The sequence below is a fragment of the Pseudomonas sp. GYB4201 genome (assembly GCF_056312595.1).
This window is the reverse complement of sequence record NZ_JBWGIG010000053.1, coordinates 1-42,043: the sequence shown is the minus strand read 5'-3', so window position 1 is coordinate 42,043 and position 42,043 is coordinate 1. Positions and strand designations below refer to the sequence as shown.

39 protein-coding genes and 1 pseudogene are annotated in these 42,043 nt (G+C 66.0%); 25 read left to right on the top strand and 15 right to left on the bottom strand.

What is annotated here, in order from left to right:
• Window positions 1-145: 145 nt before the first annotated feature.
• On the bottom strand, window positions 146-1,072 hold the full coding sequence (locus AC0Z2B_RS30100; protein WP_476301583.1) for a 2-hydroxyacid dehydrogenase: 927 nt from the start codon (window positions 1,070-1,072) through the stop codon (window positions 146-148).
• Between the two features lie 190 nt (window positions 1,073-1,262).
• Between AC0Z2B_RS30100 and gabT the strand changes: the two genes are divergently transcribed.
• From gabT to AC0Z2B_RS30065, 7 genes are all read left to right on the top strand, one after another.
• Window positions 1,263-2,558 carry a 4-aminobutyrate--2-oxoglutarate transaminase gene (gene gabT / locus AC0Z2B_RS30095; protein ID WP_476301581.1) on the top strand — a complete coding sequence of 432 codons (1,296 nt, stop codon included), beginning with the start codon at window positions 1,263-1,265 and terminating at the stop codon, window positions 2,556-2,558.
• Window positions 2,559-2,623: 65 nt separating this feature from the next.
• Window positions 2,624-3,265: an HAD family hydrolase gene (locus AC0Z2B_RS30090; RefSeq protein ID WP_476301580.1), complete on the top strand. Its 642-nt coding sequence runs from the start codon at window positions 2,624-2,626 to the stop codon at window positions 3,263-3,265.
• A 45-nt stretch (window positions 3,266-3,310) separates the two neighbouring features.
• Window positions 3,311-3,799 (top strand): Lrp/AsnC family transcriptional regulator, encoded by a 489-nt coding sequence (locus AC0Z2B_RS30085; RefSeq protein ID WP_158153280.1) that lies wholly within the window; start codon window positions 3,311-3,313, stop codon window positions 3,797-3,799.
• A gap of 124 nt (window positions 3,800-3,923) precedes the next feature.
• A complete protein-coding gene (locus AC0Z2B_RS30080) occupies window positions 3,924-5,387 on the top strand; it encodes an aldehyde dehydrogenase family protein (RefSeq protein WP_476301576.1) in 1,464 nt (487 codons plus the stop codon).
• A 140-nt stretch (window positions 5,388-5,527) separates the two neighbouring features.
• Entirely contained in the window at window positions 5,528-6,436 is a 909-nt protein-coding gene (locus AC0Z2B_RS30075; protein WP_476301575.1) for a LysR substrate-binding domain-containing protein, read from the top strand.
• A gap of 72 nt (window positions 6,437-6,508) precedes the next feature.
• Window positions 6,509-7,621, top strand: coding sequence for an agmatine deiminase (gene aguA / locus AC0Z2B_RS30070; RefSeq protein ID WP_476301573.1), 1,113 nt, complete (start codon window positions 6,509-6,511; stop codon window positions 7,619-7,621).
• On the top strand, window positions 7,618-8,709 hold the full coding sequence (locus AC0Z2B_RS30065; protein WP_476301571.1) for an extracellular solute-binding protein: 1,092 nt from the start codon (window positions 7,618-7,620) through the stop codon (window positions 8,707-8,709). The genes aguA and AC0Z2B_RS30065 overlap by 4 nt, the downstream gene beginning before the upstream one ends.
• A 94-nt stretch (window positions 8,710-8,803) precedes the next feature.
• Here AC0Z2B_RS30065 and AC0Z2B_RS30060 read toward each other — a convergent pair whose 3' ends face one another.
• Both AC0Z2B_RS30060 and AC0Z2B_RS30055 read right to left on the bottom strand, forming a co-directional pair.
• Entirely contained in the window at window positions 8,804-9,355 is a 552-nt protein-coding gene (locus tag AC0Z2B_RS30060; protein ID WP_476301568.1) for a cysteine hydrolase family protein, read from the bottom strand.
• Between the two features lie 42 nt (window positions 9,356-9,397).
• Complete coding sequence (locus AC0Z2B_RS30055) at window positions 9,398-10,297, bottom strand: LysR family transcriptional regulator (RefSeq protein WP_476301566.1); 900 nt, start codon at window positions 10,295-10,297, stop codon at window positions 9,398-9,400.
• Between the two features lie 114 nt (window positions 10,298-10,411).
• Here AC0Z2B_RS30055 and salA point away from each other — a divergent pair, with 114 nt between their 5' ends.
• The 3 genes from salA (at window position 10,412) to AC0Z2B_RS30040 (ending at window position 13,722) form a co-directional block, all read left to right on the top strand.
• Window positions 10,412-11,665 carry a salicylate 1-monooxygenase gene (gene salA, locus AC0Z2B_RS30050; protein WP_476301563.1) on the top strand — a complete coding sequence of 418 codons (1,254 nt, stop codon included), beginning with the start codon at window positions 10,412-10,414 and terminating at the stop codon, window positions 11,663-11,665.
• Between the two features lie 105 nt (window positions 11,666-11,770).
• Window positions 11,771-12,946: an N-methyl-L-tryptophan oxidase gene (gene solA / locus AC0Z2B_RS30045; RefSeq protein WP_476301562.1), complete on the top strand. Its 1,176-nt coding sequence runs from the start codon at window positions 11,771-11,773 to the stop codon at window positions 12,944-12,946.
• Window positions 12,943-13,722 carry a MetQ/NlpA family ABC transporter substrate-binding protein gene (locus AC0Z2B_RS30040; protein WP_416423842.1) on the top strand — a complete coding sequence of 260 codons (780 nt, stop codon included), beginning with the start codon at window positions 12,943-12,945 and terminating at the stop codon, window positions 13,720-13,722. Before solA ends, AC0Z2B_RS30040 begins: the two co-directional genes overlap by 4 nt.
• Window positions 13,723-14,037: 315 nt before the next feature.
• Here the strand turns inward: AC0Z2B_RS30040 and AC0Z2B_RS30035 are convergent, their stop codons facing one another.
• The 3 genes from AC0Z2B_RS30035 to AC0Z2B_RS30025 form a co-directional block, all read right to left on the bottom strand.
• Entirely contained in the window at window positions 14,038-14,403 is a 366-nt protein-coding gene (locus tag AC0Z2B_RS30035) for a hypothetical protein (protein WP_476301560.1), read from the bottom strand.
• Window positions 14,404-14,482: 79 nt separating this feature from the next.
• Window positions 14,483-15,211 (bottom strand): phosphatidylcholine synthase, encoded by a 729-nt coding sequence (gene pcsA, locus AC0Z2B_RS30030; RefSeq protein WP_476301558.1) that lies wholly within the window; start codon window positions 15,209-15,211, stop codon window positions 14,483-14,485.
• Window positions 15,212-15,341: 130 nt separating this feature from the next.
• Window positions 15,342-15,587: a hypothetical protein gene (locus AC0Z2B_RS30025; protein ID WP_476301556.1), complete on the bottom strand. Its 246-nt coding sequence runs from the start codon at window positions 15,585-15,587 to the stop codon at window positions 15,342-15,344.
• A 164-nt stretch (window positions 15,588-15,751) separates the two neighbouring features.
• Here AC0Z2B_RS30025 and AC0Z2B_RS30020 point away from each other — a divergent pair, with 164 nt between their 5' ends.
• The gene (locus AC0Z2B_RS30020) at window positions 15,752-16,213 is read left to right on the top strand and encodes an Lrp/AsnC family transcriptional regulator (protein WP_416423846.1); all 462 of its coding nucleotides are present in this window, start codon (window positions 15,752-15,754) and stop codon (window positions 16,211-16,213) included.
• A gap of 40 nt (window positions 16,214-16,253) precedes the next feature.
• Here AC0Z2B_RS30020 and AC0Z2B_RS30015 read toward each other — a convergent pair whose 3' ends face one another.
• Entirely contained in the window at window positions 16,254-17,135 is an 882-nt protein-coding gene (locus AC0Z2B_RS30015) for a LysR substrate-binding domain-containing protein (RefSeq protein WP_476301554.1), read from the bottom strand.
• Window positions 17,136-17,251: 116 nt separating this feature from the next.
• Between AC0Z2B_RS30015 and AC0Z2B_RS30010 the strand changes: the two genes are divergently transcribed.
• Window positions 17,252-18,742 (top strand): UbiD family decarboxylase, encoded by a 1,491-nt coding sequence (locus AC0Z2B_RS30010; protein ID WP_476301553.1) that lies wholly within the window; start codon window positions 17,252-17,254, stop codon window positions 18,740-18,742.
• Window positions 18,739-19,359 (top strand): UbiX family flavin prenyltransferase, encoded by a 621-nt coding sequence (locus tag AC0Z2B_RS30005; RefSeq protein WP_476301551.1) that lies wholly within the window; start codon window positions 18,739-18,741, stop codon window positions 19,357-19,359. The genes AC0Z2B_RS30010 and AC0Z2B_RS30005 overlap by 4 nt, the downstream gene beginning before the upstream one ends.
• A 7-nt stretch (window positions 19,360-19,366) precedes the next feature.
• Here AC0Z2B_RS30005 and AC0Z2B_RS30000 read toward each other — a convergent pair whose 3' ends face one another.
• Entirely contained in the window at window positions 19,367-20,935 is a 1,569-nt protein-coding gene (locus AC0Z2B_RS30000; RefSeq protein ID WP_476301549.1) for a GMC family oxidoreductase, read from the bottom strand.
• Window positions 20,936-20,947: 12 nt separating this feature from the next.
• Window positions 20,948-21,508, bottom strand: a complete 561-nt coding sequence (locus AC0Z2B_RS29995) for a twin-arginine translocation signal domain-containing protein (protein WP_416423851.1) — start codon at window positions 21,506-21,508, stop codon at window positions 20,948-20,950.
• A 172-nt stretch (window positions 21,509-21,680) separates the two neighbouring features.
• Between AC0Z2B_RS29995 and gloA the strand changes: the two genes are divergently transcribed.
• Complete coding sequence (gene gloA, locus AC0Z2B_RS29990) at window positions 21,681-22,208, top strand: lactoylglutathione lyase (protein WP_476301547.1); 528 nt, start codon at window positions 21,681-21,683, stop codon at window positions 22,206-22,208.
• Between the two features lie 67 nt (window positions 22,209-22,275).
• Here gloA and glsB read toward each other — a convergent pair whose 3' ends face one another.
• Window positions 22,276-23,184, bottom strand: a complete 909-nt coding sequence (gene glsB, locus AC0Z2B_RS29985; RefSeq protein WP_476301545.1) for a glutaminase B — start codon at window positions 23,182-23,184, stop codon at window positions 22,276-22,278.
• 415 nt (window positions 23,185-23,599) lie between these two features.
• Between glsB and AC0Z2B_RS29980 the strand changes: the two genes are divergently transcribed.
• The 4 genes from AC0Z2B_RS29980 to AC0Z2B_RS29965 all read left to right on the top strand — a co-directional run bounded on the left by AC0Z2B_RS29980 (window position 23,600) and on the right by AC0Z2B_RS29965 (window position 27,891).
• Window positions 23,600-25,783: a T6SS phospholipase effector Tle1-like catalytic domain-containing protein gene (locus AC0Z2B_RS29980; RefSeq protein WP_476301543.1), complete on the top strand. Its 2,184-nt coding sequence runs from the start codon at window positions 23,600-23,602 to the stop codon at window positions 25,781-25,783.
• 64 nt (window positions 25,784-25,847) lie between these two features.
• The gene (locus AC0Z2B_RS29975) at window positions 25,848-26,336 is read left to right on the top strand and encodes a DUF3304 domain-containing protein (protein ID WP_476301585.1); all 489 of its coding nucleotides are present in this window, start codon (window positions 25,848-25,850) and stop codon (window positions 26,334-26,336) included.
• A gap of 274 nt (window positions 26,337-26,610) precedes the next feature.
• On the top strand, window positions 26,611-27,087 hold the full coding sequence (locus tag AC0Z2B_RS29970; protein WP_476301584.1) for a DUF3304 domain-containing protein: 477 nt from the start codon (window positions 26,611-26,613) through the stop codon (window positions 27,085-27,087).
• A 120-nt stretch (window positions 27,088-27,207) separates the two neighbouring features.
• Window positions 27,208-27,891: a GNAT family N-acetyltransferase gene (locus AC0Z2B_RS29965; protein ID WP_476301541.1), complete on the top strand. Its 684-nt coding sequence runs from the start codon at window positions 27,208-27,210 to the stop codon at window positions 27,889-27,891.
• Here the strand turns inward: AC0Z2B_RS29965 and AC0Z2B_RS29960 are convergent.
• The gene (locus AC0Z2B_RS29960) at window positions 27,888-29,162 is read right to left on the bottom strand and encodes a glucarate dehydratase family protein (protein ID WP_476301540.1); all 1,275 of its coding nucleotides are present in this window, start codon (window positions 29,160-29,162) and stop codon (window positions 27,888-27,890) included. The genes AC0Z2B_RS29965 and AC0Z2B_RS29960 overlap by 4 nt on opposite strands.
• Before the next feature lie 31 nt (window positions 29,163-29,193).
• Complete coding sequence (locus AC0Z2B_RS29955) at window positions 29,194-30,516, bottom strand: MFS transporter (protein ID WP_476301538.1); 1,323 nt, start codon at window positions 30,514-30,516, stop codon at window positions 29,194-29,196.
• 104 nt (window positions 30,517-30,620) lie between these two features.
• Here AC0Z2B_RS29955 and AC0Z2B_RS29950 point away from each other — a divergent pair, with 104 nt between their 5' ends.
• Window positions 30,621-31,511, top strand: coding sequence for a LysR family transcriptional regulator (locus AC0Z2B_RS29950; RefSeq protein ID WP_476301536.1), 891 nt, complete (start codon window positions 30,621-30,623; stop codon window positions 31,509-31,511).
• Between the two features lie 30 nt (window positions 31,512-31,541).
• Here the strand turns inward: AC0Z2B_RS29950 and AC0Z2B_RS29945 are convergent, their stop codons facing one another.
• On the bottom strand, window positions 31,542-32,726 hold the full coding sequence (locus AC0Z2B_RS29945; RefSeq protein ID WP_476301534.1) for an MFS transporter: 1,185 nt from the start codon (window positions 32,724-32,726) through the stop codon (window positions 31,542-31,544).
• Between the two features lie 213 nt (window positions 32,727-32,939).
• Complete coding sequence (locus AC0Z2B_RS29940) at window positions 32,940-33,779, bottom strand: LysR family transcriptional regulator (protein ID WP_476301532.1); 840 nt, start codon at window positions 33,777-33,779, stop codon at window positions 32,940-32,942.
• Window positions 33,780-33,873: 94 nt separating this feature from the next.
• On the opposite strand from AC0Z2B_RS29940, the gene AC0Z2B_RS29935 reads away from it, so the two are divergent.
• The 3 genes and pseudogenes from AC0Z2B_RS29935 (at window position 33,874) to AC0Z2B_RS29925 (ending at window position 35,789) form a co-directional block, all read left to right on the top strand.
• Window positions 33,874-34,383 carry a thioredoxin family protein gene (locus AC0Z2B_RS29935; RefSeq protein ID WP_476301530.1) on the top strand — a complete coding sequence of 170 codons (510 nt, stop codon included), beginning with the start codon at window positions 33,874-33,876 and terminating at the stop codon, window positions 34,381-34,383.
• Between the two features lie 92 nt (window positions 34,384-34,475).
• Window positions 34,476-35,252, top strand: a pseudogene (locus AC0Z2B_RS29930) (PAS domain-containing protein); the annotation flags it as partial.
• A complete protein-coding gene (locus AC0Z2B_RS29925; RefSeq protein ID WP_425225844.1) occupies window positions 35,232-35,789 on the top strand; it encodes a methyl-accepting chemotaxis protein in 558 nt (185 codons plus the stop codon). The pseudogene AC0Z2B_RS29930 and the gene AC0Z2B_RS29925, both read left to right, overlap by 21 nt.
• Before the next feature lie 129 nt (window positions 35,790-35,918).
• On the opposite strand, the gene AC0Z2B_RS29920 is transcribed toward AC0Z2B_RS29925, so the two are convergent.
• Window positions 35,919-36,821, bottom strand: coding sequence for a sugar phosphate isomerase/epimerase family protein (locus AC0Z2B_RS29920; RefSeq protein ID WP_476301528.1), 903 nt, complete (start codon window positions 36,819-36,821; stop codon window positions 35,919-35,921).
• A 120-nt stretch (window positions 36,822-36,941) separates the two neighbouring features.
• Here AC0Z2B_RS29920 and AC0Z2B_RS29915 point away from each other — a divergent pair, with 120 nt between their 5' ends.
• The 3 genes from AC0Z2B_RS29915 (at window position 36,942) to AC0Z2B_RS29905 (ending at window position 41,770) form a co-directional block, all read left to right on the top strand.
• Window positions 36,942-37,979 (top strand): LacI family DNA-binding transcriptional regulator, encoded by a 1,038-nt coding sequence (locus AC0Z2B_RS29915; RefSeq protein ID WP_476301526.1) that lies wholly within the window; start codon window positions 36,942-36,944, stop codon window positions 37,977-37,979.
• 388 nt (window positions 37,980-38,367) lie between these two features.
• Window positions 38,368-40,791: a glucose/quinate/shikimate family membrane-bound PQQ-dependent dehydrogenase gene (locus AC0Z2B_RS29910; RefSeq protein WP_476301525.1), complete on the top strand. Its 2,424-nt coding sequence runs from the start codon at window positions 38,368-38,370 to the stop codon at window positions 40,789-40,791.
• A gap of 100 nt (window positions 40,792-40,891) precedes the next feature.
• A complete protein-coding gene (locus AC0Z2B_RS29905; RefSeq protein ID WP_476301523.1) occupies window positions 40,892-41,770 on the top strand; it encodes a pirin family protein in 879 nt (292 codons plus the stop codon).
• Window positions 41,771-42,043: the final 273 nt, after the last annotated feature.

Sequence of the window (42,043 nt, the reverse complement as noted above, 5' to 3'; positions counted from 1 at the left end):
CCTGCATCGCGGCCAAGGCCGGCTCCTACCACGAACAGTGTAGGAGCCGACTTTAGTCGCGATGCAGGCGACGCCATTTCAAGACAGTTGCTGCTACGCCACGTCACCGTGAACGCCGTTCCCGTAGCAGCGGCCGCAGGCCGCGTCAATAACCGTCGCTGCGGTCTACCTGCCCATTTAACCGCTCGCCGCGCTGGTGCCGGCGGATGTTGTCCAGCAGCACCGCAAAGGCGCTGTCGGGCTGGGTCATGGCGGCAATGTGCGGGGTGAGCACGATGCCCGGGTGCTGCCAGAACGGGTGGCCGGCGGCTGCCGGCTCCTCGGCCAGCACGTCCAGCACCGCGCCGCCGAGCTGGCCGCTGGCCAGGGCGTCGAGCAAATCCGCTTCGTTCAAGTGCGCGCCACGGCCCATGTTGATCAGCCCGGCGCCCCAGGGCAGTTGCGCGAACAGGCGGCGGTCGAGGATGCCACGGGTGTGCTCGGTCAACGGCAGCAGGCAGATTAGAATGTCGCACTGGGCCAGGAACGCCGGCAGCTGGGCGTCACCGGCAAAGCACGCCACGCCGGGCAGGTCATGGGCGCTGCGGGCCCAGCCGCTCAGGGCAAAGCCGAAGGGCCGCAGGGCGTTGACGATGGCCTGTCCCTGCTGGCCCAAGCCCATCACGCCCACGCGGCGCTGGCTGGCCGGCACCAGCGCGTGGTCTTCCCACACGCCGGCCTGTTGCTGGGCGCGGTAGCGCAGCATGTCGCGGTGCAGGCTGAGCACCGCCCACGTCGCGTATTCGCACATGCCCTGGGTAATGCCGGGGTCGAGCATGCGTGCCACCGGCAGGTGGGCGGGCAGGGTGGTCAGGTTCAGTTGATCTACGCCGGCGGAAATCGCCAGCAGCGCCTTGAGGTTGGGCAGCAGGGTGGCCAGGTCGTCCGGCGCCTGCCAGGCGGCCAGGTAGTGAATGTCGGCCGGGTCGCCGATGTCTGGCCACTGGCGGAACTCGATGTCGGGGGCGTGGGCGGCGAACAGTTGTCGCCAGCGCTCGCCACGCTGGGGGTCGGCTTTGTAGAGCAGGGCCATGGTGTCCTCGGCGGCATGAAAAGGGCTGGGCCTATTGTGGGCCATCGGCGCCAAGCGATTCTGCCGTTTGCGCCGTGCAAAACAGTGGATCTGCGCAGGCTGGCAGGCAAGTTCGGCCAAGTCGGCTCCGCGCAAGCCGTACTCTGGAAGGCATCGAGACCCACTTCCGGGCATGGCCAGAGGAACCCTGATGAACAGCAAACTCAACGATACCCCCCGCCTGCTGCAGCAGCGTGAACAATCGGTGCCGCGCGGCGTGCTCACCGCCCACCCGCTGGTCATCGACCGCGCCCAGGGCTCGCAGCTGTGGGACGTGGACGGCAAGCGCTACCTGGACTTCGTCGGTGGCATTGGCGTGCTCAATATCGGGCACAACCATCCGAAAGTGGTCGAAGCGGTGCAGGCGCAGTTGCAAAAGGTCTCCCACGCCTGCTTCCAGGTGGTGGCCTACCCACCGTACATCGAGCTGGCCCAGCGCCTCAGCCAACTGGTAGGCGGTGACGTGCCGCACAAGGCCGCGCTGTTCACCTCGGGTGCGGAAGCGGTGGAAAACGCCATCAAGATCGCCCGCGGCCACACCAACCGCCCAGGCGTGATTGCCTTCCGTGGCGGCTTCCACGGCCGCACCCTGCTGGGCTGCAGCCTGACCGGCATGAGCCAGCCGTACAAACAGAACTTCGGCCCGTTCGCCCCGGAAATCTTCCACACCCCGTACCCCAACCCGTACCGCGGCGTGAGCAGCGACGACGCCCTGGCCGCGCTGCAGGAAGTGTTCGCCACCCAGATCGCCCCGGACCGCGTGGCCGCGATCATCGTCGAGCCGGTGCAGGGCGACGGCGGTTTCCTCACGGCGCCACCCGAGTTCCTCCAAGCCCTGCGCACGCTAACCGAGCAGCACGGCATTGTGCTGATCCTCGATGAAATCCAGGCCGGCTTCGGCCGCACCGGGCGCTGGTTCGGCTTCCAGCACGCCGGCATCCAGCCCGACCTGGTCACCGTGGCCAAGAGCCTCGCTGGCGGCCTGCCGCTGTCAGCCGTGGTGGGCCGCAGCGAGATCATGGACGCGCCCACCCCAGGCGGCCTGGGCGGTACCTACGGCGGCAACGCCCTGGCCTGCGCGGCGGCGCTGGCGGTGATCGACGCCTTTGAAGACGAACAGTTGCTGGCCCGCGGCGAGCAGCTGGGCGCGCGCCTGCGCCAGGGCCTGGAAACGCTGCAACAGCGGCACGCGCGCATTGGCGACGTACGCGGCCAGGGCTTCATGCTGGCCATGGAGATGGTCAGCGCCGACGGCAGCGCCAGCCCCGACGCGACCCTGGCGCAACAGGTGATCGACGCCGCCCGTGAAGGTGGCCTGCTGGTGATCAAGTGCGGCGTGCACCGCAACGTGGTGCGTTTCCTGGCGCCGCTGACCACCAGTGACGCCGAGCTCGACGAAGCCCTGGCCATTCTCGACCGCGCCTTGGCACGGGTCTTGATTGCCTGAATTCCACGACAGGCCCGGGCGTCGCCGCCTGGGTCGCGGTTGTCCATCATAGGGATGAAGTTGGCATGCGCCTGACTGATTATCGTGTGTTGCTGCTGGACTGTGACGGTGTGCTGATCGACCGTGACAGCGGCGTCTGGACGGCGCTGCAGGGCCTGTTCACCGGTGGCCCCGCCGCGCCGGAAAAAGCCTTGGTGCTGGACCGCTTCGAACAGGTGCTGCACGGCCTGTACCCGCGGTTCGACGAACTGGGTTTTACCGGCCTGTTGTGCTTTACACACCGCCAGCTGGCCGAAGCGCTGGGGCTGCGGGCCAGCTGGGAGGAAAGCCTGAGCTTCGCCCGCACGCCCGTGGCCTGGCCGCTGTTCGAGGACGCGCCGGGGGCCTTGCTGTACCTGCGCAAGTTCTACCGGCTGGTGATACTGTGTGACCGCGACGCCCAGGACCGTGAAGCCTTGTGCGAACGCCTGGGCATCCAGGGAGAAGAGCTGCTGGCGCCCGTCGAGGCCCAGGCCTGGCTCGACCAGCAACAGCTGCCGTTCGAGCAGGCGCTGTGGGTGCGCGCCAGCCTGCCCGAACCTGCCCAGCAGGGCGCGGTGTGCCTGCTGCGCCGGGGCCGCCGGCAGGCGGGGGAATGCCCGGTGGACGAGTGCATCAACAGCCTCGCCGACCTGGTGTCGCAACATCAGCTATGGTTACGCCGTTGAATTGATTGAAGAACCTCAGGGACATTGGCATTCGAGGGCTACACAATGGAAGGCATGGTCAAACTGGACCGCATCGACATCAACATCCTGGTCGAGCTGCAAAAGGACGGCCGCATGACCAACGTCAGCCTCGCCGACGCCGTGGGCCTGTCGGCCAGCCCCTGCCTGCAGCGAGTCAAGCGCCTGGAAGCGGCGGGGTACATCTCCAGCTACAAGGCCCACATCAACCTGGCGAAGATCACCGAGTCGGTGACCATCTTCACCGAGGTCACCCTCAGCGACCACAAACGCGAGGATTTCGCCAAGTTCGAGGCCAACATTCGCCAGGTCGACGAGGTGCTCGAATGCCACCTCATCAGCGGCGGCTACGACTACCTGGTGCGCTTCATGACCCGTAGCATCCAGCACTACCAGGAAGTGATCGAGAGCATCATCGATAAGAACATCGGCATCGCCAAATACTTCAGCTACATCGTCATCAAGTCGCCGGTGATGAAAGAGGTGGTGCCCCTGCGCAAGCTGATCCGGCATTAACGCGCCGTTTACCCCGACGATACAGCACAACCTTCCATGCAGCCGCGGCGAACGGCACGCGGCGCGGGGGCGGGTTTGGTAGCGTAGGCGTCATGGTTTTTTCCTTTTTTCCGGGGCCCCGCCAATGACCGACCACAGCGCCAACACCTTCAGCATCGACCCGGCCCTGACGCGCCGCTTCTACATCAACGGTGACTGGTGCCTGCCGGTGCAGGCCGCCGGCAGCATGCCGGTGGTGAACCCGGCCACCGAAGCGGTGGTGGCCGAGGTGGCTGCGGGCTCGGCGGCCGACGTGGACAACGCGGTGCTCGCCGCCCGCGCTGCGTTTGGCCAGTGGAGCGTGTCCGCCGTGGAGACCCGCGTGCAGGTGCTGACGCGGTTGCATGAGCTGATGCTCGAACGCACGGAGCAGTTCGCCCAGGCGCTGTCGCTGGAAATGGGCGCTGCCATCAGCTTCGCCCGCACCTTGCAGGTGCCGCTGGCCGCCGAACACATCCGCGTGGTGCGTGACCTGCTGCCCACTTACCCGTTCCAGAAGCTGGAGCACGGCACGGCCATTACTCGCGAGGCCATTGGCGTATGCGCGCTGATCACGCCGTGGAACTGGCCGCTGTACCAGATTACCGCCAAGGCTGCCGCGGCCATTGCCGCTGGCTGCACGGTGGTGCTCAAGCCCAGCGAGTTGTCGCCGCTGAGCGCGCTGCTGTTCGCCCAACTGGTGCACGACGCCGGCGTGCCGGCCGGGGTGTTCAACCTGGTCAACGGCAGCGGCGCCGAGGTGGGCGAGGCCATGGCCAGCCACCCCGACATCGACATGATTTCCATCACCGGCTCCAACCGCGCCGGCGCCCTGGTGGCCCAGGCGGCGGCACCGACGGTGAAGCGGGTGACCCAGGAACTGGGCGGCAAATCGCCCAACGTGCTGCTGCCCGACGCCGACTTTGCCAGGGTGGTGCCGCTGGGGGTGATGACCGCGTTCCGCAACGTCGGGCAGTCGTGCAGCGCGCCGACGCGCATGGTGGTGCCGCGCGCGCGGCTGGCGGAAATCGAGGCGCTGGCGGCGGCTACGGCTGAAGCCATTCTGGTGGGTGACCCGGCGTCGGCCGACACCGTGCTGGGCCCCATCGCCAACCAGGCGCAGTTCAACCGCGTGCAGGCCATGATCGCCAGCGGCATCGACGCCGGTGCCAAGCTGATCTGCGGCGGCCCCGGCCGGGTGGCGGGGCTGGACGTTGGCTATTACGCACGGCCGACCATCTTCTCCGAGGTAGACGCCGACATGGCCATCGCCCAGGAAGAAATCTTCGGCCCGGTGCTGTGCATCATCCCCTACGACAGCCTCGACGAAGCCGTGGCCATCGCCAACAACACCGTCTACGGCCTCAGCGCCCACGTGCAGGGCAGCGACCTTGGCGTGGTGCGCGCGGTGGCGGCGCGCATCCGCGCCGGCCAGGTGCTGCTCAACCACCCGGCCTGGAACCCCCACGCGCCGTTCGGCGGCTACAAACGCTCGGGCAACGGCCGCGAATTCGGCGTGCACGGTTTCGAGGAATACCTGGAAACCAAGGCCATCATCGGTTACGAATAACGGCGGGATCAACACAATCGCGTAGCCGCTGCCGCAGGCTGCGCTGGCCCTCAACCACACTGGAAATCTTCAGCGCACTCAGGGGCCAGCGCAGCCTGGCGGCAGCGGCTACGCACTCTGATCACCACAAGGACCCTGGTATGCGCCGCCTGCCATCCCTGACTGCCCTGCGCACGTTCGAATGCGCTGCCCGCCACGCCCATTTCGGCCGTGCTGCGGCCGAGCTGTGCGTCACCGACAGCGCCGTCAGCCATCAGATCCGCCAGCTGGAAGGCGAGCTGGGCGTGGAGTTGTTCGTGCGCGAAGGCCGCCAGGTGCGCCCCACGCCCGCCGCGCTGCGCCTGCTGCAACGCCTGCAACAGGCGTTCGAACTGGTGGGCGAGGCCTGTGACGAGCTGCGCGACCCGGCCTCCCAGGCCGTGCTGCGCATTGCCGTCACCGCCGAACTGGCGCAGAAATGGCTGGTGCGCCGCCTGGCCGATTTCACCGCGCAGTGCCCGCACATCACCTTGCACGTGCACGAGCAGGCCATCGACGCCAGCGCCCCGGGCGAGGACATCGACATCGCCATCACCTACGGCGCCGGCCCGGACGATGGCGGCGCCTATTGGGTGAAGCCGTTGCCGGTGCTGGTGTTCTTCCCGGTGTGCAGCCCGGTGCTGTTCAACCAGGGCACCCTCGGCGAGCCACGCGACCTGGCGCGCCACGGCCTGCTGCACGATGACCAGGACGGCAGCACCTGGGCCACCTGGCTGGCCGCCCACGCCGGCGACGTGCAGGGCCTGCGCCACGCCTATTTCGCCCACGCCGGGCTGGCCCTGGAAGCGGCGGCGCAAGGGCAGGGCGTGGCCATGGGCGACAACCTCACGGCCACCGAGGACCTGGCCAGCGGCCGCCTGGTGCGGCCCTTCAGCGCCAGCATCACGGCGCTGGGCCAGTACGCCATTGTCTGCGAGCGCCTGCGCCTGGAACGCCCTGCGGTGGCGGCGTTCCTGCAGTGGCTGGAAGGGCAGCTGCACTTGCCTGAATTCAACTCACCTATTGCTTAGAAATGCTCGTTGGAAGGCCCTGCATGGCGGGTGTTAGCGTGCCTGTCATCCCCACCCAACGAGGCGTTGCCCATGTCCCGCTCCCTGCACACCACCCCCAAGGCCGATGGTTTCCGCCTGCCCGGCGAATTCGAGCGCAAAAGCCGTTGCTGGCTCGGCTGGCCCGAGCGCCCGGACGTGTGGCGCAACGGCGGCAAGCCGGCGCAGCAGGTGTGGGTGCAGATCGTCAGCGCCATCGCCCAGAGCGAACCGGTGACGGTGTGCGCCTCGGCCGCCCAGTACGCCAACGCCCGGCGCCTGCTGCCCGAGCAGGTGCGCGTGGTGGAGATGACCTGCAACGACACCTGGTTCCGCGACAGCGGCCCCTGCTTCGTGGTCAATGACGCCAGCGGCGAGGTGCGCGGCGTCGACTTCCAGTTCAACGCCTACGGCGGCCTGGACGGCGGGCTTTACTACCCCTGGGACAAGGACGACCAGATCGCGCAGAAAATCCTCGAGATCGAGCACTTCGACCGCTACCGCGCGCCACTGATCGCCGAGCTGGGCGGCATCCAGAGCGACGGCCAGGGCAGCATCCTCACCACCGAACAATGCCTGCTCAACCGCAACCGCAACGCCCACCTGGGCAAGGACGAAGTCACCCGGCGCCTCACCGATTACCTGGGCGCCGAGCAGGTTATCTGGCTGCCACGCGGCTGCAAATTCGACGAGACCGACGGCCACGTCGACGACCTGGCCTGCTTCGTGCGGCCCGGCGAGGTGGTGCTGCAATGGACCGACAACCGCGACGACCCGCAGTGGGAGATCTACCAGGAGGCCTACGATATCCTGCGCAGCACCCGCGACAGCCGCGGCCGCGAGCTGGTGGTGCACAAGCTGCAGCAGCCCGACGTGCTGGAATGGACCGCCGAGGAAGCCGCCGGCCTCGACCACATCGACGGCACCCACGTGCGCCAGGCCGGCACGAAAATCTGCGCCTCGTACATCAATTACTACGCCGGCAACTCGGTCATCGTGGTGCCGCTGTTCGGTGGCCGGCACGACCAGGCGGCCCAGGCCACCCTGGCCGAACTGTTCCCCCGCCACCGCATCATCGGCATCGAAAATTCGCGGGAAATCCTCCTGGGCGGCGGCAACGTGGCGTGTATCACCATGCCGCAGTACGCCGGCGGGGTACCGGCATGAAAGGCCTGCTCGCAGCCGCCCTGTTGACGGCGGCCGTGGGCGCGGCCGCCGCCGAACCGCCCACGGTGAACCTGTACATCTGGGGCGAGTACCTGGCGCCGGACACCCTCAAGCGCTTCGAGGCCGAGACCGGCATTCGCGTGGTGGAAGACCATTTCGACTCGCTGGAAACCATGGAGACCAAGCTGCTGACCGGCGGCAGCGGCTACGACCTGGTGCTCAGCGCCGGCCAGCACCTGAGTCGGGCCATCGAGGCCAAGGCCATCCAGCCGCTGGACAAGACGCAACTGCCGCATTTCAACGGCATCGGCGACGAGTTCCGCCAGCACATGGCGGTGTTCGACCCGGGCAACCGCTACGCCGGCATCTACGGCTGGGGCACCACCGGCGTTGGCTACCAGCAGGAAGCGGTGAACAAGCGCCTGGCCAACGCCCCGACCGACAGCTGGGCGATGCTGTTCGACCCGGCCGTGGTGGCGAAATTCGCCGACTGCGGGGTCAGCCTGCTCAACGACCCCAACGAGCTGTACGCCGCAGTAATGCGCTACCTGGGGCTGGACATCAACAACCAGAGCCTGGCGGACCTGAAGACCGCCCAGGCGCAGCTGATGAAGATCCGCCCCTACGTGCGCTACTTCGACAACGACCGCAACATCAGCGACCTGGCCAACGGCGACACCTGCGTGGCCATGTCCTGGAACGGCAACGTCGGCATCGCCGCAACCCAGGCCAAGCAGGCCGGCAAGCCGTTCAGCCTGCACTACAGCATCCCCCGGGAGGGCACGCTGATCTGGTTCGACGCCATGGTCATCCCCCGGGACGCCCCGCACCCGGCGGCGGGCCTGGCGTTGATGGACTTCCTGATGCGCCCGGACGTGATCGCGCCCATCACCGACACCATCCACTATGCCAACGCCATCACCGCCGCCGACGCGCTGGTCAGCCCCGAGATCCGCAACGACCCCGGCACCTACCCACCGGCGGCCGTGCGCGCCACGCTGTTCAGCAAGAACGACAACGGCAAGGCCTTCAACCGCGCGCTGACCCGGGCGTTCACCACCCTCAAGGCCGGCGAACCAACCCCGTAGCAGCTGCCGCAGGCTGCGTCCGGCCCTGACGCGTTCTTCCTGAACAACCGCTGCGCCTGGGACGCGGCCGGCGGCCGCTGCTACGGGCTTGGGGTCATACCAGCTCGTGGGTGTCGACGATGGTGGCGTAGTCCATCGCCAGGTTGCTCAGCGACAGGGCATGCACGTCTTCGGCCGCCCAGGTGCGGCCGTTGAGGTCGACCTGGTCGAAGGTGTAGCAGGCGTCGCCCACCACCTGCACCGCGAAGCCCAGGTTGCCGCCGGTGCGCGCCGTGGCTTCCACCGAGTTGTTGGTGACCACGCCGGCGATCACCACGTGGCGAATGCCGCGCACGTGCAGCCAACGCTCAAGCCCGGTGGCGATGAACGCGTCCGGGACGTTTTTCTCTACCACGTGCTCGTGGTCCAGCGGCGCCAGCGCTGGCTGGAACGCGCAGCCCGCCTGGCCCGGCCAGAACACCGAGCCAGGCGTGCGCGAAATGTGCCGCACGTGCACCACTGGCCGCTGCGCCGTACGCCAGGCGTGCAGCAGCTGCGCGATGTGCGCCTCGGCCCCAGGGTTGTTGCGGCGGCCCAGGGCAGGGGTGTTCATGCCCTGTTGCATGTCAATGATCAGCAGGGCGGTGTTGGCTTCCAGTGCGGGCATGGCAGGTCCTTGGCGTCGAAAATGGGGTGGCGCGGCAGCGATTCAATCAGCGAACACTTCGGCCATCAACCCGCGCAGCCACCGGTTTGCCGGGTCGCGATGATATTTGGCGTGCCAGAACAGGTTGATGGCAATGTCCGGCAGCGCCACCGGCACCGCCACGGTGGCCAGGCCGAACGGTTGCAGGCAGCTGCTGGCCAGGCGTTGCGGCACGGTGGCGACCAGGTCGCTGTGCTGGAGGATGTGGCCCAGGGCGCCGAAGTCCGGGATTTGCAGGCGAATGTCGCGGCGCAGGCCGGCGCGGTTCAGGTGCGCTTCCACGGCCTCATGGCCGGTGCTGGCGGCCACCACGCGCACGTGGCCGTGGGCGCAGTAGCGTTCGGCGGTCACCGGGCCCCGGGTCAGCGGGTGGCCCTGGCGGCACAATCCCACGTAGCGGTGGTGCAACAGGCAACGCTGGTAGAACCCGGCTTGCAGGCCTGGCAGCAGGCCCACGGCCAGGTCCACCTCGCCATTGGCCAGCTGTTCGTTGAGGCCGGGGTGGGCGCGCAGGGTGGTGACGGCCACGCCCGGCGCGCGCTGCAGCAAGGTCTCGAGCAGGCGCGGCAGGAAGTGGATCTCGCCGATGTCGGTCATCGCCACCACGAAGCGCCGCTGGCTGCTGGCCGGGTCGAAGCCGGCCGGGTGGTTCAGCGCGCCGCGCAGGGTGGCCAGGGCCTGGGCCACCGGCTCGGCCAGGTGCAGCGCATAGGGCGTCGGCGCCATGCCTTCGCGGGTGCGCACGAACAGCTCGTCGTTGAGGCGGCTGCGCAGGCGCTTGAGCGCATTGCTCAGCGCCGGCTGGGTCAGCCCCAGGCTGTCGGCGGCGGCGCTGACGCTGCGGTCCAGCAGCAATTGGTGAAACACCACCAGCAGGTTGAGGTCCAGGTCACGCAGTTCCATGGTCGTCCCGGTGCGTATTCAGGGTGGTGATAGTGTCTATGCAGTTTGCGCCATTTATCAATAGAGGTGAGGCGGGCATGCTCGGGGCACTCCAACAACAACAGGAATGTCCCCATGCAAACTGCTCTGCGTATTGGCATCGTCGGCGGTGGTATCGCCGGTGTGGCGCTGGCCCTGGACCTGGCGCGCCATCAACACCTGCAGGTGCAGCTGTTCGAGGCGGCTGCGGCCTTCGGTGAAGTCGGCGCTGGCGTGTCGTTCGGCGCCAATGCCGTGCGCGCCATCGAAGGCCTGGGCCTGGGCGGGCCGTACCGGCAGATCGCCGACGCCACCCCGGCGCCCTGGCAGGACGTGTGGTTCGAGTGGCGGCGCAGCGCCGACGCCGGCTACCTGGGCGCCAGCGTGGCGCCCGGCGTGGGCCAGTCTTCGGTGCACCGTGCCGACTTCCTCGACGCCCTGGCCCGGCAGCTGCCGCCCGGCGTGGCCTGTTTCGGCAAACGTGCGGTGGCGGTGCAACAGGCGGCGGGGGAGGCCACGGTTGCCTTCGCCGATGGCAGCGAGTACCGCTGCGACCTGCTGATCGCGGCGGACGGCATCAAGTCCAGCCTTCGCCAGCACGTGCTTGACGGGCTGGGGCAGCCGCCGGTGGCGCCGTGCTTCAGCGGCACCCGTGCCTACCGCGGGCTGATCGACAGCGCGCACCTGCGCGCCGCCTATGCCGAGCAGGGCATTGACACTCACCTGATCGACGTGCCGCAGATGTACCTGGGTGCGGACGCGCATATCCTCACCTTCCCGGTAAAGCAGGGGCGCTTGATCAACGTGGTGGCATTCGTCACCGACGCCACGCCCTGGCCGGCGGAGCAGCCCTGGGTACGCGCCGCCAGCCACGCCGAACTGCTGCAGGCGTTCGCCGGCTGGTGCCCGGCGGTGCAGGTGCTGCTGGGCTGCATGCCGCCGCCATCGCTGTGGGCGCTGCACGACATCGAGCCGCTGGCTGGCTACGCCCATGGCCGGGTGGCGCTGATCGGCGACGCCGCCCACGCCATGCTGCCACACCAGGGCGCCGGCGCCGGCCAGGGCCTGGAAGACGCCTGGCTGCTGGCGCGCCTGCTGGGCGACCGCCGCGCCCTGGGCACCGCGCCCGACACCCTGTTGCAGGCCTACGACGCCCTGCGCCGGCCACGGGCCAGCCGGGTGCAGCAGACCTCGCGCGAAGCGGGGGACCTCTACGAAGGACGCGCGCTGTCGTTCGCCCGCGAAGAGCCGGCGCTGTCGGCCACCCTGGCCAGCCGTTTCGATTGGTTGTGGCAGCATGACCTTGAAGCCGATTTGGCCGCGGCGCAGCGGATTCTCGACTGGCGCTGACGCGGCCTGCGGCCGCTGCTACGGGCATAAGGTTATAATTTTTTAATCTTTGTTTTTGCTGACGTTTTTCAATCAACTACCCGCCTTTTGCAGGGACGACAGTTGATGACGGAACGATTCGAATCATTGGTCCTGGGCCTTGGCGCCATGGGGGCCGCCACCGTTTACCAGTTGGCCAGAATGGGCGTGAAGGTGGCGGGCATCGACCGCCATCACCCGCCCCACACCTTCGGCTCCAGCCATGGCGACACGCGTATCACTCGCCTGTCGGTGGGCGAGGGTGCGCAGTACGTGCCCATTGTGCGTAATTCGCACCGCATCTGGCGCGAGCTGGAAGCGCTGTCGGGTGAAGCGCTGTTCGACCAGTCGGGCCTGCTGGTGCTGACCTCCAGCCCCGACTTCGACCCCAGCGACAAGACAGACTTTACCCTGCGCACCATCGGCCTGGCGCAGACCTACGGTATCGAACACGAAGTGCTCGACGCCGGGCAGATCCGCCAGCGCTTCCCGCAGTTCGCCCACGTGCGCGACGATGCCATCGGTTATTTCGAGCCGGGTGGCGGTTTTGTGCGACCCGAGCGCTGCATTGATGTACAGCTGAAACTGGCCGAGCAGCACGGCGCTGCCCTGTACAAGGGCGAGACCGTGACTGCGATCACCTCGGACGCCCAAGGCGTGACGGTGACCACTGACCAGCGCACCCTGCAGGCCGACAAGCTGGTGATCAGCGCCGGCAACTGGGCCGGTGGCCTGCTGGGGGCGCCGTTCGACGGCCTGCTCGAGGTGTACCGCCAGCAGCTGTTCTGGTTCGAGCTTGCGGACGAGGCGCTGCTGGGTGCCTCGCCGACCTTCATCCTGACCCACGGCCGCGGCGACGACAAGGTCAACTACGGCTTCCCCGCCTTGCCGGGCGAGGGCACCGTGAAGATCGCCACCGCCCAGTACCACACCGCCTCGCACCCCGACACCCTGGACCGCAGCGTGGCGCCTGCCGAGGAGCAGGCCATGTACGCCCAGCAGGTGCAGGGCCGCATCGCCGGCGTCGGCCCGCGGGTGGTGAAATCGGCGGTGTGCGCCTACACCGTCACCCCCGACCGCCATTTCATCATCGATGAACACCCGTCCTTGCAGCACACCCTGGTGGTGTCGGCCTGCTCGGGCCATGGCTTCAAACACTCCGCCGCGCTGGGCGAAGCCTTCGCCCAGTGGTGTACCCGCGGCACCACCGACCTTGATCTGTCGTCCTTTTCCCTGAAACGCTTCGAAGGTAAACCATCTTGAAACGTGTCGCCCTGTCCCTGGCGTTGCTGGTAGCCGCCGTCGGTTCCGCCTATGCCGAAACCCTGAAAATCGCCGTGGTGCCGGTGCCCCACGCCGAGATCCTCGAATTCCTCAAACCGGAGCTGGCCAAGGAAGGCGTCACCCTGGACGTCAAGGTGTTCGCCGACTACGTGCAGCCCGACCGCCAGACCGACGAAGGCCTGCTGGACGCCAACTATTTCCAGAGCAAGCCGTATTACGAGGCCTACAAGAAGGACCGTCCCAGCAGCGACCAGGTGCCGATCGTGGCAGTGCACATCGAGCCGTTCGGGGCTTACTCGAAGAAAATCAAGAATATTGCCGAGCTGAAGGACGGCGCCACCATCGCCATTCCCAACGACCCCGCCAACTCGGGCCGTGCCCTGCTGCTGATCGCCAAGCAAGGCCTGATCACCCTGAAAGACCCGAGCAACATCATGGCCACCCGCCAGGACATCGTCAGCAACCCCAAGCACCTGAAGTTCCAGGAACTGGAAGCGGCCATGCTGCCGCGCGTGCTGAACCAGGTGGACCTGGCGCTGATCAACGCCAACTACGCGCTGGAAGCCAGGCTTGAGCCGCACAAGGATGCGCTGTTCATCGAAAGCTCGGACTCGCCCTACGCCAACTACCTGTACGTGCGCCGCGACAAGGCCAACGACCCGGCGGTGCAGAAACTGGGCGCGCTGCTGACCTCGCCGCAGGTGAAGCAGTTCATCCAGCAGCGCTACCACGGCGACGTAGTCCCGGCGTTCTAACCCCGACCTCCGTAGCAGCCGCCGCAGGCGGCGTCTTGCAACCGCGGTGTACCAGGCGCACCGCGGCGCCCTGGGACGCGGCCTTCGGCCGCTGCTACAGGGTCTGTAGCAGCTGCCGCAGGCGGCGTCTTGCAACCGTGGTGTATCAGGCGCACCGCGGCGCCTTGTGACGCGGCCTGCGGCCGCTGCAACTGGGGCCCGTGTACCTCGTCGATCGCGTCGCCTGCATCGCGGCCAAGGCCGGCTCCTACCACGTACGGCGTAGGAGCCGACTTTAGTCGCGATGCAGACGACACCGTTTCAAGACAGTTGCTGCTACGTGCAGGCGCCTGGGTCTTTGTAGACCTCGCACCAGGCCGCTTTCAGCAGTGTCCTGCAGCCTGAGTCATGCTTGGCCCGGAACGCTGCGACGCTTTCGACGCTCATCTGCCCCGGGATTTCCTTGCGCAGCGTTACCAGTTGCTGTGCCACCACTTCCTGCGCCTGGGGGGTATCGCCTGCCTGCTTCAACAGGGCGTAGAACGCCTTGGAAGCCTGCTTGGCGCTGATGTCCAGCTGGTCGCCATCCACCGAGAGCAGTTCGTAGTAGGCCGAGCAGACCAGGCGTGGGTCGTCGGCCGCGCTGGCGTGGGGAATGCTGAACACGCTGGCCGACAGCGCGAGGAGAAGAGGCAAACGCATTGGGAAAATCACATCCGGATTCAGGCTGGCGATGTCACGATGATACTACGCTGCCACGATTGTGATCCAATCGTGATCGTCATGGCGCAGGCGTCTCGTTGCGCTCGAACCAGTCCGCCGCCGTGCGCCACAGGCACACGCCAAGGAAGTACGCCGACATCAGCAGCCACAGCGTCAGCACCAGCGGGTTGATGGCCGGGTGGTCGTGCACCAGCGACAGGCTGCACAGCAGCCAGATGGCGGTGACGGCGATGTTCACGGGCATGAAGCGGCGCACCCGGAACGGGTGGAGGAATTTCATCCGGGTCACGGTCAGCAGGGCCAGCAGCACGATGGTTGCCAGGGTCCACCACGGCGACGGGCTGAGGGTGTACAGGCACAGGGCGACCACGTTCCAGGCGGCGGGGAAGCCCTGGAAGTAGTTGTCCTTGCTCTTCATGTTGACGTTGCAGAAGCAGAACAGCGACGACACCAGCATGATCGAGGTGGCCACCAGCGCGGTGTAGTCGGGCAGCGGGATGTAGCGATAGATGAACAGCGCCGGGATGAACACGTAGGTGAGGTAGTCGATCACCAGGTCCAGCACCGAACCGTCGAAATGCGGCAACACCGTCTGCACGTTCACCCGCCGCGCCAGCGAGCCGTCGACGCCGTCGACGATCAGCGCCACGCCCAGCCACATCAGGCAGGCCTTGGGCTGGTTTTCGAACAGCGCCAGGGTGGCCAGGAAGGCGGTGACCACGCCAGTGGCGGTGAAACCATGGGCGCCCCAGGCTTTGAGCCTGGCCAGGTGCAGGGTCGAGATCACAATGCGTCTCCGAATAGGGGAAGGGCAGCGACAGGCTGGCTGCACCTACAGACCGGGTGCGGCCGGCAGGGTTCAGCGCCGTGATCTCAGAATAGGCAAAGGGCGGCGTGTGCCGCCGAGGTTTTTGCGTTCAGGCCGCCGGGTGGTGTACCGGCGTGTCCAGCAGGTTGGCCTGCAAAATGGCATTGAGGAAGCGGAACGGGTCGTTCAGGCCCACCACCTCGCTGCTGAAGTGGCGGCTGGTCTGCGGCATCAGCACGGCAGCGTAGCGCGGGTTGTTGATCAGCGTGGGCGTGCTGCGCAGCACCACGTGCTGGCGGAACATGTTTTTGCCGAAACGGGGGAAGCTGACGTGCAGGTGGACGGCTCGAAACATGGCGGTGCCTCCGGGGTGACGTATCAGGGCCTTGGTTCCGTTATACCAAGCCAACCTGAAGGGCAGCTGAACACCCGGGACCGCTGGTCGCCGTGAAATATTCACCTGTCATTCCCCGCCGCGTGCGAATAAAATTCGCCAAAACTCGCTTTCAAGGCCTTCTGATGGACAAACTCGACCGCGCTATCCTCGACATCCTGCAGGTTGACTGCACCCGTTCGGTCAGCGACATCGCCGACCAGATCGGCCTGGGCAGCACCGCCTGCTGGCGGCGCATCCAGAAAATGGAAGAAACCGGCATCATCCGCGCCCGCGTGGCGCTGCTCGACGGCAAGCAGTTGAACGTGGGCGTGGTGGTGTTCGTGTCGATCCGCACCACCCAGCACAACGCCGAGTGGATCGAAGGCTTCCACCGCGCCGTGGCCGATATCGAAGAAGTCGTGGAGGTGTACCGCATGGCCGGCGACACCGACTACCTGCTGCGCGTGGCGGTGCCGGACGTGGCGGGCTATGACGCGGTGTACAAGCAGTTGATTCGCATACCGGGGCTGTCGGACATCAGCTCGAGTTTTTCCATGGAGCAGATCAAGTATTCCACGCGGTTGCCGCTGCGATACGCGCCTTGATTTGGCCACCGGAGGGCCGGGACGCCGCCTGCGGCAGCTGCTACAGGAGGTCCAGGAAGCGCTGGATGGCGGGGGTGATGCGGTCTTCGTTCCATACGTACCACAGCTCCGCGTAGGCGCCTTCATCGGTCAGCGGCCGGAAACTCACCGTCGGCATCGCCAGGCTGGCAATCGACGCCGGCACGATGCCGTAGCCCATGCCCGCCGCCACCAGCCCGAGAATGCTCGCCACCTCCGGCACCCGCCAGGCCACGTTCAACTGCACGCCGGCGCGCTGGGCCAGGGTGTGGGCGATCTGCAGGATGGCCAGGCTGGAGGGGTCGTCGAAGCTGATCATCGGCTCGGGCGCCAGGTCAGTGATGCTCACCGCGGCCTGCGCCAGCAGCGGGTTGTCGTTGGGCAGGGCGACGATCAGCGGCCGCCGCGAGCCCACGCGCTTGTGCTGGCGCGGCCCCAGTTCCACGCCCGGCGCGCGCACCACGGCGATGTCCAATTCGCCACGCTGCAGGGCGGCCAACTGGTCCTCGATGCGCTGCTCATGCAGGGTCAGGCGCACGCCGGGGTACTGGCTGCGCAGGCGCTTGAGCAGGGACGGGAACTCGGGCTCGAACATGGCCGAGCCCACATAGCCCAGGTGAATCGAGCCCAGCTCGCCACGGGCGGTGCGCTGCGCCACTTCGCTGGCCTGCTCGTGCATGGCCAGCAGGCGCTGCACCTCCAGGCGGTAGGCGGCACCGGCCACGGTCAGCTCGATGCCGCGCTTGCGGCGCAGGAACAGCTGCACCGCCAGCTCGGTTTCGAGCTTCTTGATCTGCTGGCTCAGGGCCGGCTGGGCGATGCCCAGGCGTTCGGCGGATTTGCCGATGTGCAGGGTTTCACACACGTCGAGGAAGTAGGCGAGGCGGCGCAGGGAAGTCGTCATGCTTGGATTATAAGTTTTTTCTTATCAATAACACACCTTCCAGTGGATGGATCATCCATTCATTCGGGTTCATTGTGCTTGCACCTTACGTGTACAGCCAAAGAGGCGAAGAACCCATGCCCAAGCCACCGATCAACGACCTGCGCAGCGCGCTCGCCCGCCTGCTAGACCACCCCGGCCAGCTGCTGGAAACCGACCACCCGGTAAATCCCCACGCGCAACTGGCCGGCGTCTACCGCCGCATCGGCGCGGGCGGCACGGTGAAGCGCCCGACCCAGCTGGGCCCGGCGATGATCTTCAACACCATTGAAGGTTACCCCCATTCCCGCGTGCTGGTGGGCCTGATGGCCAGCCGCGAACGCGTCGGCCTGCTGCTGGACAGCGCCCCGGACAAGCTCGCCGAACGCATGGGCGAGGCGGTGCGCAACCCCGTCGACCCGGTGATGGTCGACCACGCCGACGCGCCGTGCCAGGAGATTGTCTTCCACGCCGACGACCCCGACTTCGATATCCGCACCCTGCTGCCGGCCCCCACCAACACCGAGGAGGACGCCGGGCCGTTCTTCTGCCTGGGCCTGGTGCTGGGCAGCGACCCCGAGCACGGCCACACCGACGTCACCATCCACCGCCTGTGCGTGCAGGACCGTGACAAGCTGACGATTTTCTTCGCCCCCGACCGCCACATCGACCATTTCCGCCAGAAGGCCGAGGCCGCCGGCAAGCCGCTGCCCATCACCATCAACATGGGCCTGGACCCGGCCATCCCCATCGGCGCCTGCTTCGAGGCACCGACCACGCCATTGGGCTACGACGAGCTGAAGATTGCCGGCGGCCTGCGCGGCACCGGCGTGGAACTGGTGGACGCGGTGACCGTGAAGCAGAAGTCCATCGCCCGCGCCGAGATTGTCATCGAGGGCGAGATCCTGCCCCATGAGCGCATGCGCGAAGACATCAACACCAACACCGGCCACGCCATGCCCGAGTTTCCCGGCTACAACGGCCCGGCCAACCCGGCGCTGCCGATCATCCGCGTGACTGCCGTGACCATGCGCCGCGAGGCCATCCTGCAGACCCTGGTGGGCCCGGGCGAAGAACACACCAACCTGGCCGGCATTCCCACCGAGGCCAGCATTCGCAACGCCGTGGACCTGGCCATGCCCGGCTTCCTGGTCAATGTGTATGCGCACACCGCTGGTGGCGGCAAGTTCCTGGCGATCCTGCAGGTGGCCAAGCGCAAGGCCGGCGACGAAGGCCGCCAGCGCCAGGCGGCGATCATTGCCCTGGGCGTGTACCGCGAGTTGAAAAACGTGATCCTGGTGGACGAGGACGTCGACCCCTTCGACTCCAACGACGTGCTGTGGGCCATGCAGACCCGCTACCAGGGCGACATGGACACGCTGTTCCTGCCCGGCGTGCCCGGCCACGTGCTGGACCCCTCCCAGGGCCCGGAATACAACCCGGCGCTGCTGGTGCGCGGCAACACCTGCAAGACCATCTTCGACTGCACCGCGCCGTTCCACCTGCGCGAGCACTTCACCCGCGCCGAGTTCGTCGACGTCGACCCGCACCCCTACGCCCCAGAGCTGTTTCCCCGGAGGCCAGCATGAGCACTAAACGCCAACGCCTCGTGGTGGGTATCAGCGGCGCCACCGGCATCATCTACGGCATCCGTGCCCTGCAGATGCTCAAGGCCCTGGACGTGGAGAGCCACCTGGTGGTGTCCAAGGCCGCCGAGATGACCCGCTCCTACGAGACCGACCTCAGCCGCGAGCAGCTGTATGCCCTGGCCGACCACGTGCACCCCATCGCCGACGTCGGCGCCAGCATCGCCAGCGGTTCGTTCCGCACCCTGGGCATGCTGGTGGCGCCGTGCTCGGTACGTACCTTGGCGGAAATCGCCAGTGGCGTGACCACCACGCTGCTGACCCGCGCCGCCGACGTGGTGCTCAAGGAGCGCCGGCGCCTGGTGCTGATGGTGCGCGAGGCGCCGCTGCATTCCGGGCACCTGCGCAACATGCTGGCCGTGAGCGACCTGGGCGGGGTGATCCACCCGCCGGTGCCGGCGTTCTACACCCACCCCCAAAGCCTTGCCGACATCGTCGACCACACCGTGGCGCGGGCGCTGGACAGCTTCGGGCTGGAGGTGGAGGACCTGCCGCGCTGGGGCGAGAACATCGACGTGACACCGGCCGCGCGCAAGTACGCGGCGGCCGTGGGCCACTGACTGACGGTCAGACGCGCTGGTCCTTCATGGCCTGGGCAATGTAGTCCGCCTGGCGGATCGCCAGGGTGACGATGGTCAGCGTCGGGTTCTCGGCCGCGCTGGTGGTGAACTGGCTGCCGTCGCTGATGAACAGGTTGGCGATTTCATGGCTCTGGCCGAAGCCGTTGCACACGCCGTCCTCGGGCTTGGCGCTCATGCGGCAGGTGCCCAGGTTGTGGGTGGAGGGGTAGGGCGGCACGCGGTGGGTCTTCAGCGCGCCCACCGCCGTATACAGCGCCTGGCCCTGGGTGTAGGCGTGCTCGCGCATGGCCAGGTCGTTGGGGTGGTCGTCGTAGTGGACGTTGGCCACCGGCATGCCGAACTGGTCCTTGACCTGGTCGTTGACGGTGACGCGGTTGCTCTCGCGCGGCATGTCCTCGCCCACGATCCACAGGCCGGCCAGGTGCGTGTACTGCTCCATCACCCGGGTGAAATCCGGGCCCCAGGCGCCGGGGTTGAAGAAGGCGCCGAGGAACGATGGGCCCAGGGAGATCGTCTCCATCTCGTAGCCGCCGACGAAGCCGCGGTCGGGCTTGAACTTCACCTCGTCGCTGATGATGCCGGCCATGATGGTGCCGCGGTAGAAGTGCACCGGTTCGCTGAACTCGGCGAACACCGAGCCGGTGGTATGGCGCATGTAGTGCTTGCCGACCATGCCGGCGCCGTTGCCCAGGCCATTGGCAAACCGGCCGCTGTGGGAGTTGAGCAGCAGCCGCGGGGTCTCGATGGCGTTGCCGGCCACCGCCACCAGCCGCGCCTTCTGCCGTTGCAACTGGCCGGTGGCGTCGGCGTAGACCACGGCGTTCACCAGGCCCTGGTCGTTGTGTTCGATGTGCACCACTTGTGATGAAGGGCGCAGGTCGAGCTTGCCGGTGGCCTCGGCGGCGGGGATCTCGGTGTACAGCGTCGACCACTTCGCGCCCATCTTGCAGCCCTGGAAGCAGAAGCCCAGCTGCTGGCACGAGGCGCGGTTGGCGCGTGGGCGGCTGTTGATGGCCATGTGGCCGGTGGAGCACTCGGTGTAGCCCAGCTTCTGCGCGCCGTTGTACAGCACCTTGAAGTTGTTGTTGCCGGGCAGGCCGGGGATGTCGTTGGTGCGGGTCACGCCCATCTTGTCCTCGGCGCGGGCGTAGTAGGGCTCAAGTTCGGCCAGGGTCACCGGCCAGTCCAGCAGGTTGGCGTCCTGGATCGCGCCGTAGGTCTGCAGCGCGTGGAATTCGTGTTCCTGCAGGCGCAGGCTGGCGCCGGCCCAGTGGGTAGTGGTGCCGCCCACGGTCTTGCAGATCCAGGCGGGCAGGTTGGGAAAGTCCTTGGCCACCCGCCAGGTGCCGGAGGTGGTGCGCGTGTCGCCCCACGCCAGCTGCGAGAACGATGGCCATTCGTCGTTGATGAAGGTGCCCGGGCTCTGCCGCGCGCCGGCTTCGAGCAGCACCACCTTGATGCCTTTCTGGCACAGTTCGTTGGCCAGGGTGCCGCCGCCGGCACCCGAGCCGATGACGACCACGACCGAGTCGTCGTCATGGTTGAAGTTGGTCATGGGCGTGCTTCCTCAGGAGAACGGATCGGGGCTGGCCGAGGCAGGTGGGGCGGGTAGCCAGGACAGGTCATTGAACCCGCGCATCAGGTAGCCGCCCTTGGGAAAGGACGCGCCTTCGTAGCCGAAGTGCAGGTACGCCAGTTCGTTGCTGTACAGGCTGTTGACCGCGTTGCCGCGCACCAGGGCGAAGAACGGCGTGTCCTGGATGTCCTGGAGGATGGCGAACTGGCGCGCCGCGTCGAGCTTGCGCCAGTCGCCGCCGGCCTTCTGGTCGAGGGTGGCGATGCCTTGCCTGAGGGTGTCGGCGACGCCGGGGTCGGTGCTGGCCTTCTGGTCCAGGGCCTGCACCGGGAAGGCGTAGACCGCGTCTTCCATGGTGTCGTGGGGGTAGATGCGGCGGATCATCAGCAGCAGCTTGTCGCCACTGTCGCTGTCCAGGGTGGTCATGGGCAGGGCCCAGCTCTGGCTGGGGGCCATCAGGGCAATGGGACCGCTGGCGAACAGCAGCGTGCCCAATAGCACGCCGCCGCTGCCCTGAAGAAACCGGCGACGATCGAGTGTCAGGTTACTCATGGCGAAGTCCTTCTTATTGTCGTTGTCACGCAACCCATAGTAGTAACGCCAGCGGGGGGCGGGTAATAGGCGCCTACTACGTTGGAATAAGCTTAGACCCGTAGTAGGCGCCTATTACCCGGCCGTGGCGCGGCAGTTCTAGACTGGGCCACCTCACTTGAGTGCCCCTGCCATGTCCTTCATCAGCGAAAACCAGCCAGGCGTGTGCCTGGACCCCGATGCCGAAACCCAGGCCTACGTGTTCAACCACAGCATGATCCGGGTCAAGGACCCGTGCCGCTCGCTGGACTTCTACACCCGCGTGCTGGGCATGCGCCTGCTGCGCCAGGTGGACTTCCCCGAGGCGAGGTTTTCGCTGCTGTTCCTGGCCATGACGGCGGGCGAGGACGTGCCGGACGAGCGCGGCGCCCGCCAGGTGTATACCTTTGGCCGCCAGTCGGTGCTGGAGCTGACCCACAACTGGGGCACCGAGAGCGACGACTCGCAGTACCACAACGGCAACAAGGACCCGCGCGGGTTTGGCCACATCTGCTTCAGCGTGCCGGATATCGAGGCGGCCTGCGCGCGCTTCGAGCGGCTGCAGGTGCCGTTCGTCAAGCGCCTGGACAAGGGCATGAAGCACGTGGCGTTCATCAGCGACCCGGACGAGTACTGGATCGAGATTGTGCAGGCGGATTTGTTGGCTGACTTGGGGCAGTGAGGGGGCTGGACGCGGCCTTTGGCCGCTGCTACGCGGTTTCGTAGCAGCGGCCAAAGGCTGCGTCGGGCTAAAACACCGACCAGTTGATCCGTTCGCTCAACAGCTCCAGCGCCTTCATCCCCGCCAGCGAATTGCCCGCCGCGTTCAGCTCCGGCGACCACACGCACACGGTGAACTGCCCCGGCACCACGGCGATGATCCCGCCACCCACGCCGCTCTTGCCCGGCAGCCCCACGCGGTAGGCGAAGTTGCCGGCCTCGTCGTACAGGCCGCTGGTGGCCATGATCGAGTTCACCTGTTTGCTTTGCCGCGGCGTCAGGATCTGCTCGCCGCTGTGCTTGCAGAAGCCCTCGTTGGCGAGGAAACAGAAGGCCTTGGCCAGGTCCACGCAGTTCATCTGCAGCGCGCAGTGGCTGAAGTAGCTGCGCAGCACCGCCTCCACCTCGTTGTGGAAATTGCCGAACGACTGCATCAGGTACGCCATGGCCGCGTTGCGCGAGCGATGCTGGTACTCCGACTCCGCCACCTTGCCGTCCACCAGTACATGGGGGTTGCCGGACAGCCGCCGGACGAAATCACGCATCGACAGCGCCGGCGCGGCAAAGCGCGACTGGTTGATGTCGCAGATCACCAGCGCGCCGGCATTGATAAACGGGTTGCGCGGCCGCCCGCGCTCGAACTCCAGCTGCACCAGCGAATTGAACGGCTGCCCCGACGGCTCATGCCCCAGCCGCTCCCAGATCGCCTCCCCGGAATGCCCGATGGCCTGCACCAGGCTGAACACCTTGGAGATGCTCTGCACCGAAAACGGCGTCTGCGCATCGCCGGCGCTGTGCAGGCTGCCGTCGTTGCCATACACGGCAATGCCCAATTGATTCGCCGGCACCTCGGCCAGTGCGGGAATGTAATCGGCGACCTTGCCCTGGCCGATCAGGGGGCGGACTTCGTCGAGGATCTGGTTGAGGAGCGTTTGCATGGGGGGCCTTGTTGTTGGAATGCCGGTGACTAGACGCCGCTTCCCGGCGCGGCATCACACCGTAGCAGCGGCCGCGAGGCCGCGTCACTGGCGCTGTAGATGGTGGGGCTTTGGACGCAGCCTGGCGGCAGCTGCTACGGGGCTTTCGGGGTTTCGGAAAATGCGCGGGGATGATCGGATGTGTCCTACATCTTTCTTGTTTTGCAATCCCTAGAGTCCGGGTTCAACCGCGCCGCATGCCCGGCGCCTGGAACATGACAAGGGGGAATTGATGACATCTCACGGCCCTGATTACAGTACCGATGCTCCACGTCCAACGACCAGCGCCACGGAAATATCCGGAACAGGGCATTCCCCTGTCTGGTATCCGCCACAGTTTCCAGAGGCGGGGCGGCTGCCACGGCAGGCGGGGCAAGTGGCCCGAAACATTCATCGTCAAGAGAGCATGGAAAGAGACTACCAGGATGCCCTGTCCATTGCCGCAAACTATCGCGTGACGCCACCCTGCTGCAAAACCCTGCATATCAGCCTGTTCTTCGACGGCACTGGCAATAACCTGAATAACGACTTGCTGCAGTCGGAAGTCCCCCACCCGACCAACATCGCTCGGCTTTTTCGCGCTTGCATTGGGGATGGCATTGCGGGTGGAACAACACATCAAGGTGATAAGGCTCGCGGGCTTACTGACAATGCGGGGGTCGGGCTGGGTTCGTACTTCAAATATTACATGCCGGGGGTAGGCACGCCGTTTCCGGAAATGGGTGATCTTGATTACAGCACCGCCGGGTTGGCCAGTGCCTGGTTCGGCGAAGAACGCATCAACTGGGGGTTGTTGATGATCATCGACGCCATCCGTCGAACCCTAGACCAGCCGCCGCTAGCCACCGAAGTGTTGTCGGCAGCCGTCAAGTCCATGGGGACCTGGCCGGGATTCGAGGGAGTGAGCGGCCAACGCCACCGCTTGGCCGAGTTCACCAAACAACTTAGCGCCATAGAGGCCCCACTGCGTTATGCAGTGCTGCAACCCACGCCAGGGGTTTGCAAGTTGTTGGGTATCAAGCTTTACGTGTATGGCTTTTCCCGAGGGGCGGCCGCAGCGCGCGCATTTGTCAGTTGGTTGGACGAATTAATGCGCTCGCGTCCGACCCTGTCATTTGGCGATCTGGAAATACCCATCACCGTAGAGTATCTGGGGATTCTCGACACGGTAGCCTCAGTGGGTATAGCCGACATAGTGCCTGGCGCGCGCGGCCACATGGGGTGGGCTGACGGCAACCAGCAGTTGCCAGCCAGTGGCTTGGTCAAACGCTGTCTGCATTTGGTGGCGGCTCATGAACAACGGGTGAGTTTTCCACTTGAGTCGATTCGTCGGCAGACTGGGGATTATCCGCCTAATTGCATTGAGGTGATTTATCCCGGGGTGCATTCGGATTTAGGGGGTGGGTATTTGCCGGGCGATCAGGGGAAGGGGGGCGGGCGAAGCGATGGCTCCCTAGTGTCGCAAATTGCACTACATGATTTGTATGCGGATGCCTTTGCACATGGCGCACCTTTGAAAGTAGAGAAGCGGGCATTGGGTGCGGGTCTCCACAATGAGCATTGGCGAGTTTTGGAAGATAACGTGGTTCTAGCCCTCGACGTAGACCCTACTCTGGTTAGCCGCTTCAACGCATGGCGCCAGGTGACAGCGGGGCTGGCTTCCAACCTGACCCACCAGACCGACGTAATGAAGGAGCAATTTGAGCCGATTCTCGCCGACACTTCTCTCGAGCGTGCCTTGCGCGTTCAACTAGCCTGGATCACCGCCTGGAGGATTGATCGATACGCCTTCGCCAGTTTGATAAATACGTCTTTTTATAAACAAGCAACCGACAGCCACAGTGATCCGCTCAGTTACAACCTGGCAAAAAAACAGCGAGATGATCGCCAGGTTGTAATCGAGGAACAGCGTAAGCTGCAGGTGTCGCTCCACCGGCCTGGAAGTGATAAAAGACCGTTTCAGCCCGGCATCCCGACCTTCGATCCGGACCTGGCGCGCACTCAACTGCGCGAAGCTGCCGAAGAGTTCGCCAAGGCTTACCGCAATGACCGTTTGATGGCGGCAGCACTCAACCGCCTGGTACCAGCCTACGGCCCTCCCGCGTTTGTCGCCCGCATCATCACGGCCAATGTGTATGCCGAGGCGCTGCACATGAAGGCATCTGGCAGGGAAAAGGTCAGTCGCTTGTTTCCGCCCTTTGCAGGCTATCGTAACCATGTCGACGAGAACATTCGTGGCGAGGTCGATGAGTATCGCAATGCGAGCATGCCCGAAGGGCTGTTGCGAGACTTGTTCGACGATCAGGTACATGACTCTCGTGCCTGGTTTCTCCATTCGTTCGGCCGCGAGCCAATGGGCAGCTATTTCCGCGAACGCATGGTGTTCTTTGGTACAGCCAGCCGCAGGGAAGTGGCGATTCACGGCGAAATCGACACATCCGGCATGGCATATTTTCCCCGGGACCCAGAACATATCGCGAGGGCCCAGCAGGCGATTAATGCCAGATGGGCTGCCTTTCACGCCCAACTGGAGGACGAGGCAGCCGATGATTTGGCGTGAGGGTAGCTGCCAATCTCGTCACAAATGGACAGCTTCCATCAAAACGTGGTGCACCACTTTGCTGATGGGGATCGTGGCTGGCCCGGTTTCCGCCAATGTAATCGTTGGCATAAATCACACCCATCGGGGCATAGAGCAATTTAGTGTGGATGGGCGTTCGGCCATCGATAGCATTGGCCCCTATCAAGGCGGTGGCGGGGCTTGTTGTTTTATGACGGCTGCTCGCTGGCAACCCGGAATGACTGTACGGATAGACTGGGAAACCGGTGCCAGCGGGGTCAGCAAGCTGGCTGACGAGTTTCCCGGTTTTGCGGATGAAGCCAAATACGACGCATGGCTCGACAAGGTCCAGGCGCAAAAACGCCGACATAGCAAGATTGTCTCGGTACCTGACTATACCAACCAGCAAACGTGCGGGATCACTGTTCACTTTCTCCCCTGCGATGACGTGCAAGTCACTACCTCATGCCATGTATACGGCAGCCCCGGCTACCCCATAAAAGCGCCACTTCGCTCACCGAACCCCCCGTCATGTCCCCATAAGGAGCACTAAACCTGTAGCAGCGGCCACCAGGCCGCGTCCCAGGCGCCGCAAATCCTGTGGCCTTGGACGCAGCCTCTCGGCAGCTGCTACGGGGCTTTCGGGTTTTCGGAAAAAGCGTGGTTAGGGTCGGATATGTCCTACATCTTTTCTGTTTTGAAGTCCTTAGAGTCCGGGATCAACCGCGCCGCATGCCTGGCGCTTGGAACACGACAAGGGGGAATTGATGACCTATCGCGGCCCTGATTACAGCATCGATGCCAGAATGCTTTTCGTCGCTTTGCTGATGGGGGTTGCTGCTGGCCCGGTTTCGGCCAACGTAATGGTAGGTATCAATCACACAGGGCAGGCCATCAACTACTTCAGCGTCGATGGTCGGTCGGCAGTGGATATTATTGGACCTTACCGCAGCGGAGGCGGTGGTTGCTGCTACGCAGTACCAGCAATTTGGCATCCGGGTATGGGTGTACGCATAGAGTGGCAGACAGGTAGTGCCTACTCCGAGGATTTTCCGGGGTTCGCCGACCGTCCCAAGTTTTTTGCATGGAAGGAGAAGGTCGAGGCTCAGACGCGTAGCCTTAACAAGTGGGTGCCAGTGGCGGACTACACCAACCAGCAAACCTGCGGAATCACTGTTCACTTTCTCCCCTGCGATGACGTGCAAGTCACCACCTCATGCCATGCATACGGCAGCCCCGGCTACCCCATAAAAGCGCCACTTCGCTCACCGCCCCCCCCCTCATGTCCCCAAAAAGAGCACTAAACCTGTAGCAGCGGCCACCAGGCCGCGTCCCAGGCGCCGCAAATCCTCGGCCCTTGGACGCAGCCTCACGGCAGCTGCTACGGTACAATGCGGAACGTTCAACCAGAGCAGCTGCCTTCAATGCCCAGTATCACCCTGTTCCAAACCCCACCCCCCGAGTCGTTCCAGGCGCAGATCCAGCAGCTGGTGATCGACAACCTCACCGCCATCAGCCAGGTGGCGCTGCCGGCCGGCAATGCGCTGTACCCGCTGTACCAGTACGGCGTGGGTTATGAGGTGTACCAGTACCTGCAGGCCATGGACGGTTCGCGCGGTTTTGCGGTGGAGGTGGTGGCGGCGCTGGATGACGAGGACCCCTCGCAGCTGCTGGGCTTTGCCCTGTACCTGCCGCTGAGCGGCGACGCCGAAGCGTGTTCGCTGTTGTTCCTGGCAGTGAAGGACGGGCATCGGCGCCAGGGCATTGCCAGGGCCATGGTGCAGAAGGTGCTGGCGCGCTACCCCCATGCGGAGCTGGGCTGCGTGGTGAGCCAGGTGGCGTGCGGGCAGGCGCTGGGGTTCCAGGTGATCGGCACGCGCGGCTCGCAGGTGTTGATGAACACCCGCGACCACGCCTCCCAGGGGCTGACACCGGTGCTGGACACCGCGCCCATCTACCGCTCGGTAGAGGTGCGGCAGATTCATGCCTACTTGCTCAAGCAGCATGGCGAGCCGGCCATGGTCAACGCCGAGAAGCAGCGCGACCGGCACCTTGACGCCCTGGCGCGCGAGGCGCAGGCGTTCGTCAAGGTGCACCTGGGCCGTTAGAAGCGCGGCTTTACCGTCTTCCAATCCGGTTTGTAGCGCTGCATCTGGCGCACGTCGTCGCGCTGGCGGATGCCGCAGCTCAGGTACTGGTCGTGCAGCTTGCCCAGCTGGTCGTGGTCCAGTTCCAGGCCCAGGCCGGGGGCGCGGGTGATGCTCACGCAGCCGTCGACGATGGGCAGCTTGCCGCCCTTGATCACTTCCTCGTCCGGCTCTTGCCAGGGGTAGTGGGTGTCGCAGGCGTAGTCCAGGTTGGGCACGGCCGCGGCCACGTGGGCCATGGCCATCAGGCTGATGCCCAGGTGCGAGTTGGAGTGCATGGACACGCCCAGGCCGAACACCTGGCACATCTTCGCCAGCGTCTGGGTATCCCGCAGGCCGCCCCAGTAGTGGTGGTCGGCGAGCACGATCTGCACGCTGTTCAGCGCCACGCTGCGGCGGAACTCGTCGAAGTCGGTGACCACCATGTTGGTCGCCAGCGGCAGGCCGGTGCGCTTGTGCAGCGCGCTCATGCCGTCCAGGCCGGGGCAGGGGTCTTCGTAGTACTGCAGGTCGTCGCCCAGCAGCTCGGCCATGCGAATGGCGGTCTCCAGCGACCAGTTGCCGTTGGGGTCGATGCGCAGCGGGTAGCCGGGGAAGGCCTTTTTCAGCGCCTTGATGCAGGCCACCTCGTGCTCGGGGGGCAGGGTGCCGGCCTTGAGCTTGATGCTCTTGAAGCCATAGGCCTCGATCATGCGCGCGGCCTGGGCGACGATCTGTTCTTCGTTCAGCGCCTCGCCCCAGTTGTCGGGCTTGTAGGGCGAGTCGATGTGCTGGGCGTATTTGAAGAACAGGTAGGCGCTGAACGGCACCTTGTCGCGCAGGGCGCCGCCCAGCAGGTCCACCAACGGCACGTTGAGGGCGTGCGCCTGCAGGTCGAGGCATGCCACCTCGAAGGCTGAATAGGCATTGCTCACCGCCTTGCTGGCGTGGGAGCCGGGCGCTAGTTCGGCGCCGGCCAGAGAGCTGGTGCGGTTGGCCGCCACCGTGGCCTCGACGATCTGCCGCAGGCGGTTGAGGTTGAACGGGTCCAGGCCGATCAGCTGGCTCTGCACCTGCTGCTGGATGGCCAGCGCCGGGGCGTCGCCGTAGCTTTCCCCCAGGCCGATGTAGCCGTTGTCGCTCTCGATCTCGATGATCGAGCGCAGGGCGAAGGGTTCGTGGATGCCGCTGGCGTTGAGCAGCGGCGGGTCGCGGAAGGCGATGGGGGTGACGGTGACGCGCTTGATTTTCAAAAGTAATGCTCCTGAAGGCAGGCTCGACGAATTAGGCGATGGCAACCGCGGCCTTGCGTGGCTTGGGCGCGCGCGGGGCCGGGGTGCTGCGGGCGAAGAAGATCAGCACGGCGGCCACCAGCGAGGTGGCGGCCAGGCCATACAGGCCGCCCTCGATGCTGCCGGTGGTCTGTTCAAGAAAGCCGAAGGTGGCCGGCGCGACGAAGCCGCCCAGGTTGCCGATGGAGTTGATCAGGGCGATCACCGCGGCGGCGATGCGCGCGTCCAGGTAACCCTGGGGAATGGGCCAGAACAGCGCCGAGGCAGCCTTGAAGCCGATGGCGGCGAAGCAGATGGAAACGAAGGCGAACACCGGCCCGCCGACCGTGGACATGAACATGCCCAGCGCCGCTACCACTAACGTCACGGCCACCCAGGCCTGCTGGTGCTTCCACTTCGCGGCCACGGCGGCGAAGCCGTACATGGCGACGATGGAGATCAGCCAGGGCACCGAATTGAACAGGCCCACTTCGAAGTCCGCCAGGTTGCCCATTTGCTTGATCATGCTCGGCAGCCAGAAGGTGGCGCCGTAGATGGTCAGGGCGATGGAGAAGTAGATGAAGCAGAACAGCGCGATCTGTCGGTCGGCCAGCAGCTTGAACATCGACGGCTTCACCACGTGCTGGGCCTCGCGGGCACGCTGTTCCTCGGCCAGGCAGCTTTCCAGCGCCTGCTTTTCAGCCTCGTTGAGCCAGCGCGCCTCCCGTGGGTGCGACTGCAGCCAGAACCACACGAACCCGCACAGCACCAGCGAGGCGCCGCCCTCGATCAGGAACATCCACTGCCAGGCATGCAGGCTCAGGGCGTTGATGCTCAGCAGCGCGCCGGACACCGGCCCGGAGATCACCGAAGCGATGGCCGAACCGCTGAGGAACACCGCCATGGCCTTGCCGCGTTCGGCGGCCGGCAGCCATTGGGTGAAGTAGTAGATGATGCCCGGGAAGAACCCGGCTTCGGCGGCGCCCAGCACGAAGCGCAGCACGTAGAAGCTGGTTTCGCCGCGCACGAAGGCCATGGCCATGGCGGCGGCGCCCCAGGTGAACATGATGCGGGTGAGCCAGGCGCGGGCGCCGAAGCGCTGCAGCAGGATGTTCGACGGCACCTCGAACAGGGCGTAGCCGATGAAGAACAACCCGGCACCCAGGCCATAGGCGGCCGCGCCGATGCCCAGGTCGGCTTCCATGTGGCTGCGCACGAAGCCGATGTTGACGCGGTCGATGTAGTTGACGATGAACATCACCACGAACAGCGGCAGCACATGGCGCTTGACCTTGGCGGCGGCCTGTTCCAGCACGCTGGGGTTGAGGGTTTTCAAGGGCGACTCCCGGTATTGTTTTTGTGGGGACAGGCCGATGATGGACGGGTGTATTGTTCCCGTCTAATCTAACCTGGCACTTGATTGATACCCGGATTGAATCAATGTTCGAACTGACCCAGCTGCGCTGCTTCACCACCGTGGCCACCGAGCTGAATTTCCGTCGCGCCGCCGAGCGCCTGAACATGACCCAGCCGCCGCTGAGCCGGCAGATCCAGCTGCTGGAGCACCATCTTGGCGTCGAGTTGTTCACCCGCAGCACCCGCAGCGTGGCGCTGACGGCGGCCGGGCGGGCGTTTTTCGTCGAGGCGCAGAACCTGCTGGAGCGCGCCCAGCAGGCGGCGGTGGCGGCGCGGCGGTTTGCCGAGGGCGACATTGGCGCGGTGGCCATCAGCTTCGTCGGCAGCGCCGTCTACGAGTTTTTGCCCAAGGTGATCGCCGAGGCGCGGCTGAAGCAGCCCCACGTCAAAATCGACCTGGCGGAGATGAACACCTACACCCAGCACGAGGCGTTGCGCGCCCGGCGCATCGACCTCGGCATCGCCCGCGCGCCGTTGCTGGAGCCGGGCTACGCCACCGAATGCCTGGTGCGCGAACCCTTCGTGCTGGCGGTGCCGCGCGGCCATGCGCTGGCGTCGAGCGAAGAGGTCAAGGTCAGCGACCTGGATGGCCAGCCGTTCCTGATGTACTCCCACGCCGCCTACCCGCCGTTCAACGAACTGCTTACCGGCATGTTGCGTTCGGCGCGGGTGGCGCCCGACTACGTGCAGTGGCTGGGCTCGTCGCTGACCATCCTGGCGCTGGTGAACGCCGGCCTGGGCCTGGCGCTGGTGCCGCGCTGCGCCACCAGCGTGGTGTTCAAGAACGTGGTGTTCCGCGACATCGACCTGGGGGAGGGGGTGCAGAGCGAGCTGCACCTGATCTGGCGCGAGGACAACGACAACCCGGCGTTCGCGATGCTGCTGGAGGGTATTCGCAACGCCACCATCGCGTGATCCAGGACGCGGCCACAGGAGACAGCCGCGTCAGCGGCGCAAACTGGCCAGCGCCATCAGCGCCAGCGCCGCAATCAACCCGGCCAGCACACTGACCCCCACGGCCATGCCGTGCAGGTCGATCAGGTGCCCGGCCACCACCGGCAAGGCCCCGGCGGGCACGTAGCCGCCCATGTTGAACACGCCGTTGGCCTCGGCGCGGCGGTTGGCCGGCACGTGCAGGGCAATCAGGCTCAGGCCGCCCAGCTGCCCCAGGCCCTGGCCGGCGCCGGCCAGCAGGGCGGCGACGATCAGGCAGGGAATGGAGGCCTGGTGCACCGCCAACCACAGGGTGGCCATGGACAGCACCGTGGCCAGCCCGCTGAGCAGGAAGATGCGCTTCACCGCCAGCCGCTGCACCGCGAACTGCACGCCAACACCGACCATGAACATGGCGAACGCGGTGCCGCCGGCGATCAGCGGGCTGCTGACGTGGGCGAACGCCGAGAACAGCCCCGGCCCCAGGCTGAGCACGAAAGAGGTGCAGGTGATGCCCGGGCCGAAGAAGGCGATGCCGCGCAGCACATGGCCGACGCTGTCCCGTGGCACCCGGGGCAGCCGCAGTTTCAAGGCGGACGTGGCACGGGGCTGGCGTGGCTGCGCCAGCACCACCCACAGCGCCAGGGCCAGCAAGGCCAGTTCCAGGTTGAAGACGATGGCCACCGGGTGCGCGCTGTACTGCGCCAGCACGCCCGCCAGCAGCGGCCCGGTGCCGGCGCCCAGCACCATGGCCACCGAGGCCAGCAACGAAGCCTGGCGCTTGTGGCTGTCGGCGGCCTGGTCGACCACATTGGCCATGCCGGCGGAGACGATGATGCCCACCGCCACGCCGGTCAGCAGCCGCGCCAGCATCAGCACCGCGACGCTGTCGGCGAGCTGGAACAGCACCGCGGCGCCCATCGCCAGGCCCAGGCCCGGCAGCAGCAGGGCCTTGCGGCCAAAGTGATCGGACAGCTGCCCGGCCACCAGCAGGGTGGCCAGCAGGCCGAGGATGTAGCAGGTGAAGATCGTCGCCAGGGTGCCGGCGCCGAAGCCCAGCTGTTGCTGCCAGTGGCCGTACAGCGGGGTGGCGGCGTTGGACAGGATGAACACCGCCGTCACCACCCAGGCGGCGCGTAGCAGCGGGGCGTTGGTGGTGGGCGGGGCGGCGGTGAGGGCCGAGGGGCATGCGGACATGGGGGGAGTACCGTGCTGTGAATCGAGGGGGGCGATGCTAGTCCTGCGTGCTGGTTGGTAGAACTCCCTACGTGCGCATCTGACCTATGCAGAAATGCACATGCGGGGGGCGGGACGCGGCCTTTGGCCGCTGCTACAGAGGCCGCGGTTTTTAAGGCCCGCGTAGCAGCTGCCGCAGGCTGCGTCCGGGGCCACCGCAATAGGTCAGGGGCTTCAGGCTCCCACGCACTCCACGATGAAATCCATCACCGCCCGTATCGGCGCCGCGTTGCGCACGTCTTCATGCACCGCCAGCCAGATCTCCCGCACCAGGCACGGTCCGTCGGGGTCCACCAGCACCAGGCGGTGCTCGGCCGCCATGAACGCCGGCAACGACACCACCCCGGCGGCGCCGGCCGCAGCGATGGCCTGCAGGCGCAGGTCGTTGCTGGTCAGGGTGATGGGCCGGCCGTTGGCCTGTTCCAGCAGCCAGTTCTGTTGCGCCGAGCCGTCCATGCTGTCGTCGTAGCCGATGAAACTGTAGTCGCGGGTGCACGCCAGGTAGTCGGGGCTGGCGTACAGGCGAAACTCCATCTGGCCCAGGCGCCGGGCCACCAGGGTGGGCTCGCTGGGGCGCATCAGGCTGATGGTGATGTCGGCCTCGCGGCGGGTCAGCGAGGCGCGGGCCTTGGCGCCGATCAGGCGCAGCTGCAGCAGCGGGTGGCGGCGGGTGAGTTCGCCCACGCGCGGGGCGATCAGGCTGCCGACGAAGCCCGGTGGCGACGACACCACCACCTCGCCCTGCACCTGGGCCTGTTCGCCGCCGGCGAAACGTTCCAGGGCGAACGAGGACAGGGTCATCTGCTCGCCGAACTGGCTCACGCGCCGGCCGTCCTCGGTCAGCACGTAGGCGCGCTGGCGGCGGTCCACCAGTTTCAGCTTGAGCGCGGCCTCCAGCGCGGCGATGCGCCGGGCCACGGTGGCGTGGTCGACGCGCAGCTGGCGCGCGGCGGCGGACAGCGAGCCAAGCTTGGCGAAGAGGGTGAAATAACGCAGGTCTTCCCAGTCGAACATGACAGGTTCCACAATGAACGAGGGCAGATGATAGGCCAAAACGGCGTCGCTGCCGTACACTGGGGCAATTTGCAGCATCAGGAAAACCGGTCCCATGACCCCGTACTCGGAACTCTTCCCCATCGGCCAGGGCTTCGACGCCTTCGCCGCCGCCGGCCTGCCCGCCGAACGTGCCACCGTCGCCCAGGCCCGCCAGGCGCTGGACACCGCCGGCATCAGTGAGGCGACCCTGCAGCGCCTGGCTTCCTTGAAAGGCACCTATCACCTGCTGGCCGCCGGCGAGATGTGGTGCCCGGACTGCCAGCTGAACCTGGCGGCGCTGGACTACCTGTGCCGCGTGCAGCCGCGCGTGCGCCTGGGCATCATCACCAAGGCCCGCGCCGAGCAGGCGTTGCGCGAGCGCCTGGGCCTGGAGAAAGTCTCCATTCCACTGGTGGTGGTGCTGAGCGCTGATTTTGAACAGATCGGTCTATTCATCGAGCGACCCCAGGCGGTGATCGACGGCGGCGAAGCGGTGTTGGCCCCCTACAAGGCCGGCCAGTGCCTGGAAGCCACCCTCACCGACGTGCTGGCGCTGCTGGAAAGCGCCGAACTCGCCGCATAGCCCGGCGGGCGGGGGATAAAAGCCGCCGAACGGTGCTTATCCCCCGAAAAACCTCGCCGATACTCTCCTTACCACAAGGAGGTCATCGGCTCATGTTCAACACCCAAATAAAAAAGCAGCTCGCTGAACAATCGGCCGAACTCGATGAGCTGCGCCAGCTCGTCGACGGCTTGCAACGGGAAATGCTGACGCTGAGCCTCGACCCGCAGATGCGCATCGACGACTGCAACGAGGGGTTCGCCAAGGCGCTGGGCTATTCGGTGGCGCAACTGGTGGGGCGGCCCATGGCCGAGATCGTGCCCAGCTACGTGTCCAAGCTGCCGTGCTACCACAGCCTGATGGCCGCCATCGGCTCGGCCCGCTCCATCACCGATGACTACCGCTTCCTGCGCGCCGACGGCGTGCTGGTGTGGATACGCGCGCACTGGCAGCCGATCAAGGACGCCAGCGGCACCCTGACCCACATCCGCTGCTTCGCCAACAACATCACCGCCAACATCGAGAAGGCTGCCGAAAGCACCTCCTTTATCGACGCGTTGCTGCGTTCCACGGCGGTGATCGAATTCGACCTCAAGGGCAACGTGCTGTCGGCCAACGACCAGTTCCTGCGCGCCATGGGCTACACCCTGGCCCAGGTCAAGGGCCAGCACCACCGGCAGTTCTGCACCAGCGAGGAGACCAACTCGCCCCGGTACGCCGAGTTCTGGGCCACCCTCAACCGTGGCGAGTTCGTCGCCGGGCGCTTCAAGCGTGTCGACGCCCACGGCCACCCTGTGTGGCTGGAAGCCACTTACAACCCGGTGTACGACCCCGAGGGCAAGCTGTGCAAGGTGGTGAAATTTGCCACCGTGGTCAGCGACCAGGTGGCGCGTGAGGAGGAAGTGAACGCCGCCGCCCACACCGCCTACGGTATCTCCCAGCAGACCGACGTCACCGCCCAGCGCGGCGCCGTGGTGGTCAACGACACCGTGCAGACCATGCGCAAGCTGGCCGATGACATGCAGTCGGCGTCCACCGGCGTCGAAGCCCTGGGCAAGCAGTCGCTGCTGATCAGCTCGATCATCCAGACCATCAGCAGCATCGCCCAGCAGACCAACCTGCTGGCCCTCAACGCCGCCATCGAGGCAGCGCGGGCCGGGGAGCAGGGCCGTGGCTTCGCGGTGGTCGCCGATGAGGTGCGGCAGTTGGCCGGGCGCACCAGCACCGCCACCGAGGAAATCGCCGCCGTGGTCCAGCAGAACCAGACCCTGGTGGAAGGCACCGTGCGCGAGATGGCCCACAGCAAGCAGCAGGCCGAGCAGGGCGTGCAACTGGCCAGCCAGGCCGGCGAGGTGATCGTCGAGATCCAGGAAGGCGCGCGCAAGGTGGTGGATGCGGTAGGGCGGTTCGCGCACCAGTTGAGTTGAGAAACCCGCGTAGCAGCTGCCGCCAGGCTGCGTCCGGAACCACCACGGTTCGCCCGGAAACGCGTGGCGCGCGGGAGGCGGCCTGGCGGCCGCTGCTACGGGGTTGTGGTAAACCTTGGCAGCGGCGTTTTAGCGGAAGTATTTATCCACGTACCGCTGGATCTCCTGGCGCATGAAGCGCCCGGAGTCGTCCGCGCGCTCCTCCCAGCCAAACACGCAGGCGGTGACGATGCCGTCGAACCCGGTGCGCGCCAGCTCGCCGAAGAACACGTCCCAGTCGATCTCGCCCTGGTGCATGTCCATGTGCTGGTGCACCGTCACCTTCGCCCCCGGCGGGTTGATGATGTAGCGCAGCCCGGACGACGCCTTGTGGTTGTAGGTGTCGGCGATGTGCACGTGGTTGATCAGCGTGCCGGCCTGGCCAATCATGCCGGCCATGTCGTCGCCGAAATGAAAGGTGTGCGGCGCGCAGTACAGGAACCTGACGTTGGCCGAGCCCACGGTCTTGATGATGTCCAACGCCGGGTTGAGGGTCTCGCACCAGTCCTCGGGGTGCGGCTCGACGTTGAGGGTGATGCCCTCGCGCTCCAGGATCGGCACCAATTCCTCCATCGACCGCCACCAGGCCGCCTCGCTGGACTCGTGGCTGTGCACGCCACCGCAGCAGCTGACACTGTGGCCGCGGTCGGGCGAGGGGCCGCGGCCGAACTCGGAGTTCATGGTCTGGCAGCCCATCTCCACCGCCACCTCGATGGCGCGCTTCCAGTGTTCCACCGCGGTGCGGCGCTCGTCTTCGTGGGGGCTGGCCCAGCGGTACATGGGCAGCAGGGAGGCCAGTTGCACGTTGTGGTCGCGCAGGGCCTGCTTGAACTCGGCGATGCGTTCCTTGTGCGCCCGCGGGTGCACCCACCAGGGCAGGAAGTCGTCGCGGGGCGACAGCTCCAGGTACTCGAAGCCCAGCTCGGCGCTCTTGCGGCACAGCTCCGGCAGGCTCAGGTGGCGGTGCATGTAGGGGTCGAGGGCGATTTTCATGGCGGCGCTCCATTGTTTTTATTCTCCGGGCTGATGCTAGGCGGGCCAGGCGCGGGGCGCCATGAGCCGCTGGCTTAATGTGTCAGAACCTCTCATGATGCGGGCAGGAGGTGTCAAGACATGTCAGAGCCAACCCAGCACTCCCGCCGTCCGACCATGGCCGACGTGGCCCGCGAAGCCGGCGTCAGCCTGTCCACCGTCGACCGGGTGCTGAACCTGCGCGCCGACGTGCGCGCCGACACCGCCCAGCGCATTGCCGAGGCGGCGAACAAGGTTGGCTTCCATGCCAAGGCGGTGATCGAGCAGCGCCTGCTGACCAACCGGCCCACGGTGCGCCTGGGTTTTCTGCTACACAAGAGCGGCGTCGCGTTCTACCAGGGGCTGGCCCGGGCGCTGTCTGCGGCGGCAGCGAACTACGCCCATGCCCGCGTTCGCGTGGTGATTGCTTACCTGGATGAACTGGACCCGGCCAAGGTCGCCGAGCGCATCCTGGCCCTGCGCGGGCAGGTGGACGGCCTGGGCGTGGTGGCCGTGGATCACCCGCTGATCCGCGCGGCCGTGGCGCGCCTGGGCGACAGCGGCGTGGCGGTGGTGGCGCTGGTGTCGGCACTGTCTGCGGCGGCGGGTGCCGGTTACGTCGGCGTCGACAACCGGCGCATGGGCCGCACCGCTGGCTGGTTCGTCTCGCAACTGGCCAGGCAGCCGGGGCCGGTGGCGGTGGTGCTGAGCAGCCAGAGCTTCCAGTGCCAGGAGCTGTGCGAACTGAGTTTCCGCAGCTACCTGGCCGAGCACTCCCCGGAGTGGGAGTTGCTGGCCGCGCGGCTGACCCTGGAAGACGACGGCTTCGCCTATGGCAACACCCTGGACCTGTTGATGGGCACGCCGGACCTGGCCGGGTTGTACGTGGCCGGCGGCGGCATTGCCGGGGTGGTGCGGGCGTTGCGCGAACTCAAGGCACGGGGGGCGCGCCTGCCCATCGTGGTGTGCCACGAGGTCACGGCCTTGACCCGCGAGGCGGCAGCCGAGGGCCTGCTGCACGCGGTGCTGTCGCAGCCGGTGGCAGCGTTGGCCGAACGCGCCGTGGCGGCGCTGGCGCAGCCGGTAGCCGGCCAGACAGTCATCGTGCCCCTGCAAGTGGACGTCCGCCAAAGCCTATGACAACCCGTAGCAGCGGCCCCAGGCCGCGTCCCGCCATTACGCGGTGCACCTGGGAAACCGTGGCGTTCGCGGACGCGGCCTGGGGCCGCTGCTACGGGGCGTGTCGCCCCATTGTTACCAACCGAACAACAGTGTTTCTTCCCCGATCAAATGACAACTTGTCGCAGGGACGTGATTTTTTGGTATGCTTACATTCAGTAACTAACTGATTAGTTAATTGCGTTTAAGTGGTCACCGACCCAAGCTGGCGAGTCGCATCGCCCAGGGCGGTGCGCAGACCTTGCAAGCCCCACGGTGAACATTGTCAAGGCCTTGGCTTCCAAAAGCCGAGGCCTCCACTACTCTTAAAACTTCCCCGCAACGTTCATGCGTCAGTAGGATCATGTACATGACTAACACTCGAACTTCGGCAAACGTCAGCCGCTGGCCCGCATGGGTCGCCGGTCTTGGCGTGCTGGTTTTTGCACTTCTCTACATCGGGCTGGGTGGTTACCTCGCGTCCGTTGGCGGTAGCTGGTACTTCGTACTGGCCGGCGTCGGCATGCTGGTTTCCTCCGTCCTGTTGTTCAAGCAGCGCCTGGCCGGTGCCTGGCTGTTCGCCGTTGTAATGGTGGCCAGCGTCATCTGGGCCATCGCCGATGCCGGCTTTGTGTTCTGGCCTCAAGTGTCGCGCCTGTTCGCCCTGGCTGTCCTCAGCCTGGTGGTAGCACTGGTCTACCCGACCCTGCGCAAGGCCAATGGCCTGGCCGGTGGCAAGGGTGGCTACGCGCTGGGCGGCCTGCTGGCTGTCGGCGTGGTGGCCGGTGCCTATGGCATGTTCATCCCGCATGACTCGGTGTCCCCGACCGGCGACGGCCCAGGCCTGACCAAGGTTGACCCGGCTCACGCCCAGAAAGACTGGAAACACTACGGTAACGATGAAGGTGGTGGCCGCTTCGCCGCGCTGGACCAGATCAACCGCAGCAACGTTTCCAAGCTGGTACCCGTGTGGACCTACCACACCGGCGACGTGGCCGTCAGCGACGGCAACGGTGCCGAAGACCAGGACACCCCGCTGCAGGTTGGCGACAAGGTGTTCATCTGCACCCCGCACAACAACATCATCGCCCTGGACGCCGACACCGGCAAAGAGCTGTGGAAGCGTGACAACCACGCCCAGAGCAAGGTCTGGCAGCGCTGCCGTGGCCTGGCGTACTTCGACGCCACCGCCGCTGTCGCCGCGCCTACCGATGGCAGCACGCCAGCCGCCGCCGTTTCGGTGGCCCCAGGTGCCATGTGCCAGCGTCGCCTGCTGACCAACACCATCGACGCCCGCCTGATCGCAGTTGACGCCGACACCGGCGAGTACTGCAAGGACTTCGGCAACAACGGTCAAGTCGACCTGAAAGCCGGCCTGGGCGACGTGCCTGACTCCTACTACCAACTGTCCTCGGCACCGCTGATGGCCGGTACCACCGTAGTAGTGGGCGGCCGTGTAGCCGACAACGTCCAGACCGACATGCCTGGCGGCGTGATCCGTGGTTTCGACGTGGTCACCGGCCAGATGCGCTGGGCGTTCGACCCGGGCAACCCGCAAGACAAGCAAGCGCCGGAAGCTGGCAAGACCTACGTGCGCAGCACCCCGAACAGCTGGGCGCCGATGTCCTACGACCCGGCCATGAACACCGTGTTCCTGCCGATGGGCAGCTCGTCCACCGACATTTACGGTGTTGAACGTACCAAGCTGGACCACAAGTACGGTGCCTCGGTACTGGCCTTGAACGCCACCACCGGCGAAGAGAAGTGGGTCTACCAGACCGTCCACAACGACCTGTGGGACTTCGACCTGCCGATGCAGCCTAGCCTGATCGACTTTGCCAAGCCTGACGGCACCAAGGTCCCTGCCGTGGTGATTGGTACCAAGGCCGGCCAGATCTACGTGCTGGACCGCCACACCGGTCAGCCGCTGACCGAAGTGAAAGAAGTACCGGTCAAACCGTCGAACATCCCGAACGAGCCGTACTCGCCTACCCAGCCGAAATCGGTTGGCATGCCGCAGATCGGCGCGCAGACCCTGACCGAATCGGACATGTGGGGTGCCACGCCGTTCGACCAGATGCTGTGCCGTATCGCCTTCAAGAAAATGCGCTACGACGGCCTGTACACCGCACCGGGCAGCGACGTGTCGCTGAGCTTCCCAGGTTCGCTGGGTGGCATGAACTGGGGCAGCATCTCCACTGACCCGGTACACGGTTTCATCTTCCTGAACGACATGCGTCTGGGCCTGTGGAGCCAGATGGTGCCGCAACAGAAAGACGCCAAGGCCTCCTCGGGTGGTGAAGCACTGAACACCGGCATGGGCGCTGTACCGCTGAAAGGCACCCCATACGCCGTGAACAAGAACCGCTTCCTGTCGGTAGCCGGCATCCCTTGCCAGGCACCGCCGTTCGGTACCCTGACCGCCGTTGACATGAAGACCCAGAAGATTGCATGGCAAGTGCCGGTCGGCACCGTGCAGGACACTGGCCCGATGGGCATCCGCATGCACCTGCAACTGCCAATCGGCATGCCAACCCTGGGCGGCACCCTGTCCACCCAAGGTGGCCTGGTGTTCATCGCCGGTACCCAGGACTTCTACCTGCGTGCGTTCAACACTGCCAACGGTGAAGAAGCCTGGAAAGCCCGCCTGCCAGTCGGCAGCCAGGGCGGCCCGATGACCTACGTTTCGCCGAAAACCGGCAAGCAGTACATCGTCATCACCGCCGGCGGCGCTCGCCAGTCGACCGACCGTGGCGACTACGTGATCGCTTACGCGCTGCCTGACAGCAAGTAAGACCCTCGCGTGAAAGCCCGCTGTCGCCCCCAGGGTGGCAGCGGGTTTTTTTATGCGTGGCCACTGGCGTACCATTTGATTTTTACCGCGAGGCGCCCCCATGACCAGCCGCACCGTCGCTGCGAGCCACCCGGCCTACCGGGATGACATCGCCGACCTGATTACCCGCCGGCCATTGCCCGGCCCGGGCCTGGAACAGGTCGACCCGTTCCTGTTCCTCAACCACCACGGCCCGCAGGTGTACGCGCCGAACAACAACGGCCTGCCGTTCGGCCCGCACCCGCACCGCGGCTTCGAGACCGTGACCTTTATCCTCACCGGCAACCTGGCGCACTACGACACCGGCGGCCACGAGAGCGTGATCGAGGCTGGCGGCGTGCAGTGGATGACCGCTGGCAGCGGCCTGATCCACGCCGAAGTGTCGCCACCCAGCTTCAAGCAGAGCGGCGGCCCGCTGGAGATCCTGCAGCTGTGGGTGAACCTGCCGTCGAAGTTGAAAATGACCGCGCCGCGCTACACCGGCGTGCAGGCCGATGGCATTCCGGCGCTGCCGGTGGCCGACGGCAAGGGCGTGCTCAACCTGGTTGCCGGCGAGTTCCAGGGCACCCAGGGGCCGATCCCGTCGCTGACCGGCGTGTTCATGAGCACCCTGCGCCTGCAGGCGGGCGCCCAAGTGCAACTGCCGGCCCCCGCCGCGCGCAGCGTGTTCCTATACGTGGTCAGCGGCCAGGTGAGCATCGGCGGCACGCCGGTGAAGCCGTGGCACCTGATCAGCCTGAACGCCGACGGCGACACCCTGGCCATCGACGCCAGCAGCGACGCCGTGCTGGTGTTCGGCCACGCCGACCCGATCGACGAACCGGTGGTGGCCCACGGGCCGTTCGTGATGAACACCCGTGGCGAGATCGAACAGGCCATCCGTGATTACCAGGCGGGCAAGTTCAACGGCGATGGCAAGCTGCTGGAGGTGGGGCAGTAACGCCCCGCCCCGTAGCAGCTGCCGCAGGCTGCGTCCTGCCATGGCGCGGTATGCCTGGGGATGCGCGGTGTGTTCGGACGCGGCCCTTGGCCGCTGCTACAGGTGCGGTGCGCGATCTGTAGCCGCTGCCGGCAGGCTGCGCTGGTCCCGGCGTGCACTGAAGGTTTTCAGCGTGGGGAAGGGCCAGCGCAGCCTGCGGCAGCGGCTACACCGAACCCGCGTAGCAGCTGCCGCAGGCTGCGTCCTGCCATGGCGCGGTATGCCTGGGGATGC

What these genes read in the sequence shown, in the direction of transcription:
- AC0Z2B_RS29920 (WP_476301528.1), bottom strand. Translation starts at nt 36,821, where the DNA reads ATGAAAATCGCCCTCGACCCCTACATGCACCGCCACCTGAGCCTGCCG.
- AC0Z2B_RS29965 (WP_476301541.1), top strand. Translation starts at nt 27,208, where the DNA reads ATGCCCAGTATCACCCTGTTCCAAACCCCACCCCCCGAGTCGTTCCAG.
- glsB (WP_476301545.1), bottom strand. Translation starts at nt 23,184, where the DNA reads ATGCAAACGCTCCTCAACCAGATCCTCGACGAAGTCCGCCCCCTGATC.
- AC0Z2B_RS29935 (WP_476301530.1), top strand. Translation starts at nt 33,874, where the DNA reads ATGACCCCGTACTCGGAACTCTTCCCCATCGGCCAGGGCTTCGACGCC.
- AC0Z2B_RS29945 (WP_476301534.1), bottom strand. Translation starts at nt 32,726, where the DNA reads ATGTCCGCATGCCCCTCGGCCCTCACCGCCGCCCCGCCCACCACCAAC.
- AC0Z2B_RS30020 (WP_416423846.1), top strand. Translation starts at nt 15,752, where the DNA reads ATGGACAAACTCGACCGCGCTATCCTCGACATCCTGCAGGTTGACTGC.
- AC0Z2B_RS30080 (WP_476301576.1), top strand. Translation starts at nt 3,924, where the DNA reads ATGACCGACCACAGCGCCAACACCTTCAGCATCGACCCGGCCCTGACG.
- AC0Z2B_RS30090 (WP_476301580.1), top strand. Translation starts at nt 2,624, where the DNA reads ATGCGCCTGACTGATTATCGTGTGTTGCTGCTGGACTGTGACGGTGTG.
- gloA (WP_476301547.1), top strand. Translation starts at nt 21,681, where the DNA reads ATGTCCTTCATCAGCGAAAACCAGCCAGGCGTGTGCCTGGACCCCGAT.
- salA (WP_476301563.1), top strand. Translation starts at nt 10,412, where the DNA reads ATGCAAACTGCTCTGCGTATTGGCATCGTCGGCGGTGGTATCGCCGGT.
- AC0Z2B_RS30000 (WP_476301549.1), bottom strand. Translation starts at nt 20,935, where the DNA reads ATGACCAACTTCAACCATGACGACGACTCGGTCGTGGTCGTCATCGGC.
- solA (WP_476301562.1), top strand. Translation starts at nt 11,771, where the DNA reads ATGACGGAACGATTCGAATCATTGGTCCTGGGCCTTGGCGCCATGGGG.
- AC0Z2B_RS30060 (WP_476301568.1), bottom strand. Translation starts at nt 9,355, where the DNA reads ATGCCCGCACTGGAAGCCAACACCGCCCTGCTGATCATTGACATGCAA.
- AC0Z2B_RS30075 (WP_476301575.1), top strand. Translation starts at nt 5,528, where the DNA reads ATGCGCCGCCTGCCATCCCTGACTGCCCTGCGCACGTTCGAATGCGCT.
- AC0Z2B_RS29915 (WP_476301526.1), top strand. Translation starts at nt 36,942, where the DNA reads ATGTCAGAGCCAACCCAGCACTCCCGCCGTCCGACCATGGCCGACGTG.
- AC0Z2B_RS30100 (WP_476301583.1), bottom strand. Translation starts at nt 1,072, where the DNA reads ATGGCCCTGCTCTACAAAGCCGACCCCCAGCGTGGCGAGCGCTGGCGA.
- AC0Z2B_RS29910 (WP_476301525.1), top strand. Translation starts at nt 38,368, where the DNA reads ATGACTAACACTCGAACTTCGGCAAACGTCAGCCGCTGGCCCGCATGG.
- AC0Z2B_RS30005 (WP_476301551.1), top strand. Translation starts at nt 18,739, where the DNA reads ATGAGCACTAAACGCCAACGCCTCGTGGTGGGTATCAGCGGCGCCACC.
- AC0Z2B_RS29995 (WP_416423851.1), bottom strand. Translation starts at nt 21,508, where the DNA reads ATGAGTAACCTGACACTCGATCGTCGCCGGTTTCTTCAGGGCAGCGGC.
- AC0Z2B_RS29905 (WP_476301523.1), top strand. Translation starts at nt 40,892, where the DNA reads ATGACCAGCCGCACCGTCGCTGCGAGCCACCCGGCCTACCGGGATGAC.
- aguA (WP_476301573.1), top strand. Translation starts at nt 6,509, where the DNA reads ATGTCCCGCTCCCTGCACACCACCCCCAAGGCCGATGGTTTCCGCCTG.
- gabT (WP_476301581.1), top strand. Translation starts at nt 1,263, where the DNA reads ATGAACAGCAAACTCAACGATACCCCCCGCCTGCTGCAGCAGCGTGAA.
- AC0Z2B_RS30025 (WP_476301556.1), bottom strand. Translation starts at nt 15,587, where the DNA reads ATGTTTCGAGCCGTCCACCTGCACGTCAGCTTCCCCCGTTTCGGCAAA.
- AC0Z2B_RS30035 (WP_476301560.1), bottom strand. Translation starts at nt 14,403, where the DNA reads ATGCGTTTGCCTCTTCTCCTCGCGCTGTCGGCCAGCGTGTTCAGCATT.
- AC0Z2B_RS29940 (WP_476301532.1), bottom strand. Translation starts at nt 33,779, where the DNA reads ATGTTCGACTGGGAAGACCTGCGTTATTTCACCCTCTTCGCCAAGCTT.
- AC0Z2B_RS30055 (WP_476301566.1), bottom strand. Translation starts at nt 10,297, where the DNA reads ATGGAACTGCGTGACCTGGACCTCAACCTGCTGGTGGTGTTTCACCAA.
- AC0Z2B_RS29975 (WP_476301585.1), top strand. Translation starts at nt 25,848, where the DNA reads ATGGGGATCGTGGCTGGCCCGGTTTCCGCCAATGTAATCGTTGGCATA.
- AC0Z2B_RS29950 (WP_476301536.1), top strand. Translation starts at nt 30,621, where the DNA reads ATGTTCGAACTGACCCAGCTGCGCTGCTTCACCACCGTGGCCACCGAG.
- AC0Z2B_RS30015 (WP_476301554.1), bottom strand. Translation starts at nt 17,135, where the DNA reads ATGACGACTTCCCTGCGCCGCCTCGCCTACTTCCTCGACGTGTGTGAA.
- AC0Z2B_RS30010 (WP_476301553.1), top strand. Translation starts at nt 17,252, where the DNA reads ATGCCCAAGCCACCGATCAACGACCTGCGCAGCGCGCTCGCCCGCCTG.
- AC0Z2B_RS30085 (WP_158153280.1), top strand. Translation starts at nt 3,311, where the DNA reads ATGGAAGGCATGGTCAAACTGGACCGCATCGACATCAACATCCTGGTC.
- AC0Z2B_RS30065 (WP_476301571.1), top strand. Translation starts at nt 7,618, where the DNA reads ATGAAAGGCCTGCTCGCAGCCGCCCTGTTGACGGCGGCCGTGGGCGCG.
- AC0Z2B_RS29970 (WP_476301584.1), top strand. Translation starts at nt 26,611, where the DNA reads ATGGGGGTTGCTGCTGGCCCGGTTTCGGCCAACGTAATGGTAGGTATC.